50 protein-coding genes, 1 tRNA gene and 1 riboswitch (2 of these 52 only partly in view) are annotated in these 57,671 nt (G+C 72.7%); of the genes, 33 read left to right on the top strand and 18 right to left on the bottom strand.

The features are described 5' to 3' along the window. A protein-coding gene (locus tag AC0B9F_RS19990; RefSeq protein ID WP_472004368.1) for an ABC transporter permease crosses the window boundary here: on the top strand, positions 1-634 show its final stretch. It extends 1,946 nt beyond the left edge of the window; the window shows 634 of its 2,580 coding nt (coding positions 1,947-2,580); its start codon lies beyond the left edge, outside the window; its stop codon occupies positions 632-634. 245 nt (positions 635-879) lie between these two features. Continuing rightward, positions 880-4,449: a transcription-repair coupling factor gene (gene mfd / locus AC0B9F_RS19995; RefSeq protein WP_472004370.1), complete on the top strand. Its 3,570-nt coding sequence runs from the start codon at positions 880-882 to the stop codon at positions 4,447-4,449. Between the two features lie 108 nt (positions 4,450-4,557). Here the strand turns inward: mfd and AC0B9F_RS20000 are convergent, their stop codons facing one another. Further along, positions 4,558-4,743 (bottom strand): antitoxin, encoded by a 186-nt coding sequence (locus AC0B9F_RS20000; protein WP_472004372.1) that lies wholly within the window; start codon positions 4,741-4,743, stop codon positions 4,558-4,560. Between the two features lie 222 nt (positions 4,744-4,965). Here AC0B9F_RS20000 and AC0B9F_RS20005 point away from each other — a divergent pair, with 222 nt between their 5' ends. Further along, entirely contained in the window at positions 4,966-5,667 is a 702-nt protein-coding gene (locus tag AC0B9F_RS20005; RefSeq protein WP_472004584.1) for an HNH endonuclease family protein, read from the top strand. A gap of 79 nt (positions 5,668-5,746) precedes the next feature. Here the strand turns inward: AC0B9F_RS20005 and AC0B9F_RS20010 are convergent, their stop codons facing one another. Both AC0B9F_RS20010 and AC0B9F_RS20015 read right to left on the bottom strand, forming a co-directional pair. Then, on the bottom strand, positions 5,747-6,478 hold the full coding sequence (locus AC0B9F_RS20010; protein WP_472004373.1) for a hypothetical protein: 732 nt from the start codon (positions 6,476-6,478) through the stop codon (positions 5,747-5,749). A gap of 152 nt (positions 6,479-6,630) precedes the next feature. Further along, positions 6,631-7,347: a hypothetical protein gene (locus AC0B9F_RS20015; RefSeq protein ID WP_472004375.1), complete on the bottom strand. Its 717-nt coding sequence runs from the start codon at positions 7,345-7,347 to the stop codon at positions 6,631-6,633. A 332-nt stretch (positions 7,348-7,679) separates the two neighbouring features. Here AC0B9F_RS20015 and AC0B9F_RS20020 point away from each other — a divergent pair, with 332 nt between their 5' ends. The 17 genes from AC0B9F_RS20020 to AC0B9F_RS20100 all read left to right on the top strand — a co-directional run bounded on the left by AC0B9F_RS20020 (position 7,680) and on the right by AC0B9F_RS20100 (position 27,296). Further along, positions 7,680-9,695: an N-6 DNA methylase gene (locus AC0B9F_RS20020; RefSeq protein WP_472004585.1), complete on the top strand. Its 2,016-nt coding sequence runs from the start codon at positions 7,680-7,682 to the stop codon at positions 9,693-9,695. Positions 9,696-9,801: 106 nt separating this feature from the next. After that, complete coding sequence (locus AC0B9F_RS20025; RefSeq protein WP_472004376.1) at positions 9,802-10,398, top strand: hypothetical protein; 597 nt, start codon at positions 9,802-9,804, stop codon at positions 10,396-10,398. A 17-nt stretch (positions 10,399-10,415) separates the two neighbouring features. Then, entirely contained in the window at positions 10,416-11,927 is a 1,512-nt protein-coding gene (locus tag AC0B9F_RS20030; protein ID WP_472004587.1) for a protein kinase domain-containing protein, read from the top strand. Between the two features lie 80 nt (positions 11,928-12,007). After that, positions 12,008-12,838, top strand: coding sequence for a glycoside hydrolase domain-containing protein (locus AC0B9F_RS20035; RefSeq protein WP_472004378.1), 831 nt, complete (start codon positions 12,008-12,010; stop codon positions 12,836-12,838). A gap of 146 nt (positions 12,839-12,984) precedes the next feature. Continuing rightward, on the top strand, positions 12,985-13,629 hold the full coding sequence (locus AC0B9F_RS20040; RefSeq protein ID WP_472004380.1) for a SurA N-terminal domain-containing protein: 645 nt from the start codon (positions 12,985-12,987) through the stop codon (positions 13,627-13,629). A gap of 100 nt (positions 13,630-13,729) precedes the next feature. Continuing rightward, on the top strand, positions 13,730-14,785 hold the full coding sequence (locus tag AC0B9F_RS20045) for a nucleoside triphosphate pyrophosphohydrolase (protein WP_472004382.1): 1,056 nt from the start codon (positions 13,730-13,732) through the stop codon (positions 14,783-14,785). Further along, positions 14,782-16,080, top strand: coding sequence for a cytochrome P450 family protein (locus tag AC0B9F_RS20050; RefSeq protein WP_472004384.1), 1,299 nt, complete (start codon positions 14,782-14,784; stop codon positions 16,078-16,080). Before AC0B9F_RS20045 ends, AC0B9F_RS20050 begins: the two co-directional genes overlap by 4 nt. A gap of 127 nt (positions 16,081-16,207) precedes the next feature. Beyond that, entirely contained in the window at positions 16,208-17,299 is a 1,092-nt protein-coding gene (locus AC0B9F_RS20055) for a transglycosylase family protein (protein WP_472004386.1), read from the top strand. 182 nt (positions 17,300-17,481) lie between these two features. Further along, a riboswitch (cyclic di-AMP (ydaO/yuaA leader) is annotated at positions 17,482-17,650 on the top strand. Positions 17,651-17,653: 3 nt separating this feature from the next. After that, a complete protein-coding gene (locus AC0B9F_RS20060) occupies positions 17,654-18,385 on the top strand; it encodes a transglycosylase family protein (protein ID WP_472004387.1) in 732 nt (243 codons plus the stop codon). Positions 18,386-18,664: 279 nt separating this feature from the next. Next, a complete protein-coding gene (gene eno, locus AC0B9F_RS20065) occupies positions 18,665-19,960 on the top strand; it encodes a phosphopyruvate hydratase (RefSeq protein ID WP_472004389.1) in 1,296 nt (431 codons plus the stop codon). 126 nt (positions 19,961-20,086) lie between these two features. Next, entirely contained in the window at positions 20,087-20,563 is a 477-nt protein-coding gene (locus AC0B9F_RS20070) for an FtsB family cell division protein (RefSeq protein ID WP_472004391.1), read from the top strand. A 22-nt stretch (positions 20,564-20,585) separates the two neighbouring features. After that, entirely contained in the window at positions 20,586-21,140 is a 555-nt protein-coding gene (locus tag AC0B9F_RS20075; protein WP_472004393.1) for a DUF501 domain-containing protein, read from the top strand. Then, the gene (locus AC0B9F_RS20080; protein ID WP_472004395.1) at positions 21,137-22,102 is read left to right on the top strand and encodes a Ppx/GppA phosphatase family protein; all 966 of its coding nucleotides are present in this window, start codon (positions 21,137-21,139) and stop codon (positions 22,100-22,102) included. The genes AC0B9F_RS20075 and AC0B9F_RS20080 overlap by 4 nt, the downstream gene beginning before the upstream one ends. A gap of 132 nt (positions 22,103-22,234) precedes the next feature. Continuing rightward, positions 22,235-23,167, top strand: a complete 933-nt coding sequence (locus tag AC0B9F_RS20085; RefSeq protein ID WP_472004397.1) for a DUF2382 domain-containing protein — start codon at positions 22,235-22,237, stop codon at positions 23,165-23,167. Positions 23,168-23,690: 523 nt separating this feature from the next. Beyond that, positions 23,691-25,079 (top strand): NAD(P)/FAD-dependent oxidoreductase, encoded by a 1,389-nt coding sequence (locus AC0B9F_RS20090; protein ID WP_472004399.1) that lies wholly within the window; start codon positions 23,691-23,693, stop codon positions 25,077-25,079. 173 nt (positions 25,080-25,252) lie between these two features. Continuing rightward, positions 25,253-25,882, top strand: a complete 630-nt coding sequence (locus tag AC0B9F_RS20095; RefSeq protein ID WP_472004401.1) for a Uma2 family endonuclease — start codon at positions 25,253-25,255, stop codon at positions 25,880-25,882. Between the two features lie 121 nt (positions 25,883-26,003). Then, positions 26,004-27,296 (top strand): class I SAM-dependent methyltransferase, encoded by a 1,293-nt coding sequence (locus tag AC0B9F_RS20100; RefSeq protein ID WP_472004403.1) that lies wholly within the window; start codon positions 26,004-26,006, stop codon positions 27,294-27,296. Between the two features lie 73 nt (positions 27,297-27,369). Here the strand turns inward: AC0B9F_RS20100 and AC0B9F_RS20105 are convergent, their stop codons facing one another. Beyond that, positions 27,370-29,901 (bottom strand): ABC transporter permease, encoded by a 2,532-nt coding sequence (locus AC0B9F_RS20105; protein ID WP_472004405.1) that lies wholly within the window; start codon positions 29,899-29,901, stop codon positions 27,370-27,372. Continuing rightward, the gene (locus AC0B9F_RS20110; protein ID WP_472004407.1) at positions 29,901-30,704 is read right to left on the bottom strand and encodes an ABC transporter ATP-binding protein; all 804 of its coding nucleotides are present in this window, start codon (positions 30,702-30,704) and stop codon (positions 29,901-29,903) included. Before AC0B9F_RS20110 ends, AC0B9F_RS20105 begins: the two co-directional genes overlap by 1 nt. 417 nt (positions 30,705-31,121) lie before the next feature. Here AC0B9F_RS20110 and AC0B9F_RS20115 point away from each other — a divergent pair. The 3 genes from AC0B9F_RS20115 (at position 31,122) to AC0B9F_RS20125 (ending at position 33,679) form a co-directional block, all read left to right on the top strand. Beyond that, a tRNA-Leu gene (locus AC0B9F_RS20115) sits at positions 31,122-31,205 on the top strand. A gap of 160 nt (positions 31,206-31,365) precedes the next feature. Next, a complete protein-coding gene (locus tag AC0B9F_RS20120) occupies positions 31,366-32,541 on the top strand; it encodes a 4-hydroxybenzoate 3-monooxygenase (RefSeq protein WP_472004409.1) in 1,176 nt (391 codons plus the stop codon). 241 nt (positions 32,542-32,782) lie between these two features. Then, positions 32,783-33,679 carry a Bax inhibitor-1/YccA family protein gene (locus AC0B9F_RS20125; RefSeq protein WP_472004411.1) on the top strand — a complete coding sequence of 299 codons (897 nt, stop codon included), beginning with the start codon at positions 32,783-32,785 and terminating at the stop codon, positions 33,677-33,679. A gap of 128 nt (positions 33,680-33,807) precedes the next feature. On the opposite strand, the gene AC0B9F_RS20130 is transcribed toward AC0B9F_RS20125, so the two are convergent. Next, positions 33,808-34,035, bottom strand: coding sequence for a DUF4287 domain-containing protein (locus AC0B9F_RS20130; protein ID WP_472004413.1), 228 nt, complete (start codon positions 34,033-34,035; stop codon positions 33,808-33,810). A 102-nt stretch (positions 34,036-34,137) separates the two neighbouring features. Here AC0B9F_RS20130 and AC0B9F_RS20135 point away from each other — a divergent pair, with 102 nt between their 5' ends. Further along, on the top strand, positions 34,138-34,449 hold the full coding sequence (locus AC0B9F_RS20135; protein ID WP_472004415.1) for a hypothetical protein: 312 nt from the start codon (positions 34,138-34,140) through the stop codon (positions 34,447-34,449). A gap of 108 nt (positions 34,450-34,557) precedes the next feature. Here AC0B9F_RS20135 and AC0B9F_RS20140 read toward each other — a convergent pair whose 3' ends face one another. The 3 genes from AC0B9F_RS20140 to AC0B9F_RS20150 all read right to left on the bottom strand — a co-directional run bounded on the left by AC0B9F_RS20140 (position 34,558) and on the right by AC0B9F_RS20150 (position 38,125). Then, the gene (locus AC0B9F_RS20140) at positions 34,558-35,337 is read right to left on the bottom strand and encodes a hypothetical protein (RefSeq protein ID WP_472004417.1); all 780 of its coding nucleotides are present in this window, start codon (positions 35,335-35,337) and stop codon (positions 34,558-34,560) included. 271 nt (positions 35,338-35,608) lie between these two features. After that, a complete protein-coding gene (locus AC0B9F_RS20145; RefSeq protein WP_472004419.1) occupies positions 35,609-36,829 on the bottom strand; it encodes an acetyl-CoA C-acetyltransferase in 1,221 nt (406 codons plus the stop codon). Positions 36,830-37,117: 288 nt separating this feature from the next. Further along, positions 37,118-38,125, bottom strand: coding sequence for an SGNH/GDSL hydrolase family protein (locus AC0B9F_RS20150; protein ID WP_472004421.1), 1,008 nt, complete (start codon positions 38,123-38,125; stop codon positions 37,118-37,120). Between the two features lie 157 nt (positions 38,126-38,282). Here AC0B9F_RS20150 and AC0B9F_RS20155 point away from each other — a divergent pair, with 157 nt between their 5' ends. Both AC0B9F_RS20155 and AC0B9F_RS20160 read left to right on the top strand, forming a co-directional pair. Continuing rightward, entirely contained in the window at positions 38,283-39,665 is a 1,383-nt protein-coding gene (locus tag AC0B9F_RS20155) for a cystathionine beta-synthase (RefSeq protein ID WP_472004423.1), read from the top strand. A gap of 544 nt (positions 39,666-40,209) precedes the next feature. Then, complete coding sequence (locus AC0B9F_RS20160; protein WP_472004425.1) at positions 40,210-40,623, top strand: DUF6924 domain-containing protein; 414 nt, start codon at positions 40,210-40,212, stop codon at positions 40,621-40,623. On the opposite strand, the gene AC0B9F_RS20165 is transcribed toward AC0B9F_RS20160, so the two are convergent. Beyond that, the gene (locus AC0B9F_RS20165; protein ID WP_472004427.1) at positions 40,591-41,454 is read right to left on the bottom strand and encodes a helix-turn-helix transcriptional regulator; all 864 of its coding nucleotides are present in this window, start codon (positions 41,452-41,454) and stop codon (positions 40,591-40,593) included. The genes AC0B9F_RS20160 and AC0B9F_RS20165 overlap by 33 nt on opposite strands. A 148-nt stretch (positions 41,455-41,602) precedes the next feature. Between AC0B9F_RS20165 and AC0B9F_RS20170 the strand changes: the two genes are divergently transcribed. Then, on the top strand, positions 41,603-42,364 hold the full coding sequence (locus tag AC0B9F_RS20170) for an SDR family oxidoreductase (protein ID WP_472004429.1): 762 nt from the start codon (positions 41,603-41,605) through the stop codon (positions 42,362-42,364). A gap of 127 nt (positions 42,365-42,491) precedes the next feature. On the opposite strand, the gene AC0B9F_RS20175 is transcribed toward AC0B9F_RS20170, so the two are convergent. Both AC0B9F_RS20175 and AC0B9F_RS20180 read right to left on the bottom strand, forming a co-directional pair. Next, entirely contained in the window at positions 42,492-42,914 is a 423-nt protein-coding gene (locus AC0B9F_RS20175) for a hypothetical protein (RefSeq protein ID WP_472004431.1), read from the bottom strand. A 34-nt stretch (positions 42,915-42,948) separates the two neighbouring features. Then, entirely contained in the window at positions 42,949-44,355 is a 1,407-nt protein-coding gene (locus AC0B9F_RS20180) for a purine-cytosine permease family protein (protein ID WP_472004433.1), read from the bottom strand. A 121-nt stretch (positions 44,356-44,476) separates the two neighbouring features. Here AC0B9F_RS20180 and AC0B9F_RS20185 point away from each other — a divergent pair, with 121 nt between their 5' ends. Together AC0B9F_RS20185 and AC0B9F_RS20190 are read left to right on the top strand one after the other, a co-directional pair. Then, positions 44,477-45,319 (top strand): MurR/RpiR family transcriptional regulator, encoded by an 843-nt coding sequence (locus tag AC0B9F_RS20185; protein WP_472004435.1) that lies wholly within the window; start codon positions 44,477-44,479, stop codon positions 45,317-45,319. 95 nt (positions 45,320-45,414) lie between these two features. After that, positions 45,415-45,999, top strand: a complete 585-nt coding sequence (locus AC0B9F_RS20190) for a hypothetical protein (RefSeq protein WP_472004437.1) — start codon at positions 45,415-45,417, stop codon at positions 45,997-45,999. 8 nt (positions 46,000-46,007) lie between these two features. On the opposite strand, the gene AC0B9F_RS20195 is transcribed toward AC0B9F_RS20190, so the two are convergent. The 5 genes from AC0B9F_RS20195 to AC0B9F_RS20215 form a co-directional block, all read right to left on the bottom strand. Next, the gene (locus AC0B9F_RS20195; RefSeq protein WP_472004438.1) at positions 46,008-46,382 is read right to left on the bottom strand and encodes a roadblock/LC7 domain-containing protein; all 375 of its coding nucleotides are present in this window, start codon (positions 46,380-46,382) and stop codon (positions 46,008-46,010) included. Positions 46,383-46,397: 15 nt separating this feature from the next. Then, positions 46,398-46,868, bottom strand: coding sequence for a roadblock/LC7 domain-containing protein (locus AC0B9F_RS20200; protein WP_472004440.1), 471 nt, complete (start codon positions 46,866-46,868; stop codon positions 46,398-46,400). A gap of 61 nt (positions 46,869-46,929) precedes the next feature. Continuing rightward, positions 46,930-48,972: a hypothetical protein gene (locus AC0B9F_RS20205; protein WP_472004441.1), complete on the bottom strand. Its 2,043-nt coding sequence runs from the start codon at positions 48,970-48,972 to the stop codon at positions 46,930-46,932. Then, complete coding sequence (locus tag AC0B9F_RS20210; protein WP_391684202.1) at positions 48,969-49,373, bottom strand: hypothetical protein; 405 nt, start codon at positions 49,371-49,373, stop codon at positions 48,969-48,971. Before AC0B9F_RS20210 ends, AC0B9F_RS20205 begins: the two co-directional genes overlap by 4 nt. Positions 49,374-49,549: 176 nt before the next feature. Beyond that, the gene (locus AC0B9F_RS20215) at positions 49,550-50,923 is read right to left on the bottom strand and encodes a type III PLP-dependent enzyme domain-containing protein (RefSeq protein WP_472004443.1); all 1,374 of its coding nucleotides are present in this window, start codon (positions 50,921-50,923) and stop codon (positions 49,550-49,552) included. A gap of 217 nt (positions 50,924-51,140) precedes the next feature. On the opposite strand from AC0B9F_RS20215, the gene hutU reads away from it, so the two are divergent. Genes hutU through hutI form a run of 4 tightly spaced genes read left to right on the top strand, consistent with a single transcriptional unit; the run spans position 51,141 to position 56,561 of the window. Beyond that, positions 51,141-52,805 carry a urocanate hydratase gene (hutU, locus tag AC0B9F_RS20220; RefSeq protein ID WP_472004445.1) on the top strand — a complete coding sequence of 555 codons (1,665 nt, stop codon included), beginning with the start codon at positions 51,141-51,143 and terminating at the stop codon, positions 52,803-52,805. After that, complete coding sequence (locus AC0B9F_RS20225) at positions 52,802-54,019, top strand: allantoate amidohydrolase (RefSeq protein ID WP_472004447.1); 1,218 nt, start codon at positions 52,802-52,804, stop codon at positions 54,017-54,019. The genes hutU and AC0B9F_RS20225 overlap by 4 nt, the downstream gene beginning before the upstream one ends. Further along, entirely contained in the window at positions 54,016-55,353 is a 1,338-nt protein-coding gene (locus AC0B9F_RS20230; protein WP_472004449.1) for a formimidoylglutamate deiminase, read from the top strand. Before AC0B9F_RS20225 ends, AC0B9F_RS20230 begins: the two co-directional genes overlap by 4 nt. A gap of 38 nt (positions 55,354-55,391) precedes the next feature. After that, complete coding sequence (hutI, locus tag AC0B9F_RS20235) at positions 55,392-56,561, top strand: imidazolonepropionase (protein WP_472004453.1); 1,170 nt, start codon at positions 55,392-55,394, stop codon at positions 56,559-56,561. A 31-nt stretch (positions 56,562-56,592) separates the two neighbouring features. Here the strand turns inward: hutI and AC0B9F_RS20240 are convergent, their stop codons facing one another. Next, on the bottom strand, positions 56,593-57,671 hold the 3' portion of the coding sequence (locus tag AC0B9F_RS20240; protein ID WP_472004456.1) for a ricin-type beta-trefoil lectin domain protein. 451 nt of this gene lie beyond the right edge of the window; only the last 1,079 of its 1,530 coding nucleotides appear in the window; the start codon falls outside the window, past its right edge; it ends in the stop codon at positions 56,593-56,595.

Raw genomic sequence — 57,671 nt, forward strand, 5'->3', positions numbered from 1 at the left:
GATCACCAGCGACGACGTGGTGATCGACAAGGGCGCGATGTACGCGTCGATCGCGACGGTGGCCCGGTACGTGCCGGCCGAGAAGATGCCGCTGGACATGCTGCTCTTCGCCAGTGCCAGGGACGGGCAGCAGGACGCCGCCTACGCGTCCCTGAAGTCGGCGCTGCACGACTATCCGCAGTACAAGGTGCGTGACCAGACCGACTACAAGCAGGCGATGAAGGACCAGATCGGGCAGTTGCTGAACATGATCTACGGCCTGCTGGCCCTGGCGATCGTGGTCGCGGTCCTGGGTGTCGTGAACACCCTGGCCCTGTCGGTGGTCGAGCGGACCCGGGAGATCGGCCTGATGCGGGCCATCGGCCTCTCGCGCCGGCAGCTGCGGCGGATGATCCGCCTGGAGTCGGTGGTGATCGCCCTCTTCGGCGCGCTGCTCGGCCTGGGGCTGGGCATGGGCTGGGGCGCCACGGCCCAGAAGCTGCTCGCCCTGGAGGGGCTGAAGGTTCTGGAGATTCCCTGGCCGACGATCACCGGTGTCTTCGTCGGCTCGGCCTTCGTGGGCCTGTTCGCCGCCCTGATCCCGGCCTTCAGGGCGGGCCGCATGAACGTCCTGAACGCCATCGCGACGGACTAGCAGCCGCGGGCGGGACGGACAGCCGCCGTGGACGGGGGTCACGGGGGCGACATCGGCGCCGGGAAGCCTTGGGGGGCTTCCCGGCGCCGGTGTGCGTCACGGGTGCCGCCTCAACGGCACCCGGCGTTGTCCACAGCCCCCGGCGTTCGATGCGGCCAGGTCGTACGCTGGACACCCCCGGCTGCATCTCGCGTCGGGCCTTTCGCGTTGTCCACCCTCGTCACCACCGGACGGAAAAGCCCTCCATGAGCCTGCACGGTCTGCTCGACGCCGTCGTCAAGGATCCCGCCCTCGCGGAAGCGATCGCGGCGGCCGCCGACGGCAACCGCATGCACGTCGACCTGGTCGGCCCCCCGGCGGCCCGCCCCTTCACGATCGCCGCGCTCGCCCGCGAGTCCGCCCGCCCGGTCCTCGCGGTGACCGCGACCGGCCGTGAGGCCGAGGACCTGGCGGCCGCGCTGCGCTCGCTGCTGCCGTCCGAGGGCGTCGTGGAGTACCCCTCCTGGGAGACCCTCCCGCACGAGCGGCTGAGCCCCCGCAGCGACACCGTCGGCCGCCGTCTCGCCGTCCTGCGCCGCCTCGCCCATCCCCGCCCCGACGACCCCGAGACGGGCCCGGTCTCCGTCGTCGTCGCCCCCGTGCGCTCCGTGCTGCAACCGCAGGTCAAGGGCCTCGGCGACCTGGAGCCGGTGGCGCTGCGCACCGGCTCCAGCGCCGATCTGAACGAGGTCGTGGCGGCCCTCGCGGCAGCGGCGTACGCGCGCGTGGAGCTGGTGGAGAAGCGCGGCGAGTTCGCCGTGCGCGGCGGCATCCTGGACGTCTTCCCGCCCACCGAGGAACACCCCCTGCGCGTCGAGTTCTGGGGCGACGACGTCGAGGAGATCCGCTACTTCAAGGTCGCCGACCAGCGCTCCCTGGAGGTCGCCGCACACGGCCTGTGGGCGCCGCCCTGCCGCGAGCTGCTGCTCACCGACGACGTCCGCGCACGCGCGCGTGCCCTCGCCGAACGCCACCCGGAGCTGGGCGAACTCCTGAACAAGATCGCCGAGGGGATCGCGGTCGAGGGCATGGAATCCCTCGCTCCGGTCCTCGTCGACGACATGGAGCTGCTGATCGACGTGCTGCCCAAGGGCTCCATGGCCGTCGTCTGCGACCCCGAGCGGGTCCGTACCCGCGCCGCCGACCTGGTCGCCACCAGCCAGGAGTTCCTCCAGGCGTCCTGGGCCGCCACCGCCGGCGGCGGCGAGGCGCCCATCGACGTCGGCGCGGCCTCCCTGTGGTCCATCGCCGACGTCCGCGACCGGGCCCGCGAGCTGGAGATGATGTGGTGGTCGGTGTCGCCGTTCGCCGCCGACGACGAGCTGACGGATTCCTTTGCCGCTGACGCGGCGGGCGACACCCTCAAGCTCGGCATGCACGCCCCCGAGGCCTACCGCGGCGACACCGCGCGGGCGCTCGCCGACACCAAGGGCTGGCTCGCCGACGGCTGGCGCACGGTGTACGTCACCGAGGGCCACGGCCCGGCCGCCCGCACGGTCGAGGTGCTCGGCGGGGAGGGCATCGCCGCCCGCCTGGACACCGACCTCGGTGAGCTGTCCCCGTCGCTCGTGCACGTGGCGTGCGGCTCCGTCGACAACGGCTTCGTCGACCCGGGTCTGAAGCTGGCCGTGCTCACCGAGACCGACCTGACCGGGCAGAAGGCGGCCGGCAAGGACGGCGCCCGCATGCCCGCGCGGCGCCGCAAGACCATCGACCCGCTCACCCTGGAGGCGGGCGACTACATCGTCCACGAGCAGCACGGCGTCGGCCGCTACATCGAGATGGTGCAGCGCACGGTGCAGGGCGCCACGCGCGAGTACCTCGTCGTGGAGTACGCGCCCGCCAAGCGCGGCCAGCCCGGCGACCGGCTGTACATCCCCACCGACCAGCTGGAGCAGATCACCAAGTACGTCGGCGGCGAGGCGCCCACGCTGCACCGCCTGGGCGGCGCCGACTGGACGAAGACCAAGGCGCGCGCGAAGAAGGCCGTCAAGGAGATCGCCGCCGACCTGATCAAGCTGTACAGCGCCCGCATGGCCGCGCCCGGCCACGCCTTCGGCTCCGACACGCCCTGGCAGCGCGAGCTGGAGGACGCCTTCCCCTACGCGGAGACCCCGGACCAGCTCACCACGATCGCCGAGGTCAAGGAGGACATGGAGAAGACGGTCCCGATGGACCGCCTGATCTGCGGCGACGTCGGCTACGGCAAGACCGAGATCGCGGTGCGGGCCGCGTTCAAGGCGGTGCAGGACGGCAAGCAGGCCGCCGTCCTCGTACCGACGACGCTGCTGGTGCAGCAGCACTTCGGGACGTTCTCCGAGCGGTACGCGCAGTTCCCGGTGAACGTGCGGGCGCTGTCCCGCTTCCAGACCGACACCGAGGCGAAGGCGACCCTGGAGGGCCTGAAGGACGGCTCGGTCGACATCGTCATCGGCACGCACCGGCTGTTCTCCTCCGAGACCAAGTTCAAGGACCTCGGACTGGTCATCGTCGACGAGGAGCAGCGCTTCGGCGTCGAGCACAAGGAGCAGCTGAAGAAGCTGCGCGCCAACGTCGACGTGCTGACGATGTCCGCGACCCCGATCCCGCGCACCCTGGAGATGGCGGTCACCGGCATCCGCGAGATGTCGACGATCACCACCCCGCCGGAGGAGCGGCACCCGGTGCTCACCTTCGTCGGGCCCTACGAGGAGAAGCAGATCGGCGCGGCGATCCGGCGTGAGCTGCTGCGCGAGGGCCAGGTCTTCTACATCCACAACCGGGTGGAGTCCATCGACCGGGCCGCAGCTCGGCTGCGCGAGATCGTGCCCGAGGCGCGGATCGCCACCGCGCACGGGCAGATGTCGGAGGCGGCGCTGGAGCAGGTCGTCGTCGACTTCTGGGAGAAGAAGTTCGACGTCCTGGTCTCCACCACGATCGTCGAGTCCGGCATCGACATCGCCAACGCCAACACCCTGATCGTGGAGCGCGGCGACACCTTCGGCCTGTCCCAGCTGCATCAGCTGCGCGGCCGCGTCGGGCGTGGCCGCGAGCGCGGGTACGCGTACTTCCTGTACCCGCCGGAGAAGCCGCTGACCGAGACCGCGCACGAGCGGCTCGCGACCATCGCGCAGCACACCGAGATGGGCGCGGGCATGTACGTGGCGATGAAGGACCTGGAGATCCGCGGCGCCGGCAACCTGCTCGGCGGCGAGCAGTCGGGCCACATCGCGGGCGTCGGCTTCGACCTGTACGTGCGCATGGTCGGCGAGGCGGTCGCGGACTACCGCAGGCAGCTGGAGACGGGGGAGCCCTCGGCGGGAGGGCCGGAAGAGGCGCCGCTGGAGGTCAAGATCGAGCTGCCGGTCGACGCGCACGTCCCGCACGACTACGCGCCCGGCGAGCGGCTGCGCCTCCAGGCCTACCGGGCCATCGCCTCCGCCAACAGCGAGGAGGACGTCAGACACGTTCGCGAGGAACTCACCGACCGCTACGGCAAGCTGCCCGAGCCGGTGGAGAACCTGCTGCTGGTGGCCGGCCTGCGGATGCTCGCGCGGGCGTGCGGGGTCGGGGAGGTCGTGCTCCAGGGCACGAACATCCGCTTCGCGCCGGTGGAGTTGCGCGAGTCGCAGGAACTGCGCCTGAAGCGGCTGTACCCGGGCAGCGTCATCAAGCCGGCCACCCATCAGGTGCTCGTCCCGCGCCCGAAGACGGCCAAGGTCGGCGGCAAGCCGCTGGTCGGCCGCGAACTGCTGGCGTGGGTGGGCGAGTTCCTGACGTCGGTGCTGGACTCGTAGGAGGCGGTTCACCCGCGGCGGGCCGTTGCCGCTGGGCCGCCGCGGGAACGGGCGAAGCCGCCCGCTGGACTCCAGGGTCCGTGGGCGGCTTCGGCCTCGGTCGGGGGCCTACTGCTGGTCGGGGTGGTCGCGGTCCATGCCGAGGCGCTGCTCGGCCTGGCGCTGCGCCGTGTCGACCTGGTCCTCGTACTTCCCGCCAGTCTTGTCGTTGACCATTTTCTCGCCGGCGTCGGACATCTGCTTGGCCTTGTCCGTTGCCTGCTTGTTCTGGCGGAACCTGTCCAAGAGGCCCATGCGGAAGCTCCTTCCGGTGCGAACTCCCTTCCGACAATACGCCCGGGATGCCCGGGATGCCCAAAGAAGGGCGCGTATGGTCTGAACCTCTGTGCGGTTACGGTGTGTACACAGTGCCTGTGCGGGAAGACTCGCCCGTGCGGGGCGGAACCGGTCGAGCAAGGGGAGGGACGCACCGTGAGGTGTGCGAGGGGCGGGGTCACGGTTGCTGCCGTGCTGGCGCTGGGCGTCACCGGCTGCACACAGCAGACGCCGGGATCGTCGGGGCCGCAGCGGTCCACCGGCGACGGTCACGCGGTCAGTCCGCTGGACAATCCCGACGGGACCAAACCCGGGCTGGCGCCCGTCACCGACGCGGCCGACCGCGCCGCGGCCCGCGCGCTCGTCCAGAAGGTGGCGACCAAGGGGCGCGGCCCGAAGACCGGGTATGAGCGCGCCAAGTTCGGCTACGCCTGGATGGACTCGGTCCCCGGCGACGTGCCCTACGCCCACAACGGGTGCGACACCCGCAACGACCTGCTCAAGCGCGACGGCCAGGACGTCACCTTCCGCAAGGGCTCCAACTGCGTCGTCGTCTCCATGACGCTGCACGACCCCTACACCGGCAAGACCATCGCGTGGACCAAGTCCCGTGCCACGACGGTGCAGATCGACCACGTCATGCCGCTGTCGTACGACTGGCAGATGGGTGCCTCGCGCTGGGCCAAGGACAAGCGGGAGGCCATCGCCAACGACCCGCTCAATCTGGTTCCGGTGGACGGGCCCGCCAACGGCGCCAAGAGCGACTCCGGCCCGGCGACCTGGCTGCCGCCGGACAAGCAGATCCGGTGCGCCTACGTGGTGCGCTTCGCGCAGGTGTCGCTCAAGTACGCCCTGCCCGTCACCGCCGCCGACAAGCAGATGATGCTGCGTCAGTGCGACTGAGGGGCGCAGGTCGGAACCTGCGCCCCTTGCCCCTGTGCCCCGTCGCTCCCTCGCCCCCTCGCCCCCCTCGGGCCGTCGGTCAGGAGGTCCGCGCCGCCTTCCGCAGCGACTCCACCAGGTGCGTCGTGAGCTTCTTCGCCGAGGCCCCGCCGTTCCCGGAGCCGGCGGTGGACATCACGGTGATGACCGACTTCCCGACCCGGGTGGCGATCAGCGTGGTGCCGCTCTCCCAGTGGGCGCTGGTGAGCGTGAGCGTGTAGGCCTCGTCGCCGAGCCCGTGCGTGGACGTGGCCTTGACCCGCACCTTGACGTGCTCGGCGGTGTCCGTGAACGTCGCGCACTCGGCCGCCACGCTGCGGACCTGCTGCATCACCGCCTGCGCGGTCGTGCCCTGGAAGGCGTCGATCTCCTGCGTCATCTCCTCGGTCCGGTCCTGGTTGGCGCGGTCGTCCTGCGCGAACGACACGCCGCCCTTGTAGCCGGTGACGTCGAGCCAGGCCGTGTTCTCCAGCTTGCTGCAGTCCGCCTTGGCGGCGCTGCGGCTGCTGGGCGCGAGGAACTGCTTGCCGCTGTCCGCCGCGCCGTCGGCGACCGGGGTCAGCCCGGCCGGGAAGGCCGACGCCGGGGCCAGTGCCTGCTTGAGCTGCGCGCCCGTGAGCAGACCGGCGTTGGGATCCTGAGCCTTCGCCTGCGCGGCGGAGGCGGCGGGCTTGCCGTCGGCCTGGTCCGTGCCGGACTGGCAGCCCGTCAGGGCCGCGGCGGTCGCGGTGACCAGGCAGAGGGTGGTGGCGGCGAGAGCGGTGCGACGCATGGGCGTTCCTTGGTGGAGAGGGGGTGAGTGCGGGCGGGGCCCGCGGGTGCGGGTGGGGCCCGCGGGTGCGGGTGGGCCCGGGTGGGGGTTCGGCCAGGGGGGCCGGGACTGCGGCCGAGGAGGCTCCGCCGGATCAGGCTCCGGCGGGGTGATCAGCCGGCCTTCTTCCAGTCCTCGCAGCCGGTGGTCTTGAAGTAGCCGTCCGAGGCGCTGATGGTCACCACGGCCGAGCCGCTCACGTTGTTGTTGGCGATGATCGACTCGATGGAGTGGCCGGCGTCCTTGGTGCGCTCCCAGTAGCAGGAGCCGTCGGTGTTGCCGGGGGACCGGTAGGTGCCGGGAGCGATGTCGGCGCCGACCTTGAACATGCCGCCGTCGCCCTTCATCGCGGTGGCGGGCGCGCCCTGGGCCGGGGCGCCGACGGCCTCCCAGTCGTGGCAGCCGGTGGACTTGAACAGCTGGTCGCCGGGCTTCACCGTCACGTAGCTGGTGCCGGTGACGTTGTCGTTGGCCAGGATCGCGTCCATCTCGCCGGAGGCGTCCTTGGCCCGCTCCCAGTAACACGTGCCGTCGTCGTTGCCGGTGGTGCGGTAGGTGCCGGGCTTGATGTCCGAGCCGACCTGGAATTCGCCGTCCCCGTCGAACGCGGCCTTCTTCGCCTCCGCGGCCCCGGCGCCCGGCTTCTGACCCGCGGAGGCCGACGAAGCCGACGAAGCCGAAGCCGACGAGGCCGGTGAGGCCGGCGAGCCCCCCTTGGCCTTGCTGCCGGAGTCGCCGTGGCCGCCGTCGCTGCCGGCGTTCGCCGACACGGCTGCGATGACGACGATCCCCACGACGGCGCCCAGCGTGACCTTGGCCTTCATGCCCATGGCTGTGTCCCCCCTCGGACGGTGTGAACCACCCCTGTCGGGGCGGTCCTTCGTTCGCTGGGTCAATAACAGCATGGGCTGTGAACCGAGTCAACACGGTTCACAGGGGGAGTGGGATACACGGCTGTTAAGTCTCGGATCTTGCATCCGTCGGTATCCTCGGCGTCACAGGTGCGGCCGTACGGGGCGGTCGCACGGCGCGGACGAGGGGAGCGCGGCCCGTGCAGGACAAAGCGGCAGACCAGGCGGCGACGAGCAGGGCGGCCACACGCACGACGAGGAAACCCGGCGCCGGCGCGGGAAGCCCCCCCGGCGCCGACCACGCCACCGAGGTGACCGCCGCCGGTATCGCGCGCCTCGCCGGCGTCGGCCGCGCCGCCGTCAGCAACTGGCGCCGCCGCCACGCCGACTTCCCCAAGCCCGTCGGCGGCACCGAGACCAGCCCGTCCTTCGCGCTCGCCGAGATCGAGGACTGGCTGCGCCGTCAGGGCAAGCTCGCCGAGGTCCCGCTGCGCGAACGCGTCTGGCAGCAGCTCGCCGGCCACCCCGAGGGCCCCGTCACCGCCCTGATCCACGCCGGCTGCGCCCTGCTGCTCCTCCATGACCGGCCCACCGTCTGGCTGGACATCGCCGCCGGCTCCGACGAGCGCCTGGCCGCGATGCTGCCGTCCGCCCTGGAGCAGGTCCTCACCCCGCGCTTCACCGGCCCGTCCGCCCCCGCGCCCCCCGTGCGCACCCCCACCGGTCCCCAACTGCTGCCCTCCGCACCCCTGTTGCGCGGCACCGCCGAACTCTCCGCCGAGCTCGGCGCACGGCAGACCTTCGAGTTCCTGCTCGGCCGGCACCTGGACGCCAACCCGCGCCAGTACACGCTCACCCCCGCCGAACTGGCCTCCCTCATGGCCGACCTGGCCGGCGACGCCCGCACGGTCCTCGACCCGGCCTGCGGCACCGGCGCCCTGCTGCGCGCCGTCGCCCCGCGCCCCGGCCAGGAGCTGTACGCCCAGGACAGCGCGCCCGACCTGGCCGCGCTCACCGCGCTCCGGCTCGCCCTGCACTCCCCGGCCGCCGTGCACGCCGCCGCCGGCGACACCCTGCGCGCCGACGCCCACCCGGCGGTGCGCGCCGACGCGGTGCTGTGCCACCCGCCGTTCAACGAGCGCAACTGGGGCCACGACGAACTCGCCTACGACCCGCGCTGGGAGTACGGCTTCCCGGCCCGCGCCGAGTCCGAACTGGCCTGGGTGCAGCATGCGCTGGCCCGCCTGCGCGACGGCGGCACCGCGGTGCTGCTGATGCCGCCCGCCGCCGCCTCCCGCCGCTCCGGCCGCCGTATCCGCGCCGACCTGCTGCGGCGCGGCGCGCTGCGGGCCGTGATCGCCCTGCCGGTGGGCGCGGCGCCGCCGTACAACATCCCGCTGCACCTGTGGCTGCTGCGCCGCCCGGCCGGCGTGGCCGCGCAGCCCGAGGTGCTGCTCGCCGACGCCGGGCAGTTCGCGGGGGAGGGGCGCGGCGGGCCCGACTGGCAGGCCGTGCGCGAGGCGGTGCTCGAGGCCTGGACCGGCTTCGACCGCGCGGGCGGCTTCGAGGAACGGCCGGGCCTGGCCCGTGCCCTGCCCGTCATCGACCTCCTCGACGACGACGTCGACCTGGCGCCCGCCCGCCATCTGCCGCCCGCGGCGCCCACCGACGGCGCGGGGGCGCTCACGGCGGTGCGCGAACGCCTCGGTGAGACCCTGCGCCTGACGGGGGAGCTCACGCCCGCGCCCGTGGACGCGCCCCGGCGTGCGCGCTGGCCGCTCACCACCGTCGGGGAACTCGCCCGCGGCGGCGCCCTGGAGATGCGCACCGGCGGCAGCGGCGGCCCCACGCGCGTGCGGGTCCTCACCGACCACGACGTGCTCGCCGGGGCGGCCCCCTCGGGCTCCCTGCCGGAGAGCGACGAGGAGGCGGTGCTGACCCAGCCGGGCGACGTGGTGGTGCCGGTGCTCGGCGGCGGCGCGGTGACCCGCGTCATCGACGAGGCGACCGAGGGCGCCGCCCTGGGCCGCAACCTCGTGCTGCTGCGGCCCGACCGGCAGGCGCTCGACCCGTGGTTCCTCGCCGGGTTCCTGCGCGGCACCGCCAACAACCGCCAGGCCAGCAGCTACGCCTCCACCGCCACCCGGCTCGACGTGCGCCGCCTGCAACTGCCCCGGCTGCCGCTGGAGGAACAGCGGCGCTACGGCGAGCGGTTCCGCGCCCTCGACGAGTTCGAGCGGGCCCTGCGGCACGCGAGCCGGCTCGGCGAACAGCTCGTGCGCGGGATGTACGACGGCCTGACGGACGGCACGGTCGCTCCGGAGTGATCAGTGTGACAACGGTTCGGTACAACCCGTGACGTGTCGTCCGTGTCGGCCTATACGCTCGGACGCGCCATCAGTGTTCGTCCCCGGCAGGTCTTCAGGAGCAGTTATGCAGGGCCACGGCTATGCGCCGCCTCCACCCCGTCGGCCCTCGACCGGGGTGCTGATCCTGCTGCGCGTGATCTTCGTGGCGGTGGCCGTCCTCAGCATCGGCTTCCTGGCCTGGGTGGCGCCGCTGCGCGCGGCGATCGTGACCCGCAAGCGGGGCGACTGGTGGTTCTTCGCGGGCACGGTGGCCGTTCTGGTCCTCAGCTTCAGCCTGCTCGCCACCGACGACACCGATGACTTCAGCACGGCCAAGGGCAACGCCGGCATGGTCATCCTGCTGCTCAACATGGTGGGCTGCGTCGGCTACTACCTATACGCGGACATACGTCACCATCGGCCCGGCCCCGCCGCCTACCCGACGCCCCCGGCGCCGGCCGCGCACTACGGCTACCCGCAGCCCCCGTCGCCGTACGCCGCCACGCTCCCGCAGACGCCGGCGGTGCCCGTGGTCGCCCCCGCGCCCAGCACCCCCACCCCGCCGCCCCCGCACCGTCCCGCGCCCGCGCGGATCGACCAGGTGCGGGCCGAGCTCGACGAGCTCAGCGACTACCTGCGCCGCGGTGACGGCCACGAGGGCCACGGTGAGGGCGGACGGTGACCGTCACGACGGGGCGGATGATCGCCGGCCGTTACGAACTGGCCACCCTCCTCGGCCAGGGCGGCATGGGCCAGGTGTGGACGGCCTACGACCGCAGGCTCGACCGGCGGGTGGCGGTGAAACTGCTGCGCCCCGACAAGGTGGCCGGCCAGGAGGCGGACGAGCTGCGCCGCCGGTTCCTGCGCGAGTGCCGGGTGACCGCGCAGGTCGACCACCCGGGCCTGGTCACCGTGCACGACGCGGGCAGCGAGGGCGAGGAGCTGTTCCTCGTCATGCAGTACGTCGACGGCGCCGACCTCTCCGACCACCTCGCCGAGCACGACCCGTACCCGTGGCCGTGGGCGGTCGCCGTGGCCGCGCAGCTGTGCGCGGTGCTGAGCGCCGTGCACGCGGTGCCGATCGTCCACCGCGACCTCAAGCCGCGCAACGTGATGGTCAAGCAGGACGGCACGGTCACCGTGCTCGACCTGGGCGTGGCCTCCGTGATGGACACCGACACCACGCGCCTGACCCACACCGGCTCCCCCATCGGCTCGCCCGCCTACATGGCCCCCGAGCAGGCGATGGGCGGCGCGGTCGGCCCGTACACCGACCTGTACGCGCTCGGTGTGCTGCTGCACGAACTGCTCAGCGGCAACGTCCCGTTCGCCGGTTCCACCGCGCTCGGCGTGCTGCACCGGCATCTGTACGAGCCGCCGGTGCCGGTGCGCCGTTTCCGCCCCGAGGTCCCCCAGGCGCTGGAGACCCTGGTGCTGCGCCTGCTCGCCAAGGACCCGCTGCACCGGCCCGCCTCGGCGCAGGAGGTGTACGAGGAGCTGGTGCCGCTGCTGCCCGGGCGCGGCACGCCGACCGGAGCGCCGCTGGACCCCACCCGTCCCTTCCTGCGCCCGCACGCGCCCTGGCCGGACCGGGCGCGCACCCCCGCGCCCCAGCCCGCCTCCGCCGCCGCTCCGCCCGCCGCCGGGAAACCGGATGTCGCCGCCGCCGTCGACGAGGTCAAGCATCTGCTCGGACAGGGCCGCATCACGCAGGCCGTCGACATCCTCGGCGCGATCCTGCCCGTCGCCGCCGGCCGGCACGGCGAGCATTCCGCGGTCGTGCGGACCCTGCGCAAGCAGTACGCCGCCACCCTCATGGACGACGGCCAGTACCGGCGCGCGCTGCCCGAGCTGCGCCGCCTGGCCGACGAACGCGCCGCCGAGGCCGGGGCGTCCGACCCGCAGTCCCTGCGCTTCCGCTACGACGCCGCCCAGTGCCTGGAGCAGCTCGGCGAGCCGGGGGCCGCGCTCGCCGAGTACCGCGCGCTGCTGCCGTACTACGAGAACCAGTACGTCTCCGGTGATCCCGCGCTCGCCCACGAACTGCGCCGCCGCATCGGTCATCTGCTGCTCGCCCTCGGCGACCGGCCCGCCGCGCACGACACGCTGCTGCGTCTGCTGCACGACGTGGAGCGGCTGCACGGCCCCGGCCATCCGCTGGCCGCCGACGTGCGCCGCACCCTGCAATGGCTGGGGCAGGTGCGGGGCTAGATCCGGAACGGGCTAACGTACGAGCCGCTCGTGGTGTCGCGTACCCCGGGCGTCCACGTACTCGAAGGGGTGGGTCAGCCGTGTCCAGCCATCGTCAGTCCAAGAAGCGCAGATACGTCACCTGGGCGGTGGCGGGCGCCGCCGTCGTCGCCGGGGGCGGGATAGCCGCACAGCAGTCCATGGCGGCCACCGCCTGGCCCGCGCAGAAGACGTACACCGGCCGGGCCTTCGACGCCTGCGCCGCGCCCTCGCTCAGCGCGATGAAGGCCTGGCGCGCCGACGGCTACTACGGCGGCGCCGCCGTCTACATCGGCGGCAAGAACCGCGGCTGCGGCCAGCCCAACCTCACCGCGTCCTGGGTGAAGTCGGTGAACTCCCAGGGCTGGAAGCTCATCCCGCTCTACGTCGGCGCCCAGCCGCCCTGTCAGACCAGCCGCAACCCCGAGAAGCTGACCGCCGCCACGGCCGCCTCCCTCGGCGCGAGCGACGCGAGCGACGCCACCGCCAAGGCGGCCGCGCTCGGCATGAAGGCCGGCAGCGCGATCTACCTCGACATGGAGCCGTACGACACCACGAACAAGTCGTGCAACGACGCCGTGCTGACGTACGTGCGCGCGTTCACGAAGGGGCTGCGGGCCAAGACATACCGGGCCGGCTTCTACGGCTTCACCAGCTCCAGCGCCAAGGCGATCGCCACGGCCGCCAACAAGACGGACCTGCCGGGCAACCTCTGGTACGCGCTGTGGGACAAGAAGGAGACCACCACCGCGGACTGGCCGTGGGGCGCGTCGCAGTTCACCAACCACAGCCGCGGCCACCAGTACCTGGTGAACAGCAAGGAGACCCGGCGCGGCTACACGATCACCGTGGACCGCGACGCGTGGGACGCGCCGGTGGCCATCGTCGGCTGACGTTCTTCACCGCGGAGCGCGCGCGGCGGTGCCGGAAGCGGCGGTGAATCGTTGGTCGAATGGGTTGGCCTCAGCCTGCCCACTGCCTACCATCGATCACCGCAAGACCTTGTGCACCGTCGCACAAACTCCTCGGGAGGTTCCCCTTGCACCGCCGCCGTCGCACCGCGCTCCTGCTGTCCGCCGCGATCGCCGCGGCACCCCTGCTCACCGCCTGCGGAAGCGACTCGCATCCGGGCGCGGCGGCCGTCGTCGGCGGCCAGAAGATCACGGTCTCGCAGCTTCAGGACCGGGTGAACGAGGTCCGCGCGGCCCAGCGCGCGGCGGCGGGCGGCGAGGCGAACTACGCGCGCGTGGTGTCCGGCTCCGGAAACCTCACCCGGCAGACGCTGCACAGCATGGTCCTGGACCAGGTGCTGCACCGCGCCGCGCGGGACGCGGGCGTCGCCGTCACCCCCCGCGACGTGCAGCAGCTGCGCGCGGGGGTGGAGCAGCAGCTCGGCGGGGCCCAGGCCCTGGAGACGACCTGGCTGCGCGAGTACGGCATCCCGCCGCAGCGCGTCGACGACAATCTGCGCCTGCAGGTCGAGGCGCAGAAGCTCGCCGCGAAGCTGGGCACCGACACCAATCAGCCGGCGTTCTGGAAGGCCCTGTCCACGGCGTCGCGGGAACTGGGCGTCGACCTCAACCCGCGCTACGGCACCTGGGACGCCCAGAAGGTCGGCCGCGTCGACGCGAAGACCCCGTGGGTCAAGGACGTGACGACGGCGGCGTCACAGCAGCCGGCGTAGCCGCCCTTTTCACGACCCTCTCCGGGCAGATCATCACACCGCGACCCCGCCCTGTGGACAACGGGCGGAGCCATCTCCCGCCGCGCGGTACGTTCGAAGCGTGAACGCATCGCGCCCCGAAGACTCCGCCGCCCCCGGCCGCATCGTCCTGCTCACCACCAGCCACCGCGTGGCGCCCGGCCTGCTGTCCTGGCCCGCCTGGCAGGCGGTGCGGGAAGCCGACCGGGTGCTGTGCGCGGAGGGCTCCCACCCCCAGCTGCCGTACTTGCGCGAGGCGGGCGTCGTCGTGGAGGAGGCCGCCGCGAGCGCCGACGAACTGCTGGACGCCTGCGCCGGTGGCCGCACGGTCGTGGTCGTGGCCGGCGGCGAGGGCGAGCCGGCGCTGACCGACGGCCTGGCCCGGCTGGCCGGCTCCGGCCGCGTCGCCATGCCGGAGCTGGAGCTGCTGCCCGCCTCCTACGACCTGCCCGGCGCCCGCCTCCTCGACCTCGTGCAGGTCATGGACCGCATCCGCGTCGCCTGCCCGTGGTCGTCACGGCAGACCCACGAGGGCCTGGCGAAGTACGCCATGGAGGAGGCGTACGAGCTGGTCGAGGCCATCGAGGACGGCGACCGCGACGAACTGCGCGAGGAGCTGGGCGACGTGCTCCTCCAGGTGGTCTTCCACGCGCGCATCGCCGAGGAGGACCCGGAGGCCCCCTTCTCCGTCGACGACGTGGCCGGCGCCATCGTCGCCAAGCTCATCCACCGCCACCCGCACGTCTTCGGTGACGCCACCGCCACCACCCCCGAGGAGGTCAAGGCGCACTGGCGGCGCACGAAGGCGCAGGAGAAGCGGCGCGCCTCCGTCACCGAGGGCGTCCCGGTGCACCAGCCCGCCCTGGCCCTCGCCGCCAAGCTCGCCGCCCGCACCCGCACGGCCGGCCTGGACGTCGAGCTGCCGCAGGGCGAGGGCATCGGCTACCAGCTGCTGGCGCTCGCCGCGCGCGCCGAGGCGGACGGCGTCGACCCGGAGACGTCGCTGCGCGCGGCGGCCCGCGCCTACCGGGACGCGATCCGCGAGGCGGAGGGCGTCGGCGGCGACGCGGCGTCCGCGGCGTCCGGCGCCCACCGCGACGCGGAGGCCCACCCGGATCCGGATACGGTCGGGCAGTGACCGAGCAGCTCCGCCCCGACGACGCCCCCGAACTCTTCACCTGGGAGTTCGCCGCCGACCCCTACCCCGCCTACGCGTGGCTGCGCGAGCACGCGCCCGTGCACCGCACCCGGCTGCCCAGCGGGGTGGAGGCCTGGCTGGTCACCCGGTACGCCGACGCCCGGCAGGCCCTCGCCGACCAGCGGCTGAGCAAGAACCCGGCGCACCACGACGAGCCGGCGCACGCCAAGGGCAAGACCGGCATCCCCGGGGAGCGCTCGGCGGAGCTGATGACGCACCTGCTGAACATCGACCCGCCGGACCACACCCGGCTGCGGCGCCTGGTCAGCAAGGCGTTCACGCCCCGCCGGGTCGCCGAGTTCGCGCCGCGCGTTCAGGAGCTGACCGACCACCTCATCGACGGGTTCGCGCAGCGGGGCTCGGCCGACCTCATCCACGAGTTCGCCTTCCCGCTGCCCATCTACGCCATCTGCGACCTGCTCGGCGTTCCCCGCGAGGACCAGGACGACTTCCGGGACTGGGCCGGGATGATGATCCGGCACGGCGGCGGGCCCAGGGGCGGGGTCGCCCGGTCGGTGAAGAAGATGCGCGGCTATCTCGCCGAGCTGATCCACCGCAAGCGGCAGGCGCTGCCCGCCGAACCCGCCCCCGGCGAGGACCTCATCTCCGCCCTGATCCGCGCCTCCGACCACGGCGAGCACCTCACCGAGAACGAGGCCGCGGCGATGGCGTTCATCCTGCTGTTCGCCGGGTTCGAGACGACCGTCAACCTCATCGGCAACGGCACCTACGCCCTGCTCACGCACCCGGAGCAGTGGCACCGGCTGCAGGACTCCCTCGCCCGGGGCGAGCGCGAGCTGCTGGAGAGCGGGGTGGAGGAACTGCTGCGCTACGACGGGCCGGTGGAGCTGGCGACCTGGCGGTTCGCCACCGAGCCGCTGACCGTCGGCGGGCAGGACATCGCCCCCGGCGATCCCGTCCTCGTCGTCCTGGCCGCCGCCGACCGCGACCCGGAGCGCTTCCCCGGGCCCGACGTGCTGGACCTCGCCCGCCGTGACAACCAGCACCTCGGCTACGGCCACGGCATCCACTACTGCCTGGGCGCCCCGCTGGCCCGTCTGGAGGGCCAGAGCGCCCTCGCCACCCTGCTCACCCGGCTGCCCGACCTCCGACTGGACGCCGAACCGGCCGACTTGCGCTGGCGCGGGGGCCTCATCATGCGGGGTCTGCGGCAGTTGCCCGTGACGTTCACGCCCGCACCCGCACAGAAAACTGACACCTCTTCAACTATGTGATCTTCACGTGATCTGCGCGGCATGAACTTGTGACTGGCGATCGTCTGCCGATACGTTCACTCGTCAGCGCGACGCCGGTGCCTCCAGGCGCCGCGCCGGTCACTGCTGTCTCGCGAAAGGTCACCGCATGCTCCCCGGGAACGGCCGACACCGTCGCCCCCGTCAGGCTCCGGCTCTCCTCGTCGCGGCCGGAGTGACCGGCTCCGCCATCGCCATCCCGCTGCTCGGCGCGGCGAGCGCCCACGCGGCCGACGGTACGACGTGGGACAAGGTGGCCGAGTGCGAGAGCCAGGGCCGCTGGAGCGACAACCCCGGGATCGGGCTGTACGGCGGCCTGCATCTGTCGCAGGAGGACTGGGAGGGACACGGCGGCCTGGAGTACGCGGCCCGGCCCGATCTCGCCAGCCGTTCGCAGCAGATAGCCGTCGCCGAGAAGGTCCTCGCCGACCAGGGCGTCGGCCACTGGACGCTGTGCGGGCTGACCGCGGGCCTGTCCGCCGACACCTCCGCACCCGACGTCGACACGGGCGTCGCGGGCGACACGGCGGGCGGCGGCTCGGTGTCCGCCGGCTCCACCGCCGGCTCGGGCTCCTCCGCCCCGGCTTCCCCCGGTCCGACCGGCTCCTCCGGTTCAGTCGGTACGTCCGGATCCACCGGTACCGCCGAATCATCCGGAACCTCCGGTTCGGTGGACTCGCCCGGCTTGCCCGACTCCTCCGGGACGCCCTCCGGCACGGCGAGCGGGACGCCCTCCACGGGTGTCTCCGCGCAGCCCTCTGACGGTGCGTCGTCCGCCGCCCCGTCCACGGGCGCCGCGACCGAGCCCGGCGCGTCCGGGAGTTCCGGAACCGGCACGTCACAGCCGTCCGACAGTCCCTCCGCGGCTGCCGCAAAGGACGACGATCCGGACACCCTGCGTCAAATCGTCGGCTCCTCGGGGCTCGTCGACACCGGCGCCCTCGACGGCGGCGGACGCCACCGGGGCGCCGGCGCCACGGAGGACACGGTCCAAGCGGGCGCGACGCCCGCCTCGGGCCGGCACGCCTCGCGCTACGCCGTCCGCGACGGGGACAGCCTCACGTCCATCGCCGACTCCCTTGGCGTCGAGGGCGGGTGGCGCGCGCTGTACGCGGAGAACCGGGACGCGATCGGCGCCGACCCGGGCCACATCGTGCCCGGTCAGACACTGCTTGTCGGTGGCGAAACGGGCCGAAAGTAGCGGGAGTTGACGCCCTGTTTCGAGACTAATGTCCGCTTTGGTGAAAGTGTGGGATGAGTCTCAGAAGCCGTGATCGTCTTTGAAATTCGGCCGATCGCCTGTCTACGGTCATGACCGCTCGCCACCGCGAGCTCCGGCGGCCGCAACGCCGAATCCTGCCAGCGGCCGCACGGGAACAGTCGTCGCATAACGCGCCGCAGGCAGGAGCGGGGGACCCAAGGTAAGCGCCGTGCCCGGCAGTTGAGCCGGAGCGGCTAGGGGTGAAGCCACACCTCCCACGGGAGGGGTGGCCGGGCAACTCAACCGGCCCGAACCCGACAGCTCACCTCGCAGGCGTCGGTGAGGGGATCCACCATGCTGTTTTCCGGCAAGGGCAAGCACCGTCGTCCCTCCAAGGCCACCCGCGCCATCGCGCTCGCCGGCGTGACCGGCGCCGCCGTCGCCGCCCCGCTGATGGCGGCCGGCAACGCCTCCGCCGCCACCACCTCCGAGTGGGACGCGGTCGCGCAGTGCGAGTCCGGTGGCAACTGGTCCATCAACACTGGCAACGGTTACTACGGCGGTCTGCAGTTCTCCGCCTCCACCTGGGCCGCGTACGGCGGCACCGCCTACGCCCCGCAGGCCAACCAGGCCAGCAAGGCGCAGCAGATCCAGGTCGCCGAGAAGGTCCTCGCCTCCCAGGGCAAGGGCGCCTGGCCGGTCTGCGGCACGGGCCTGTCGAACACCCCGAACAACGGCGGCGGCTCCTCGAGCTCCTCCAGCTCTTCCAGCTCTTCCCAGGGCAGCGGCTCGTCCTCCCAGGGCGCCACCACGACCCGCTCCACGGAGCAGCAGAGCGCCTCCCGCTCCAGCGAGCGCCCGGCGCAGACGCCGAAGAAGCAGAGCACCAAGACCGTCACCACCCCGACCGGCAAGAAGGTCAAGAAGGGCGACGGCGAGTACAAGGTCGTCAAGGGCGACACCCTCAGCTCCATCGCCGAGAAGCACAAGGTCGCTGGCGGCTGGAAGAAGCTGTTCGACCTGAACAAGGACATCGTCGAGGACGCCAACCTGATCTTCCCGGGCCAGCAGCTGCACCTGAAGTAAGCGGCAGCCGGCCGGCCGAGGGCCGCTCCCCGTCCCCACGGGCTCCCCGCCCCGGTGCGTCTTCCCCCGTACGCACCGGGGCGGGGCTTTGTCTTCCGGTGTTTCCCGGCCGTTCAGCCGGAACGGCACCCCCCTTTGTTCCGTGGATGAACAATGGGTACGGTCTGTCTGTCCACGGGCCGGTCGGTCGGCTGGCCGATGGCCCCGGGGCGGTTAGGCTCTAGTCGCAAGGCTCACCAGCCCCGCACTTCCAGCGTCACATCCACGAAGGAGATGCTCGTGCCGTCCATCGACGTCGTCGTAGCCCGGGAAATCCTGGACTCCCGAGGCAACCCCACGGTCGAGGTCGAGGTCGGCCTCGACGACGGCAGCACCGGTCGTGCCGCCGTTCCGTCCGGCGCCTCGACGGGCGCCTTCGAGGCCATCGAGCTCCGTGACGGCGATGCCAGCCGCTACCAGGGCAAGGGTGTCGAGAAGGCCGTCCTGGCCGTCATCGAGCAGATCGGCCCGGAGCTGGTCGGCTACGACGCCACCGAGCAGCGCCTGATCGACCAGGCCATGTTCGACCTGGACGCCACCGACAACAAGGGCTCCCTCGGCGCCAACGCCATCCTCGGCGTCTCCCTCGCCGTCGCCCACGCCGCCTCCGAGGCCAGCGACCTGCCGCTGTTCCGCTACCTGGGCGGCCCGAACGCGCACCTGCTGCCGGTGCCGATGATGAACATCCTGAACGGCGGCTCGCACGCCGACTCCAACGTGGACATCCAGGAGTTCATGATCGCCCCGATCGGCGCGGAGTCCTTCTCCGAGGCGCTGCGCTGGGGCGCGGAGGTCTACCACACCCTGAAGAAGGTCCTGAAGTCCAAGGGCCTGGCCACCGGCCTCGGCGACGAGGGCGGCTTCGCCCCGAACCTCGGCTCCAACCGCGAGGCCCTCGACCTGATCCTCGAGGCGATCCAGGAGGCCGGCTACACCCCCGGCGAGCAGATCGCCCTCGCCCTCGACGTCGCCGCGTCCGAGTTCTACAAGGACGGCTCCTACGTCTTCGAGGGCAAGACCCGCTCGGCCGCCGAGATGACCGAGTACTACGCCGAGCTGGTCGACGCCTACCCGCTGGTGTCCATCGAGGACCCGCTGTTCGAGGACGACTGGGCCGGCTGGAAGACCATCACCGACAAGCTCGGCGACAAGGTCCAGCTCGTCGGTGACGACCTGTTCGTCACCAACCCCGAGCGCCTGGCCCGCGGTATCGAGGAGGGCGCCGCCAACGCCCTGCTGGTGAAGGTCAACCAGATCGGCTCGCTCACCGAGACCCTGGACGCCGTCGAGCTCGCCCAGCGCAACGGCTTCAAGTGCATGATGTCCCACCGCTCCGGCGAGACCGAGGACGTCACCATCGCCGACCTGGCCGTCGCCACCAACTGCGGCCAGATCAAGACCGGTGCCCCGGCCCGCTCCGAGCGCGTCGCCAAGTACAACCAGCTGCTGCGCATCGAGGAGATCCTCGACGACGCCGCGGTGTACGCCGGCCGCAGCGCCTTCCCCCGCTTCCGCGGCGCGGTCTCCAAGGGCTGACCCATCCTGACGTAAGGCTCAGGCCCTGTCGTACGTACGTCCCCGTACTCGGTCCCGTACCGTGTCCGGGGACGTACGCACGTGTGCCGCACGCGAGGCAAGAGGCAAGGGGAGGCGGTAAGCCAGATGGCCGTGAAGGACCGGGACCGTTTCTCCACAGCGACCAGGATCCGGCTGCTCGGCGAGCAGACCGCGGCCCGCGTCTACCGCTCCCAGACCAAACGGCAGGCCCGCCGCTCCCGGCTCACCGGCCGCGCGGCGCTGCTCGCGCTGGTGGTGTGCACGCTGATCGTGGCGCTCGCCTACCCCATGCGCCAGTACGTCTCGCAGCGCGCCGAGATCGCCGACGTCCAGCGGCAGAAGCAGCAGGCCCGGCAGCGCGTGGAGCAGCTGCGCGACCTCAAGGCGCGCTGGCAGGACGACTCCTTCGCCGAGCAGCAGATCCGCAAACGGCTGCACTATGTACTGCCGGGGGAGACCGGGTACGTCGTGGTCGACCCGGACGCCGCGAAGCAGGCCCGCACCGACGCCGGCTCGGCGGACCGCCCCTGGTACTCCAACGTCTGGGACGGGGTCGACAAGGCCGACGCCTTTGACCAGTAATTCGACAAGAGAGAACTCCGTAGTGGAAACGCCCCCGCCGTCCACCCCGCGCACCGAACCCACCGACGCGGACGTGGCGGCCTTCCAGCAGCAGTTGGGCCGGCCGCCGCGCGGGCTGCGCGCGATCGCCCACCGGTGCCCCTGCGGGCAGCCCGACGTCGTGGAGACCGCCCCGCGCCTGCCGGACGGCACCCCCTTCCCGACGCTGTACTACCTCACCTGCCCCCGGGCCTCCTCCGCGATCGGCACCCTGGAGGCCGAGGGCGTGATGAAGGAGATGACCGAGCGGCTGCAGAGCGACCCGGAGCTGGCCGCCGCCTACCGCGCCGCGCACGAGGACTACATCCGGCGCCGCGACGAGATCGAGGAGCTGACCGGCTTCCCGAGCGCCGGCGGCATGCCGGACCGGGTGAAGTGCCTGCACGTGCTGGTCGCCCACTCGCTGGCCGCCGGACCGGGCGTCAACCCGCTCGGCGACGAGGCGATCGCGCTGCTGCCCGAGTGGTGGCGCAAGGGCCCCTGCGTCACCCCGGCCGGCGACGGCGCGGACGCCGGAACCGAGGAGGACGCCCAGTGACCCGGGTCGCCGCCATCGACTGCGGTACGAACTCCATCCGGCTGCTGGTCGCCGACGCGACCGTGCCCGACGGCGCCGCCGGCGCGGGGGCCACGGGCGAACTCGTCGAGCTGGACCGCCGTATGACGATCGTGCGGCTCGGGCAGGGCGTCGACCGCACCGGCCGGCTCGCCCCCGAGGCGCTGGAGCGCACCTTCGCCGCCTGCCGGGAGTACGCGCAGATCATCAAGGAGCACGGCGCCGAGCGGCTGCGGTTCGTCGCCACGTCCGCCTCCCGCGACGCGGAGAACCGCGACGATTTCGTACGCGGTGTGCTGGACATCCTCGGTGTGGAGCCGGAGGTCATCACCGGTGACCAGGAGGCGGAGTTCTCCTTCACCGGCGCGACCAGGGAGCTGGCCGGGCACGAGCACCTTCAGCGGCCGTTCCTGGTGGTGGACATCGGCGGCGGCTCCACGGAGTTCGTCGTCGGCGAGGAACACGTGCGCGCGGCCCGCTCGGTGGACGTCGGCTGCGTACGGATGACGGAGCGCCACCTGGTGGCCGGCGGGTCGGTCACGGATCCGCCCACCGAGGAGCAGATCGCGGCGATGCGGGCCGACATCGAGGCCGCGCTCGACCTCGCCGAGAGCAGCGTGCCGCTGCGTGAGGCGCGCACGCTGGTCGGGCTCGCCGGGTCGGTGACGACCGTGTCGGCGATCGCCCAGGAGCTGCCCGAGTACGACTCGGCGCGCATCCACCACTCCCGCGTCTCGCGGGACAAGGTCCGCGAGATCACCGAGTGGCTGCTGCACTCCACGCACGCCGAGCGCGCGGCCGTGCCGTCCATGCACCCCGGGCGGGTCGACGTGATCGCGGCGGGCTCCCTGGTGCTGCTGTCGATCATGGAAAGGACCGGCGCGGAGGAGGTCGTGGTGAGCGAGCACGACATCCTGGACGGCATCGCCTGGTCGGTGGCGTGACGTCTGCGCACTGATGTGCAGGGAGAGCACTTACGAAAAGTATGTGCCTTTTGTTGCCAATGGTTTGTTTCGCCCTTTTTGTGATGGTGAACCCGCCAAGGGAATCGCTCCGCGAGAAGGGTGAGACGAACCATGATCACCAGAGAGCAGATCCCGGCAGTCCTGGACCACCCGGTCCTCGGCGAGGACGGGAAGAAGATCGGCGAAGCCAAGCACGTCTTCCTGGACGACACGACGGGCGCGCCGGAATGGGTCTCGGTGAAGACCGGCCTGTTCGGCAGCAGCGAGTCCTTCGTGCCCATCCGTGACGCCGCGTTGGTGGACGGGCACACGGAGGTCCCGTACTCCAAGAGCAAGGTCAAGGACGCCCCGCACGTCGACGTCGACGGCGGCGGCCATCTCTCGCAGGACGAGGAGCACCGGCTCTACGACTACTACGGCCTCGACTGGGACGAGTCCTGGTCCCGCGCCAACCAGCCCGGCGAAGGCGGCTGGGCCCACCAGGCGGGCACGGCAGGCGAGGCCGGTACGGCTGGCGCGGCGGGCGCCGCGGGGACGGCCGGCACCGCGGGTGCGGCGGGTGCGGCGGGCACGGCGGGTGCCGCCGGTGCGGCCGCCGGTGCGCGCACCGGCCCGGACGACGACGCGATGACGCGCTCCGAGGAGCACATGCACGTGGGCGTCGAGCGCCGTGAGGCGGGCCGCGCCCGGCTGCGCAAGTACGTCGTCACCGAGCAGGAGGAGCGCGTCGTACCGCTGCGCCACGAGGAGGTGCGCGTCGAACGGGAGCCGATCACCGAGTCGAACCGCGACGCAGCGCTGTCCGGGCAGGAGATCGGCGAGGCCGAGCACGAGGTGGTGCTGCACGAGGAGCGCCCGGTCGTGGAGACCGAGGCCGTGCCGGTGGAGCGGGTGCGCCTGACCACCGAGGAGCGCACCGAGCAGGAGACCGTGCGCGGCCAGGTGCGCAAGGAGCGCATCGAGGCCAGTGCCGAGGACGCCGAAGAGGACCGTGACCGCACGGGGTACGACGACCGCGGCGGCATGGGCCAGGGGCTCCGGTAGGGACCCGGTGGCGAGGGGGCCGCACGGGGGTGCCGGCGACGAACGGTCGCCGGCACCCGCACGGAAGGGCGCCTTCCAACCCGCCCCGCGGGGCCGATCCGTCCTGGTCAGCGCCCTCCGCTGAGCACCCGCGGCCACGCCTGAGCGGGCCTGACGGACGGTCCGATGACGCCACGTCGGGAAAGTTCGTGAAGTTCTTCACAAGGAATTCCGTCCCGCAGGCCCCCCGAACACCTTCGGATGCCCCCTTCAGGGGCCGAACTTGCCTTTGAACATGTTCAGAAGGGGTGGGCAGCGCACCTTCGGATCACGCGTTCCGCCGGGCCTTTGGACCCGCTCACGGTGCCCTCGGTTGCCCAGAGAGGCAGCTCACGCGGCATTGACAACGGGCCGTACCGGACAACGGTTCCCGTCGCCCGTCATGATCTGCGTCACGCGGGCCGCGGAGTGTAGCACAGGCACCGTCGGACCTTGTGAAGGGGCGCACGAGCCACCCCCTCCAACCGGGTGGATACTCGATGCCATGAGCACCACGGAGCGTCCCAGGATCCTCGTAGTAGGCGGTGGGTACGTAGGCCTGTACGCAGCTCGACGCATTCTGAAGAAGATGCGTTACGGAGAGGCGACCGTCACGGTCGTCGACCCCCGGTCGTACATGACCTACCAGCCCTTCCTCCCCGAAACCGCCGCCGGCAGCATCTCCCCGCGCCACGTCGTCGTCCCGCTGCGACGTGTGCTTCCCAAGGCGGAGGTCCTCACCGGCCGGGTCACCACCATCGACCAGGACCGCAAGGTCGCCACGATCGCCCCGCTGGTCGGCGAGGCGTACGAGCTGCCCTTCGACTACCTGGTGATCGCGCTCGGCGCGGTCTCCCGCACCTTCCCGATCCCCGGCCTCGCCGAGCAGGGCATCGGCATGAAGGGCATCGAGGAGGCCATCGGCCTGCGCAACCACGTGCTGGAGCAGCTCGACAAGGCCGACTCGACGACCGACGAGGAGATCCGCCGCAAGGCGCTCACCTTCGTCTTCGTCGGTGGTGGCTTCGCCGGCGCCGAGACCATCGGCGAGGTCGAGGACATGGCCCGGGACGCGGCCAAGTACTACACCAACGTGTCCCGCGAGGACATGCGGTTCATCCTCGTCGACGCCGCCGACAAGATCCTTCCCGAGGTCGGCCCGAAGCTCGGCCAGTACGGCAAGGAGCACCTCGAGGCCCGCGGTGTCGAGGTCTACCTGTCCACCTCCATGGACTCCTGCGTCGACGGCCACGTGGTGCTGAAGAACGGCCTCGAGGTCGACTCCAACACCATCGTGTGGACCGCCGGCGTCAAGCCCAACCCGGTCCTGGCCCGCTACGGCCTGCCGCTGGGCCCGCGCGGACACGTCGACTGCGCGCCCACGCTCCAGGTGCAGGGCACCGACTACATCTGGGCCGCCGGCGACAACGCCCAGGTCCCGGACCTGGTCGGCCGCAAGGCCGGCAACGAGAACGCCTGGTGCCCGCCGAACGCCCAGCACGCGCTGCGCCAGGCCCGGGTGCTCGGCGACAACGTCCTCTCCGGCCTGCGGGGCTTCCCGCAGAAGGAGTACAGCCACGCCAACAAGGGCGCGGTGGCGGGTCTCGGCCTGCACAAGGGCGTCGCGATGATCGTCATGGGCAAGATGAAGATCAAGCTCAAGGGCCGTCTCGCCTGGTACATGCACCGCGGCTACCACGGTCTGGCGATGCCGACCTGGAACCGCAAGATCCGGGTCTTCGCCGACTGGACGCTCGGCATGTTCCTCAAGCGCGAGGTCGTCTCCCTCGGCGCGCTGGAGTCCCCGCGTGAGGAGTTCTACGAGGCCGCCAAGCCGGCCCCGGCTCCCGCCCCGGCCGCCGTGAAGACCGAGGAGAAGGCCAAGGCCTCCTGACCCTCGCGGTCAAGCCGCCTGACCCTCGGGTCAGCAGCTGAACAGCCCGAAGGGGCCGCCCGCCATCCGTGGTGCGGGCGGCCCCTTCGGCGTTCCGGGACACGATCACTCGTGGTGATGACGTCGGCCGATCTCCACGGCTACCGTGGACGGGCAGGCCGAGAATCCCGCCCATGGGAGGAATCATGACCGCCGAGCCCGTTGCCGAGCCGACCTCCGCGCCCGGCCGCCGCTGGCCGGTGCCGCCCCGGGACGGATACACCGTGGACGACCTGTTCACGTTGCCCGACCTCCCGCCGCACACCGAGCTGATCGACGGGAGCCTGGTCTTCGGGAGTCCGCAGCGGCGTTTCCACGCCAAGATGATCGAACTGCTGCTGAACGGCCTGCGCCACACGGTCCCGGACGACCTGAAGGTCGAGCGGGAAATGACCGTAGTCCTGGACCGCCGCAACGGCCCCGAGCCCGACCTCTGTGTCGTGCGCGCGCAGGCCGTCGTCGACGACCTGGACCAGACCCGCTTCGACGCCGCCGACGTCGTACTCGCCGTCGAGGTGGTCTCCCCGGACTCCGAGGCGCGCGACCGCGACACCAAGCCCCGCAAGTACGCCGCCGCGGGCATCCCGCACTTCTGGCTGGTCGAGGCCGACGGGTCGCCCAAGCGTCCCGTGGTCCGCAGCTACGAGCTCGACCCGGTGTCCAGGACGTACGCCCTGACCGGCACTCACCGCGACCAGCTCAAGTTCGCCGTGCCGTACGACATCGGGATCGACATCGGCCTCGAAACGCTGAGGGACCTCTGAACCGACCCCTCCGCCCGAGGGTTTACCCAGCCGTGACGCGTGTGGGGGACTGCGGCGCCGCCCCGTAGGTGTTTACGTGGTGCACGACATTCCGGGATCGCTTGTCACGGAGGTGTTGCACATGGCCGACGCCGCGCTGCGGCTCACGCGCCTGCTCGAGCAGTTGCTGGGAGTCCCGCTCCCGGTCCGTATCCGCGCCTGGGACGGCTCACAGGCCGGTCCCCCCGGCGCCCCGACGCTGGTCGTGCGCAACCGTCGCGCGCTGCGCCGGCTGCTGTTCAAACCGGGCGAACTGGGCCTGGCCCGCGCCTGGGTGGCCGGTGACCTGGAGATCGAGGGCGACCTGTACGCCGCGCTCGACCTGCTCGCCGGCCTGATCTGGGAGCGCGACGAGGACGCGAGAACCCTCGGCGAGGCCCTGCGCGACCCGACCGTACGCCAGGCCGTGCGCGGTCTGGTGAAGCTCGCGGGGCCGCCGCTGCCGCCCGCCCCGCCCGTCGAGGAGGTCCGCCGGCGCCGCGGCCATCTGCACACCCGCCGCACGGACAAGAAGGCCATCAGCCACCACTACGACGTCGGCAACGACTTCTACGAGCTGGTCCTCGGCCCGTCCATGGTGTACTCCTGCGCCTACTGGCCCGCCGCGGACGCGACCCTGGAGACCGCCCAGCGCGACAAGCTCGAACTGGTCAGCCGCAAGCTGGACCTGAGACCGGGTCAGCGGCTGCTCGACGTCGGCTGCGGCTGGGGCTCCATGGCGATCCACGCCGCCCGCGAGCACGGGGTGAGCGTCGTCGGCATCACGCTCTCCCAGGAACAGGCCGCCTACGCCCGCAAGCGGGCCGCCGAAGAGGGTCTGACCGACAAGGTCGAGATCCGGGTGCAGGACTACCGGGACGTGCAGGACGGGCCCTTCGACGCGATCTCCTCCATCGGCATGGCCGAACACGTCGGAGCGGACCGCTATCTGGAGTACGCCCGCAACCTGCACGCCCTGCTCAAGCCCGGCGGCCGGCTGCTCAACCACCAGATCGGCCGCCGCCCGCAGCGCGACGAGGGGGCGTACGACGTCGACGCGTTCATCGACGCCTACGTCTTCCCCGACGGCGAGCTGCAGCCCATCGGCACCACGGTCACCCAGCTGGAGCGGGCCGGCTTCGAGGTGCGCGACGTGGAGTCGATCCGTGAGCACTACGCCCTCACCCTGCGCGGCTGGGTCGCCAACCTGGAGGCCCAGTGGGACCGCGCGGTCCGGCTGACCAGCCCGGGCCGGGCCCGTGTGTGGCGGCTGTACATGGCCGCCTCGGCACTGGCCTTCGAACACAACCGCATCGGCGTCAACCAGGTCCTCGCGGTGAGGACCCCCGACTCCGGGATCTCCGGGATGCCCCTGCGCGCCCGTACCTGGAACTGACCCCTGCCCCGACCTGACACGGCGCCAGGGCCCCGCTCCCGGAAGGAAGCGGGGCCCGTCGCCGCCGTACCCGCTACTCCGCCTTGATGGCCTGCAGCATGTTCAGGCGGGCCGCGCGACGGGCCGGCCACAGGGCCGCCAGGACGCCCACCAGGGCGGCTCCCGCCAGGAACAGCGCGATCCGGCCCCACGGCAGGACCAGCTCGTACGTCGGCATCTTCGTGCCGAGCAGCTCACCGGCGGCCCAGCCGAAGAACACGCCGAGACCGATGCCGAGCACACCGCCGAACAGGGAGATCACCAGCGACTCCAGCCGGACCATCCGCTTGATGCCCGAGCGGTCCAGCCCGATCGCCCGGAGCATGCCGATCTCCTGCGAACGCTCGAACACGCTCATCGCCAGGGTGTTGACGACCCCGAGCACGGCGACGATCACCGCCATCATGAGCAGGCCCGTGAGCATGTTCAGCATCAGCGTGAAGACCTGTGCGATCTCGTCGGAGACGTCCTGCTTGTCCTGGATCTTGATCGCCGGGTTGTCGCCCAGCGCCTTCACCAGACGGTCCTTGGTCTTCCCCGAGGCGCCGCCGGCGGTCTTCACCATGACCTGCATGTCACCGGCGCCGGCCGGCTGGTGCGGGGTGAGGGCGGCGGTGTCCAGCATGATCCCGCGCATCATCTCGTTGCCCGCGTACACCCCGGCGACCGCCAGCCGCTGCGCCGTGCCGTCCTCGAAGTGCACGGTGAAGCCGGAACCGGCGTGCCAGCCGTGCGAGGCCGCGGTGTCCCGGTCGACGACCACCTTGCCGTGGCCGACCGTGAAGGAGCCGTCGTCGGTCTTCAGGTCGGTGAGCCTGCCGATCGCGGCGCCGTTGACGCCGGTCAGGTACTCGGTCTGCCCGTCGATGCGGGAGGGCGCGTTGCGCAGCGGGCTGACGTCGGTGACGCCCTCGGTGGTGCGCAGCGTCTTCTCGACGCCCGGGGACAGCTCGTTGCCGTTGGCCATGGAGACGACGTAGTCGGCGCGGATCGACGCCGAGGCCATCTTGTCGATGGACGTCTGCAGGCTGCCCGCCATCACCGTCATCCCGGTGATCAGGGTGAGCCCGATCATCAGCGCGGAGGCGGTCGCGGCGGTACGGCGCGGGTTGCGTACCGAGTTCTGCCGCGCGAGCCGGCCCGACACCCCGAACGCGCGCAGCAACGGCGCGGCGGCCGCGATCAGCGGGCGGGACAGCAGCGGGGTGAGCACGAACACGCCGATGATCAGCAGCACCGCACCGAGCCCCATGGGCGCCTGGGCGGCGTCGGCGTCCATCGACGTGGCGGCGAGCACCACCGCGACGCCGGCCGCGGCGAACAGCGCGCCGATGGTGTTGCGCAGCACCAGCGACCTGGTGGTCGCCTTGGCGTGCACGCTGCTCATGGCCGCGACCGGCGGGATCTTCGCGGCGCGCCGGGCGGGCAGCCAGGCCGCCAGCACCGTCACCACGACGCCGACGACGAGCGCGGCGGCGACGGTGCCGGGGGTGATCACCAGCGGGCCGTCCGGGACGGTCGCGCCGAAGGCGCCCATCAGGGACCGCAGGGCGGCGCCGATGCCGATGCCCGCGACCAGGCCGGCCACGCCGGCCACCGCGCCGACTACCAGCGCCTCGATCAGCACCGAGCGCGTGACCTGCCGGCGGGAGGCGCCGACGGCGCGCAGCAGCGCGAGTTCCTTGGTGCGCTGGGCGACCAGCATGGTGAAGGTGTTGGCGATGATGAAGGTGCCGACGAACAGGGCGATGCCGGCGAAGACCAGCAGCGCCTGCTGCATCCCGCTCATCTGCGAGGAGATCGTCCGTGCCTGGTCGTCGGCGAGCTGCCGGCCGGTGGTGGTCTCCACGGCGTCCTTCGGCAGCGCCTTGTCCAGTGCGGCCCGGAGCGCGGTCTGGGAGGTGCCGGGGGCGGCTTTGACGTCGATCTCGTCGTAGGTGCCCGGCTTGCCGAACAGCCGCTGCGCGGTCGCCGTGTCGAACAGGGCGAGGCTGCCGCCGGCGGCGACGTTGCCGTCGTCGGTGGTGAAGACGCCGGTGATCGTGGGGGTCAGCACGGGGCCGTCGACCGAGATGCGCACGGTGTCGCCGACCTGGTAGCCGGCCCGCTCGGCGGTCCTGGCGTCGATGAGGACCTGGTCCTTGCCGGTGGGCGCGCGGCCCTCGACGAGCGGGTAGCGCGGGTCCTTGGCGCCCCAGTAGTTGCCGCCCTCGGAGCGGAAGCCGCCGCCGATGAGCTTGCCGTCCTGGTCGGCGATGGCGGTGAAGCCCTGGACGACGCCGATCGCGGATGCCGCGCCGGGCACCTTGGCGCTGGTGTCGAGCTGCGCCTGGGTCAGCTCGGGCCGCTTGCTGACGGTGTTTCCGGTGTCGGGCCGGGAGCGGGGCTGGACGGCGACGTCGACGTGGTCGAAGCCCTTGGCGGAGCTCTTCTCGTAGGCGCCGGAGATGGTGTCGGTGAAGACGAGGGTGCCCGAGACGAACGCGACGCCGAGCATCACGGCGAGGACGGTCATCAGCAGGCGGGCCTTGTGCGCGAGGACGTTGCGCAGCGCGGTGCGGAACATCAGCTGGTGCGGCCCTTCGCGTCGAACTCGGGGGTCTGGGGGTTGCCCCCAGGAAGGACACGCATGAAGTCCAGCACCGCGTCGGCCGTCGGGCGGATCATCTCGTCGACGATGCGGCCGTCGGCGAGGAAGACCACGCGGTCCGCGTAGGCGGCGGCGACCGGGTCGTGCGTGACCATCACGACGGTCTGGCCCAGCTCCCGCACGGAGTTGCGCAGGAAGCCGAGCACCTCGGCGCCGGAGCGGGAGTCGAGGTTGCCGGTCGGCTCGTCGCCGAAGATGATGTCCGGCTGGGAGGCGAGCGCGCGGGCGACGGCGACGCGCTGCTGCTGGCCGCCGGAGAGCTGCGAGGGGCGGTGGCCGAGCCGGTCCGACAGGCCGACCATCCGGATCACCGAGTCCAGCCACTGCCGGTCGGGTTTGCGGCCCGCGATGTCCATGGGCAGGGTGATGTTCTCCAGCGCGGTCAGCGTCGGCAGCAGGTTGAACGCCTGGAAGATGAAGCCGATCTTGTCGCGGCGCAGCTTGGTCAGCTGCTTGTCCTTCAGCGAGCCCAGCTCGGTGTCGCCGATGCGCACGGAGCCGGAGGAGAAGGTGTCCAGGCCCGCGACGCAGTGCATCAGGGTGGATTTGCCGGAACCCGACGGGCCCATGATCGCGGTGAACTGGGCCTGGTGGAAGTCGACCGAGACCCGGTCGAGGGCGACCACCTGGGTCTCGCCCTGGCCGTAGATCTTCGACAGGTCCGTGGCGCGTGCGGCCACGGCGGCACTGGTCCGGCCGGCGACGGATGTGGTGGTCACGGGAATGCTCTCCTCACGGAAACGACGGTGCGCGACACGACGGTGTCGGGGGACGTGTTCCATCGTTCCGCCGGCTCGATGCCCTGTAGTCACCCGCTGTTCCGGTTCCCGGGGCCGACTGCGGGCGGACCCGGGGCGGTCGTCTCATACCTGGGGATGACGGCCGTCCCTGAGAAGGGCGGGCCTGAGCGTGGTGCGGAGAACCGGTGGCGCACCCTTGTTCGGACGGTGAAATCCCGTCATTCCGCGTACGCGACGGAGGGCCGCGCGCGAGGCTGCTGGCAAGTGCGGACGGCGCGTACCGGTGGCTGATGCTCCCTCAGACCTCAATAAAATAAGACAACATCGGGTCACCCGCCCGCTGTTCGGGGGACGTCTCCCGATAGGGTCGGAGTCTCGATGCGGAGCCCATGGCCTGCCCGGATGGTGGAATGCAGACACGGCGAGCTTAAACCTCGCTGCCCCTTCGCGGGCGTGCCGGTTCAAGTCCGGCTCCGGGCACCTCCGACCCTCGGCCGTACCCCTCCCGATACACCGCCGCGTACCCGTTGACAGCGGGTGACGGCGGGCGCAGACTCGCGTCCGAAGTCAGTGAAGGAAAGTTCACCAGGCGAACGCGCTGCATGAGGGGCCGTGCTCGCCCACGCGAAGGGAACGCCCGATGCGCACCACCGTCGGCATCATCGGCGCCGGACCGGCCGGCCTCGTCCTGGCCCGGCTGCTCCACACCGCGGGCATCGACTCGGTCGTGCTGGAGAGCCGCGACCGCGCCTACGTCGAACAGCGTCAGCGCGCCGGGATCCTGGAGCAGGGCACCGTGGACGTCCTGCGCGCCGCCCGCGCCGCCGAGCGCATGGACCGCGAGGGACTGCGCCACGACGGCATCGAGCTGCGCTTCGGCAAGCAGCGCCACCGCGTCGACTTCCCGGCCCTGACCGGCGGCAGATCGGTGATGGTCTACGCCCAGACCGAGGTCTGCAAGGACCTCATCGCGCTCCAGCTGAAAGAGGGCGGACCGCTGCTGTTCGAGGCCGAGGCCCTCGCCGTCGAGGGCGCCGACAGCGGCCACCCGCGCGTGCGGTTCCGTCACGAGGGACGCGAGGACGTCCTTCAGTGCGACTACGTCGTCGGCTGCGACGGCTTCTGGGGTGTGGCGCGCCGGGCGGTCCCCGCCGCGCTGTCCCGCGTCTTCGAGCGGACGTACCCCTTCGGCTGGCTCGGCATCCTGGCCGACGTGGCCCCCTCGCACGACGAGCTGGTCTACGCCCGCCACGACCAAGGCTTCGCCCTGCTCTCCATGCGCTCCCCGTCCGTCTCCCGCCTCTACCTCCAGGTCCCCGTGGGCACCGACGCCGAGTCCTGGAGCGACACGGAGATCTGGGACGAGCTGGAGCGCCGCTTCGAGACCGCCGACGACTGGCGCCTTGAGCGCGGCCCGATCACCCAGAAGTCCGTCACGCCGATGCGCTCCTTCGTCCACGAGCCCATGCGGTACGGCCGCCTCTTCCTCGCCGGGGACGCCGCGCACATCGTGCCGCCCACCGGCGCCAAGGGCCTCAACCTCGCCGTCGGAGACGTCGTCACCTTCGCCCGCGCCCTGGTCCACGAGCGCGAGACCGGCTCGCCGGAACTGCTCGACGCCTACGCGCCGGCGTGCCTGCGCCGCGTGTGGCAGGCCGAGCGCTTCTCCTACGACCTGACGATGCTGCTGCACCGGGCCCCCGACGCCACGCCCTTCGACGACCGCCTCCAGCTCGCCCGCCTGGAGCGCATCACCGGCAACCGCGCCGCCGAGACCGACCTCGCCGAGGCGTACACCGGCTTCCCGCTCGGCTGAGCCGCCGGCCCGACCGACCCCACGGCTCGACCGGCCCCGCGGCCGGAATTGATCTCCGGCCGATTCCGGGCGTGTACCGGCTTGGTCATGAACCGGGTCCGGCGGTGGCGGGAATCACCGCTGCGCGTAGCGTGTTGCGGAGCACAGGGCGGGAAAGATCCTTCCCAGGTATTAGGGTCGATCCTTTGCCTTTCCATTACTCTTGAGCCAAGGCCACGCTCGGTGGCCATGGAGGAGTGAGATGAGGAGCAGTAACCCGGTCTTCTCGCGACGGGGGTTCAGCCGCGACAACGGCTACGCGGGCTTCAACACCGCACCGCAGGCCGGGTACGCCCAGGGCAACCCCTACGCCCAGGGCGATCCGTACGCCCAGGGCGGCAACCCCTACGCGCAGAACCCGTACGCGACCAGCCCGTACGCCCAGCAGGACACGCAGTACGGCGCCCCGCAGGCCCCGGCCACCACCGGCCGGATGAGGATGGACGACGTCGTCATGCGCTCGGCCACCACGCTCGGCGTGGTCGTCCTCGGCGCGATCCTCGCCTGGGCCGTCCTGCCGGTCTCCCCCGGTTCCTACGGTCTCGCCATCGGCTCGGCGCTGGTCGCCTTCGTCCTGGCGATGGTGCAGAGCTTCAAGCGCACCCCGTCGCCCGCGCTGATCCTGGGCTACGCCGCGTTCGAGGGCGTCTTCCTCGGCGTGATCAGCGAGATGTACAACAGCGCGTGGAGCGGCGCCCCGTTCCAGGCGGTGCTCGGCACCATGGCGGTCTCCGGCGCCACCCTGCTGGTCTACAAGGCCGGCTGGATCCGCGTCACGGCCCGCTACGCCCGCATCGGCATGGCCATCGCCATCGCGTTCGTGGTGGTCATGGCGGTCAACCTGCTGCTGGTGGCGTTCGGCGTCGCCGGGGACGGCGGTCTGCGCAGCATGGGCCCGCTGGGCGCGGTCGTGGGCATCATCGCGATCCTGATCGGCGCGTTCTTCCTCACCCTCGACTTCAAGCAGATCGAGGACGGCATCGCCTACGGCGCCCCGCGCAACGAGGCGTGGCTGGCCGCGTTCGGTCTCACCATGACCCTGGTGTGGATCTACCTGGAGATGCTGCGCCTGGTGGCGATCTTCAGCAGCAACGACTGACGCCGGCCGGCGGCTGCCGGCCAACGTGTCACGAAGGGCCCCGGGACCAGCGTCCCGGGGCCCTTCGGCGTATGACGGCGGGTGCGCGCGGCGCTCGCTCGCGGCGCTCGCTCGCGGGGGCGGAGCGGTCAGCGCAGCTTCCGCGCGGCCCTCCTCAGTTCGTACTCATGGATGATCGCCTTGGCGTGGCCGTACGCGAGATTGTGTTCGTGGCGCAGCCAGCTGACCTTCTCCTCGAAGCGCAGGGCGGGGCCTTCGTCGACGGTGCGCAGCCAGTCGGCGATGTCGCGACCGGTGCAGTGGGGGATGCGGGCGAGAATGTTGCGGTGGGTCTCCTCGGAGAGGACATGGGACATCGGCGCCTCCGGACGTATGGGATGTAAGCCGGTCCTTCAGGTCACCGTGCCTGAGTGTTCGCTTGTTGGCAACAGTCCCGAACGGGCGCGTAGGCTCACGGCGTGGTGGATACGACGTCCCTGACCCGAGCTGTTGATCACTTCGCCGATCGGTTGCGGGCGGCACCGCAGTCCCGTTTGCAACGGGGGGCGGCCGCGGAGGCGCTGGAGCTGGCCCGGGCGCTGGCCCGGTGGGCGCAGACGGTCGAGTCGCCGGGGGAGGAGCCCCGGGAGATGCCGGACGCGGGGATGTTCGCGGCGGCCGACCAGGTCACCGTCGCCGTCCGCGATCTGGCGCTGGTGCTCACCTCACAGGCCGACGTCGAGGAGGCCGTGCGGTGGGTCGAGGAGGCGCAGAAGCGGGCGGGGGTCTGAGGTCGCGGACGAGGGCGGGGGTCTGAGGCCTCGTCGGCTGGCCCAGGCTGTCTGCGGCGGGTCGCGCAGTACCTTGCGCCCCTTACGGGGCGCCCCCGTACCCCCTCGTCACAGGCTCGCTATGACCCGGTCCGCCAGGATGTAGACGTTGTCCTCGCCGCAGGCGAAGGTCAGGGTGTACGCGCCCGAGATGCCGGAGCCGCCGAGCAGGTACGGGGCGTCGCCGGCGCTCAGGGCGGCCGCCAGGCGGTCCGCGGTGTCGCGGTGGCCCGGGGTCATGCACAGCGTGGTGCCGTCCGCGAAGACATAGACGTCGAGGGTGCCGAGCGGGCCGGGGCGGACGTCGGTCAGTTCGACGCGCTCAGCGGCCAGTTCCTCCAGAATGGCCACGGTGCGCTCGTGGTCGTTCACCACCGGTGACTGCACCGGCACGAAGTCCGGGTGCGAGGGGTGACGGCGGCGGGCCGCGGCCAGCTCGGGGGACTCGCCCGCGAACTCGTCGGCCTCCGCGCCGTACTCGGTCACCGGCTCCAGGCCCACGAAGTCGGCCTGGCGGGGCAGGAACAGCTCGCTGTCGGCCAGACCCAGCAGGGAGGGCGTGTCGGAGACGTCACGGGCCTCCTGCGCCGCCCAGAACGCCCGCGCCTCGGCGAGTTCGCGCTCCCGCTCCTCGGCGAGGGCGTCGGCCACGGCGGCGCGTATCTCGTCCGCGTCGGCCGCGGCGCGCGCTGCGGGCAGCAGCCCGTGGGCCGCGGAGTGGCCTGCGGTCAGCTGAGTGTGCAGGGCCGCCACCTGCCTGCGCAGCAGGACGAGGGTGCGCAGGACGGCGACGCCCACGGCGCCCGTGGCGGCCGTGGTGACCAGCAACGCGATCGGCATGGCGCTCACTGACGTACTCCCAGGTTCAAAGTCGACCCCCGACTTCCTACATCAGCTTGAAGGGTGGACCGTCCAGTTGTCAGTGCGTAACGTCACGAAACGGACAGGGTGTTGTGCCGGTGGTGGCTGGCGTGACGCCGATGACCTGCGGATTTCCCGGGGGAGAGGGATATAGGTCACATCATGGCGGAGATTGGATCACAAAACGGCCCGGAGCCGCGTGAGTTCGCGGACTCCGGGCCAGGGGCTCACGGAAGGTGCCCCGTCGGTCACACAGGGGTCAGCTGAGGCGCTCGATGACCATCGCCATGCCCTGCCCGCCGCCGACGCACATCGTCTCCAGGCCGAACTGCTTGTCGTGGAACTGGAGGGAGTTGATGAGCGTGCCGGTGATGCGGGCGCCGGTCATGCCGAAGGGGTGGCCGACGGCGATGGCGCCGCCGTTGACGTTCAGCTTGTCGAGGTCGATGCCGAGGTCCTGGTAGGACGGGATCACCTGGGCGGCGAACGCCTCGTTGATCTCGACCAGGTCGATGTCGCCGACGGAGAGACCGGCGCGCTTGAGGGCCTGCTTGCTCGCCTCGACCGGGCCGAGACCCATGATCTCCGGGGACAGGCCGGAGACGCCGGTGGAGACGATGCGGGCGAGCGGGGTCAGGCCCAGCTCGCGGGCCTTGGTGTCCGACATGATGACGAGCGCGGCGGCGCCGTCGTTCAGCGGGCAGCAGTTGGCGGCGGTGACGAGGCCGTCGGGGCGGAAGACCGGCTTCAGGCCCTGGACGCCCTCCAGGGTGACGCCGGCGCGCGGGCCGTCGTCCTTGGAGACGACCGTGCCGTCCGGGAGGGTGACCGGGGTGATCTCGCGCTCCCAGAAGCCGTTCTTGATGGCTTCCTCGGCGAGGTTCTGCGAGCGGACGCCGAACTCGTCCATCTCCTGGCGGCTGATGCCCTTCATGCGGGCGAGGTTCTCGGCGGTCTGGCCCATCGCGATGTACGCGTCGGGCAGCAGGCCGTCCTCGCGCGGGTCGTGCCAGGTCGTGCCCTCCTGCTGCGCGACCTCGGCGGTGCGGGCCTCGGCCTCGGCGAACAGGGGGTTGTGCGTGTCCGGGAGGCTGTCGGAGTTGCCCTTGGTGAACCGCGAGACCATCTCGACGCCGGCCGAGATGAAGACGTCGCCCTCGCCGGCCTTGATGGCGTGCAGCGCCATGCGGGAGGTCTGCAGGGAGGAGGAGCAGTAGCGGGTGATCGTGCAGCCGGGCAGGTGGTCCATGCCCATCTGTACGGCGACGATCCGGCCGAGGTTGTTGCCCTGCTCGCCGCCGGGGAGGCCGCAGCCGAGCATGAGGTCGTCGATGTCCTCGGGGTCCAGCTCGGGGACCTTGGCGAGGGCCGCCTGGATGATCGTGGCGGTCAGGTCGTCCGGGCGCAGGTCCTTCAGAGAGCCCTTGAAGGCGCGGCCGATGGGGGAGCGGGCGGTCGAGACGATGACGGCTTCGGGCATCACGGCTCCATGGGCTTGCGGGGATCGGGCGGACTTCCTGGGAAGTTACCCCTCCGTATGGTTCAGGTCACGGGCGGCGAAGTGTGACCTTGACCGCAACTTTCTAAGCGCTTGCTTTTGTCTGGCCGACGGCTGGGCCAGGGGGGTGCGTGGGGTGCCGGTCTCGTTTGTCGTCTGGGGTGAGTGGTGGGCTGGTCGCGCAGTTCCCCGCGCCCCTGGGGGGGTGCAGCGCCGTCGATCACGAAAACCCCGCCGGCGCCGGGGCGCCCACCCGTCCCCGGGTACCCCTCAAGGTGACGGTGCTGCAGCCGGCTCCGTTTCCGGGACCCGCCGCCGGCGCCGGCGTTTGAGCAGGGCCCAGGGGCCTCGTGCCCCGGCGACCTCGGTACCGGCCTCCGACGCCGCTTCCGCAGCCGCCTTCGCGACCGGCAGGAAGCCCTCGCGGCGGCTGACGTCCGGCCGCTCCTCGTCCGCCGGCCACAGCCCCAGCGTCGCGCAGACGGTCGGCAGCACCGCCATCGCGGCGGTGGCGTACCCCTCGGCGGACGGGTGGTAGCTGTCGGGGCCGAACAGCTCGCGCGGGTTCGCGGCGAACTCCGGGCCCAGCAGGTCGCCCAGCGACACGGTCCGGCCGCCCTGCTCCACCACCCCGATCGTCTGCGCCGCCGCCAGCTGGCGCGAGGCACGCCGGGCCAGCCAGCGCAGGGGCTGCTGCACCGGCTCGATGGTGCCCAGATCCGGGCACGTGCCGACCACCACCTCCGCGCCGGCCGTGCGCAGCCGCCGTACCGCCGTCGACAGGTGACGCACCGAGCGGGTCGGGGGCATCCGGTGGGTGACGTCGTTCGCGCCGACCATGATCACGCAGATGTCGGGCAGCAGGCCGGGGTCGGCCAGGGCGACGCTCACCTGGCGTTCCAGGTCGTCGGAGCGGGCGCCGGGCAGGGCGACGTTGCGCAGCTGCACCGGACGTTCGGCGACCGCGGCGAGCCCGGACGCCAGCAGCGCCCCCGGCGTCTGCCCGGCCCGGTGGACGCCCTGGCCCGCGGCCGTGGAGTCGCCCAGCATCAGCAGCCGCAGCGGGGGCTCACCCGGAGTGTCGTAGGACAGGCCGTACAGGCCCTCGGCGTTCGGCACATGGTGGGTGGTGCCGTTGCTCACGTGGCGCCGGGCCATCTGCGCCTCGGCCACCAGCAGACCGACCAGTGCCGCGCCCGCCAGCCCGATCCCGCCACCGCCGTAGGCGGCGCCCGCCGCGATGCGACGGGCCACCCGCGCCCTCGACATGCTCGTCATGCGTCGCCGCCACCTCCTCGATCCGCCCTCACCCACTCCTTGCCCCGTACGGACCGTTGCCCAATCTCCACCAGGAGTGAACGCCCGTCATGGACGCCGTACAAGCCATAGGCTGGCGGAACCACGACCACATCTTTTGCAGCATCCGGAGACAACGGTGCAATTCCACGACTCGATGATCAGCCTCGTCGGCAACACCCCGCTGGTGCGGCTCAACAGCGTGACCAAGGGCATCAGGGCGACCGTCCTGGCCAAGGTGGAGTACTTCAACCCGGGCGGGTCGGTGAAGGACCGCATCGCCCTGCGCATGATCGAGGCGGCCGAGCAGAGCGGCGAGCTCAAGCCGGGCGGCACGATCGTCGAGCCGACCAGCGGCAACACGGGCGTCGGGCTCGCCATCGTGGCCCAGCAGAAGGGCTACAAGTGCATCTTCGTGTGCCCCGACAAGGTGAGCACCGACAAGATCAATGTGCTGCGGGCCTACGGCGCGGAGGTCGTGGTGTGTCCGACCGCCGTGGCGCCGGAGCACCCCGACTCCTACTACAACGTCTCCGACCGCCTCGTGCGCGAGACGCCGGGAGCCTGGAAGCCCGACCAGTACTCCAACCCCCACAACCCGCTCTCCCACTACCACTCCACCGGCCCCGAGCTGTGGGAGCAGACCGAGGGGAAGATCACCCACTTCGTGGCGGGCGTCGGCACCGGCGGCACCATCTCCGGCACCGGGCGCTACCTGAAGGAGGCCAGCGACGGCCGGGTGAAGGTCGTCGGCGCCGACCCCGAGGGGTCCGTCTACTCCGGCGGCTCCGGCCGGCCGTATCTCGTCGAGGGCGTCGGTGAGGACTTCTGGCCGACCGCCTACGACCGTGACGTCGCCGACGAGATCGTCGCCGTGTCCGACAAGGACTCCTTCCAGATGACCCGCCGCCTCGCCAAGGAGGAGGGGCTCCTCGTCGGCGGTTCCTGCGGCATGGCGGTCGTCGCCGCGCTGGAGGTGGCCCAGCGGCTCACCGAGGACGACGTCGTGGTCGTCCTGCTGCCGGACAGCGGCCGCGGCTACCTCAGCAAGATCTTCAACGACGAGTGGATGGCCGACTACGGCTTCCTGGAGGACGAGGGGCCGAGCGCCCGCGTCGCCGACGTGCTCAACGACAAGGAGCACGGCGCCATCCCGTCGCTGGTGCACATGCACCCCGAGGAGACCGTCGGTCAGGCCATCGAGGTGCTGCGCGAGTACGGCGTGTCGCAGATGCCGGTGGTCAAGCCGGGCGCCGGCCACCCGGACGTGATGGCCGCCGAGGTCGTCGGCTCCGTCGTCGAACGGGAGCTGCTGGACGCCCTGTTCAGCAAGCGGGCCTCGCTGGAGGACCCGCTGGAGAAGCACATGTCGGCGCCGCTGCCGCAGGTCGGCTCCGGTGAGCCCGTCGCGGACCTGATGGCCGTGCTCGGCAAGGCCGACGCGGCGATCGTCCTGGTCGAGGGCAAGCCGACCGGCGTCGTCTCCCGGCAGGACCTGCTGGCCTTCCTCGCCAAGGGCTGAACGGGACGGTGAACCCCGGGTGAACCGCCGCTTGCGGCGGCGAACTCGCGGTGACCTGGGCCGATCGGGCGGACGCGGAAGTGGTACGAGGGTGTCACGTCCGCGCAGCACCGGCTTAACACGCGTCCGGCACAGTGGTGGATGTCGGCAGGGGGTGGTGGGGTACCTCCCAGGCGTTGAGCCCTGGAGGAGGCTCCCCGTCCCTCGCCGGCGGCGTAACGGCGTCACGGACCTCCGGAGCGGCTCCCGGACCTCCACGGACGCCACGGACGCAGGAGCCCGGTCCTGACCCGGCCCGCGTCCCTCGCGGGGACCGCCGTCGTCCCGCCCCCCGGCAACGGGGGTGCGGCGGTCCCCGCGCCCAACTTCCCCCGGCGCGCCCCGCACAACTTCCCCCGGCGCGTCCCCCTTTCGCCGGGTACGGCGTTTCCGTCCCGCGCAGGATGTTTCCGTCCCGCGGATGACGTTTTCGGAACGGATCCGCGACGCTTCCGTGCCCTTTCCCGGGCCGTCGCTGTCGGTGCCGGGTGAGAGGATCACCGGCATGGCCCTTCCCCAGCCCGACGACCTCGCCACGCTCGTCCTGCGCACCGACTTCACCGACGACACCGCCTGGGACGCCCTGTGCGCGGCGCTCGACTCCGCCGACGGCGCGAGCCGCGTCAGTGACCCCAGGTTCGCCGGGGCGAGCGTGCAGGCGCTGCTCGACGAGGAACTGGCCGCCGACGAGGACGAGCGGATCTGTGAGGTGTTCCTCGCCGACGCCACCACCCTCACCGACCCCGAATGGCCGCTGCTCGCCGTCGACCTCTACGACGAGCCGGGCCGCACCTTCCGGGTCCCGGTGCGCTGGTACCCGGAGCTCGCCGCCGATCTCTCGATCGCCAACTTCGACTTCGCCGACTTCGCCGACGCGGCCGACCCCTCAGGCACGTTCCGCGGCTTCGGGGACCGCTGACGCCCAACTGCCCAGCAGCGCCAGGCGTTCGGCCGTCTGCGAGCCCGGCTCGGGCGTGTAGACGACGACCGTCAGGTCCGGCTCCCCGGGCAGGGTCAGGGTCTCGTACGGCAGGGTGAGCAGGCCCGTCACCGGGTGGTGGACCTTCTTCACGCCCCACGCGCACTCGGCGACCTCGTGGTCGGCCCACAGCCGGCGGAAGTCCTCGCTCCTGAGGGAGAGTTCGCCGACCAGCGCGCACAGCTCGGGATCGTCCGCGTGCAGACCGGCGCTCAGCCGCAGATGCGCCACGGTCTGCGCGGCGACCGCGTGCCACTCCGGGAACAGCTCCCGGCCGGCCGGGTCGAGGAACACCTGGCGCGGGATGCAGCGCTCCTCGGGCGCCATGCGGCTGAAGCCGTTCAGGGCGTCACCCAGGGCGTTCCAGGCCAGGACCTCCATCCGCGGGTTCAGGATGAAGGCGGGGCTGCGTTCCATGGCGTCCAGCACCAGTTGCACGCCGCGGCGCACGCGGGGCGCGGCCGGGCGGGCGGTGGCGCGCCGGGTGCGCGGGCGGGCCACGGTGCGCAGGTAGGCGTGCTCGGTCTCGTCCAGGCGCAGCACGCGTGCGACGGCGTCCAGCACGGCGTCCGACACGCTCGTGCCGCGGCCCTGTTCGAGCCGGATGTAGTAGTCGACGCTCACCCCGGCGAGCTGCGCCACCTCCTCGCGGCGCAGCCCGGGCACGCGACGGCGGCCGTGCGCGGGCAGCCCCACCTCGTCCGGCTGGATGCGCGCGCGGCGTGAGCGCAGGAAGTCGCCGATGTCAGCAGTGGTCCAGTCCCCGTCCATGGGGCCGATCCTAGGCGCCGGGCCGGACCGCAGCCTGGTACTGGCAGACCCAGGAAAAGCGCAGCCCTGGGTGGGACGGGCGCGGGACACCACAGTGATCACGTGCCGCCGGGGAGACACCCCGGCCACGGACCACGAGGAGCACCGCATGTCGTACGAGAGCCTTTCCGGCCGTACCGCCGTCGTCACCGGGGCCGCCAGCGGGATCGGGCGGGCCGTCGCCGCGCTGCTGGCCGGTCAGGGGGCGCGCGTCGCGCTGCTGGCCCGGCGCGGGGACCGGCTGGAGACGGTCGTGGAGAAGATCCGCGCCGACGGGGGCGAGGCCCTCGCCGTCGTCGCCGACGTCACCGACGAGGAGTCCGTGGCGCGCGCCGCCGACGCCGTGCGCGCCGCCTACGGCCGGGTGGACCTGGTGGTGAACAACGCCGGCGTCATGCTGCCCGGGCCCGTCGAGGAGGGCCGGATCGACGAGTGGCAGCGCATGCTCGACACCAACGTCACCGGCGTGCTGCGGGTGATCCGCGCCTTCACCGGCGACCTGGTCGCCGCGGCCGGCGAAGGCCGCAGCGCGGACCTGGTGAACATCTCCTCCATCGGCGCGCACGTCCCCTACCCGAGCTACGCCGTCTACGGCGCCACCAAGGCCGCGGTCACCTATCTCTCGCAGTCCCTGCGCACCGAACTCGGGCCGCGCGACGTGCGGGTGACCAACATCGAGCCGGGGCTGACGGAGACCGAGCTGAAGACGCACGTGAGCCACGAGGAGCTGGCCACACAGCTGGACGGCATGTTCGAGGCGCTCGGCGGCCTGGCCGCCGAGGAGGTCGCGGACGTCGTCGCCTACGTCACCAGCCGGGCACGGCACATCAACCTGCGCCAGATCATGGTGCTGCCGACCCGGCAGGCGTGAGCCGGGAGCGGGCTGACGCCGTCCGGCCGGCGCGGACTCACTCCTGCCGTCGTAGGCTCACTCCTCCCCGCCGCAGTCTCAGCCCTGCCCGTCGCAGTCTCAGTCCTGTCCGTCGCCGCCGGCCGGCTCAGTCCTCCCAGTCGGAGTCCCGGCCGGCCGGGCGGCGGCCGAACAGGGGCGCGCCGCAGCGGGCTGCCTGGACCATGTTGACGCCGACGATGCCCGCCCAGGCGACGATCAGGCCGGGCAGCTGCGCCTGGACGACCGCGATCGCGGACAGCGGGACGGCGAGCACCAGGGAGACGATCCCGAAGCCGAACCGCTCCCCCCAGGAGTCCGACGGCCGCCCGGACCGCGCGCCGCGCGCCTGCGCCGTCCGCTGCTCGGCGAGCTGCCGGCGCACCCGGCGGTCGACGGCCGCGTCGAGGCGCTGGTCGACCTTCTCCAGGAAGGATTCGACCAGCGCCGGCTCGTACTCCTCGCCCAGCTCCCTGCGGGCGTGCAGGGTGGCGTCGAGTTCCTTCTTCAGCTCTGTGTCGTGCGTGTCCATCACCGGTCTCCCGTCCCGTGGCCCGGGTTCCACGCTAGGGAGTGCCGGCGCCCGCCGCACTGGGGACAACCCCCGTCTTGGCGGTCGGGTCCGCCGGGCGCCGGGAGATCAGCAGGAAGAGCACGGCCGGCACGACCAGGCCGACGATCCAGGAGACGTCGGCGCCGCCGAGCGGCTCGACCAGCGGGCCGGTGTAGAAGCCGGTGGCCAGGAACGGCAGCTGGGCCAGCAGTCCCACGCCGTAGACCGCGAGGGTGCCCCAGCGCCAGGCGCCGTAGCGGCCCCGCGCGTCGAACAGGGCGGGGATGTCGTAGCGCTCGCGGGAGACCAGGTAGTAGTCGGCGAGGTTGATCGCCGACCACGGGGTGAAGAAGGTCAGCAGGAACAGCAGGAAGTCCTTGAAGGAGGACAGGAAGCTGTCCTTGCCGGCGAGTGCCACCGCGGTGCCCGCCACCATGATCAGCGCGATGTAGGCGGCCCGGCCGCGCCGCGACAGCACTGCCTTGCCGCTGAAGCCGCTGACGCTGGTCACCATCGACATGAAGCCGCCGTAGGTGTTGAGCACGTTGATGGTGAGCTTGCCGAGCGCGATGACGAAGTAGAAGAAGGAGGCCACGAGACCGGTGCCGCCGAGCGCGACGACGTAGCCGACCTGGCTGTCCAGGAACTTCCCGCCCGCCGTCGCCGCGACCAGCACCCCGAACGTCATCGACCACTGGCTGCCCAGCGCCGAGCCGGACAGCGTCCACCAGAAGGTGGCCTTCGTGGAGGTGGCGCGCGGCAGATAGCGGGAGTAGTCCGCCACGTACGGGCCGAACGCCAGCTGCCAGGACGCCGACAGGGACATCGCCAGCAGGAACATCGGCAGCGAGAAGTGCGCGTCGTGCAGCAGGACCGACACGTCGGCGCGGTCCAGCAGCCGGATGCCGAGGTAGACGAAGGCGAGCGCGCAGATCGTGCTCGCGACGCGGCCGAGGGTGTGGATGACGCGGTAGCCGACGGTCGCCGTGACCGCGGTGACCAGGGCGAACACGATGATGCCGGTGGTGTCGTCGGTGTGCGTCAGCTCGCCCACCGCCTGCCCGGCGAGCACGCTGCCGGAGGCGAAGAAGCCGATGTACATCACGATCACCAGCAGCAGCGGGACCACCGCGCCGCGCACCCCGAACTGGGCGCGGGACTGGATCATCTGCGGCAGGCCCAGCTTGGGTCCCTGCGCGGAGTGCAGCGCCATGACCGCGCCGCCGAGCAGGTTGCCGAGCACCAGGCCCAGCAGTGAGAAGACGACGTCACCGCCGAAGACGACCGCGAGGGCGCCGGTGACGACGGCGGTGATCTGCAGATTGGCGCCGAGCCAGAGCGTGAACTGGCTGAAGGCCGTGCCGTGCCGCTCCTCGTCCGGTACGACGTCGATGGAGCGCAGTTCCACGAGTTGAGCCATGCGTACTCCCCGGTCGGGCTGTATAACCGTATGCAGGGTTCACGTAGACTGAATAAATTGTCAATGCCTCGGCGCTGTACTCTCCCGGGGCGGCGAGGACCATCTGGAGGGGGAGTACGTCATGAGCGCGACCGACAGCCCGGCGAGCCGGTTGCAGGCCCTCTTCGAAGGGCACCGGCTCACGCCGACCCAGCGGCGCATCGCGCACAGCATGGTCCGCCGCGCCGCCGACGTGCCCTTCCTGTCCAGCGTGGAGCTGGCCGAGCTGGCCGGGGTCAGCCAGCCGTCGGTCACCCGCTTCGCCGTCGCCCTCGGCTTCGACGGCTACCCGGCGCTGCGCCGGCACCTGCGCGAGGTCGTCCCCGCCGAACCGGCCGCGGACTCCTCGTCGTACAACGAGTACCAGCAGGCCGTCGAGGCCGAGATCGAGAACCTGCGGCACCTCGCCGACCTGCTCGCCGACCCGCGCCCGGTGCACAAGGCCGGCCGCCTCCTCGCCGCGTCCCGGCCGCTGCCCGTGCTGGGCCTGCGCGCGGCCGCCTCCCAGGCGTACGGCTTCGCCTACTTCGCCGCCAAGGTCCACCCGGACGTCCGGCTGCTCAACGAGGGCGGCACGATGATCCACGACCGGGTGGACGCCGCCGTGCGCGCCGGGGCCACGGCCCTGCTGTGCTTCGCGCTGCCCCGCCACCCGCGCGAGGTGATCGAGTCCCTGGAGTACGCCAGGCAGTCCGGGCTGACCGTGGTCACGGTCGCCGACTCCGCGTTCGCGCCGGTCGCCAAGGTCTCCGACCTGCTGCTGCCCGCCGCCGTCGGCACCGGGCTCGCCTTCGACACCGCCTGCGCGCCGATGCTGCTCGGGCGGGTGCTGCTGGAGGCGATGGCCGACGAACTGCCCGACGCGCAGGCCCGCCTGGAGGACTTCGACACGAAAGCGGCGGCGCGCGGACTGTTCGTCGAGTGACGGCCGGGTGGGACGCACCGCGTTCTCAGACTCGTCTCACGTTCTGCCGCTATCTTTCCCGACGGCTTGATGGACACGTGACACGGGAGGCTGACGTGGCGCGCGGAGGACAGGGGCTGGCCCGGGTGGCCGTCGTCGTACGGGCGGGGGCGGCACCACTGGCGTGGCTCGGACTGATCGCGGCCGGAATCGGTGCGGTGCCTCAGGGACTGACCGGGCGCCGGATCGGCGTGTTCGCGGGGGCGGCGCTGTATCTGCTCGCCGCCGCCGCGGTGGCACTCGCCCGCCGTGGGCGCTACGCCGCCCTCGCCCGCGGGGCTGCCCGCGCGGGCAGGTACGACATCCTCCAGGACCGCGCGGTGACCGTGCGCGCCTGGCGCCGGGGTCACCGCTGGTGGCTGCTGCTCACCTTCGCCGCCGCGCTCGGCTCCGCGTTCGCCGTGCCGGTGGCCGGCGGACTGCTGCTCGCCGGGTGCGGCACCGGGCTGTGGTGGAAGGCCGCGTGGCTCGGGCGGCGCGAGCGGGCCGGGGACGCGCTGCTGTGGGTGCGCGTCGACTGGCTCGACCGGCGCGGCGGGCGGCCCGCCGGCACGGCGGTGCGGGCCTGGCGCGGAACGGGCATCGCGGCGGGCGACGCGGCCCCGGGCGGGGCCCGCCGCCGCTCCGCGGCGCTGGTCTGAGCCGTGTCTCAGACCTCGAGCTCCTGCTCGATCCTCTTCAGCTGATGGCGGGCCATCGCCAGGTTGGCCCGCTTGGCGTCCAGCACCAGGTAGAGGAAGAGCCCGTTGCCGCTGCGGCCGCTCAGCAGGCGGATCAGGTGGTACTGGTCGGTGAGCGTGATCAGGATGTCCTCGATCTCGGTCTTGAGCCCGAGCATCTCCATGGTGCGCATCTTGGCGCGGATCACGTCGGTGTTGCCGGCGGCGGCGACGTTGAGGTCGAACGTCTTGCTGCCGCCCATCGTGCCCAGTGCCATGCCGCTGGTGTAGTCGACCAGGGCGACGCCGGTCGCGCCTTCGATCGAGGCGAGGGCTTCCTTCAGCGCGGTCTCAGTGGTGGCCATGACGGTGATTGCCTTTCAGCTGTCGGTGGTGCGCGCCCCCACTGCCCTGACGGGCAGCGGACGCGCGGTTTCCCGGGGTGGGATCGAGGGACGGGCGGGCGCCTGTGCCAGCGCCTCGTGGGCGTCGACCAGTTCGCCGACGCGGGCGCCGGCGCGGCGGCCCTCCAGATGGAGCCGGCCGACGTTGACGCGGTCCTCGGTGAGCAGGGTCAGCACGGCGGTGCGGCCCGCGGCGTAGGTCGCGACATACCCTTGCGCGCCGCGGATCAGCAGTTCGCGGAACTCGCCCCGGCCGGTCGCGTCGGTCATGCGGATCGCGACCGCGAGCGTGGTGGCGGTGAGCGCGGCCAGGCCGTCGGGTTCGACGCCGGGGGCGTCGTGGGCGAGCACCAGGCCGTCGCGCCCGGCGGCGATCGCGCCGGTGAGCTGGGGGAGGCGGGCGCGCAGCCGGTGGAGTTCGGCGAGTATCTCTGGCTCGGCCGCCATCAGGTGTCTCCTCTCGGTCGGTGAGTCGGTGGGGGGCTCTCCACCACGGGGGCGTGGCCGGTCAAAGGGCCTCCAGCGCATCCCTGACCCTCTTCAGCAAGGCGATGTGCGGATCGAACTCCTCGGGCACGGCCTGCGGCTGCGCGTATGCGGGCGGGGGCGCGGGCGGGGCCGGGGGTACGGGCAGGGCCGGGGGTGGCGTGGCGAGCAGGCCCGCAGCGGCCAGCCGCCGCACCTCCACCAGCGTGGGGAACGCCCGCCGGCCCTGCGCCAGCGCTATGTCCGGCGCCGTGCGCACCCCGTCGACCAGGGCCAGTACGGCCGCCTGACGGGCGGTCACCGCGGGCGCCGCGACCGGGTGGGTGCGCATGAGCGGCGCGCTGTCGGTGAGCGGATCGGGCCACAGCCGGTGCAGCAGCGCCCGCCGACGCAGCACCTCCCGCTCCACGACGGCGACGGGCACCGCGGGCAGCGCACGGCCGAGCCGTGCGGCACCGGGCCGCGCGGCGCTGGGCCGTGGGGCACCGGCCGTGGTGCCACCGGGCGTGGTGCCACCGGGCGTGGCGCCGTTGGGGCGTGCGTCGCTGCGGAGCGCGGCACCGGGTTGTGCGGCGTCGGGTCGCGCGCCACCGGGCAGTGCCTCGGCGGGCAGCGCGCTGTTGGGCTGTGCGTCGCCGGGTTGTGCGGCGTCGGGTTGTGCGGCACCGGGTTGTGCGGCGTCGGGTCGCGTGCCGCCAAGCAGTGCCTCGTCGGGCAGCGCGCCGCGGGGCTGTGCGTCGCCGGGCCGGGCGGCACCGTGCTCTGCGTCGTCGGGTCGCGTGCCGCCAAGCAGTGCCTCGGCGGGCAGCGCGCCGCGGGGCTGTGCGTCGCCGGGCCGGGCGGCACCGTGCTCTGCGTCGTCGCGTCGCGCGCCGCCACGCCGCGCACCACCGGGCCGTGCGTCGCCGGGCCGCGCGGGACCGGGCTGTGCGTCGCCGGGCTGTGCGTCGCCGGGCTGTACGTCGTTGAGCCGAGCGCCGCCGAGCAGCGCCTCCCCGTGCAGCGCGCCGCCAAGCCGCGCACCACCGGGTCGTGCGTCGCCGGGCCGTGCGGGACCGGGCTGTGCGGCACCGGGCTGTACGTCGTCGAGCCGCGCGCCGCCGAGCAGCGCCTCGTCGGGCAGCGCGCCGCCAACCCGTGCGCCGCCGGGCGGGGCGGCACCGGGCTGTACGTCGTCGAGCCGAGCGTCGCCAAGTCGCGCACCACCGGGCCGTGCGCCGCCGGGCAACACGCCACTGGGTCGCGCGTCACCGGGCTGTGCGCCGTCGGGCCGTGCGCCGCCGAACAGCGCCTCGCCGGGCAACTCGCCGCCAAGCCGCGCGCCGCCGGGCAGCGCGCCGCCGGGCAGCGCGCCACCGGGCAGCGCGCCACCGGGCAGCGCGCCACCGGGCCGCGCGGCGTGGGGCTGTGCGGCACCGGGTTGTGCGGCACCGGTCTGTACGTCGTCGAGCCGGGCGTCCCCGGGCTGTGCGCCGTCGGGTCGCGCGCCTTCGAGCCGCGCGCCACCGGGTGGCGTGTCGCCGGGACGCGCGCCGCCCAGCAGAGCCTCGCCGGGACGCGCGCCGCCCGGCAGCGCCTCGCCGGGACGCGCGCCGCCCAGCAGAGCCTCGCCGGGACGCGCGCCGCCGGGTCGCGCGCTGCCAGGCCGTGCGTCGGTCCCGTAGTGGAACCGGCCTGGGCTGCTGCTCGGTGCGAGGGCGAAGTAGGCGGCGTCGTACAGGGCCTGCAGATGGCAGATCTCCATCCCGGCCCAGGACAGGTGCCCGGCGTCCACGAGGAGACGCGCGGTGCCCTCCGGGTCGCCCGCCGCGCCGACCGCCGCCCACCACTGCTCGGCGCTGAGCGCGCCCTGCGCGGTGAGCAGCGCGCCCGGGCCCGGCGCGTACGGGCTCTCGGCGTGCACCACCAGACCGCCGGACAGGTGCAGGGTGCCGCCCTCGCGGACCAGGACGCCGGTGGCGCGCTCGGCGGCGAGCCGGGTCAGCATCGGGGACACCCCGCCCGCCGGCTCGTGCAGCGCCTTGTCCCGCACCGGCAGCGGGGGAGGGGCCTCGACCACGGTCACCCCAGCACCAGCCGCCCGGCCATCTCGCCCAGCCGGATGCGGGCCAGGGCGAGATTGCCGTCGGCGCGGCCCAGCCACAGGTGCAGCACCGCGCCGCTGTCGAACGGCGCCGGGACGAACCGCAGCAGGTGGTAGCCGTCCCGGTTGCTGACGATCACGTCCTCCACCGGCGGGTCGGCGTCGTCCGGCCCGCCGCCGGAGGTGTCCTCGGCGGCGAACGCCGGCTGTTCGGCCGCGAGCCGGGCCAGTTCCGCCACCTCCGCGGCGGCGGCCTCGGGATCGCCGCCGGGGAACTCCCCGACGACGCCCAGCGCCAGTCCGCTGGTCCAGTCGACCAGGGCCGCACCGCGCGCGCCGGGCAGCCGCATGGCCTCCAGCAAGCACTCGTCGATTCCGGGCACGTCGCTCCCCTCCGCCTGGCATCCGGGCGAGTGACGACGACACTACGCACCGTACGGAGGGCCGGTGAGCGTTCTGGCATTTTCCAGCGGAACATGCGGAGTGCGGACTAGTGTGGGCCGACTGAGCGCATGTTCGGGTCCGACGACCCGTTCGGGGGAGGGGCGTCCGCTCGCGTTCACCCGCGCCCGGAGGCCCGCAGGGCGGTGAGCGCGTCGGCGTGCGCCCCGCCGGACTCGGCGACGATCTCGGCGCTCGTCTGCGGCTCCCGCACGACCGCGAAGGCCACACCCCCGGCCCCGCCCGGTGCGAAGCCGTAGATGCCGGGCCGGGCCAGGGAGTTGTAGGCGTAGTGGTGCGCGAAGTAGTACGCGCCCGTGTCCAGCGCCGCCGCGTGATCCCCCTGCTGAAGCAGCGGCAGCGCCTGCCCGCGGGCCAGCAGGTCCCCCGCGAAGCACGCCGGCCCCGCCACGTCCTGCACGACGGCCGGACCCTCCTTGGGCCGCCCCTTCGCGTCGTACGCGGCGATCCTGAGCGGCCAGGCGCCGGGCGCGTACACCGTCCGCGTGGCCACCTGCACGCCCGCGTGCGTCACCGCCACCGGCCGCCCCCCGGCGCTCTTGGCGTACTCCACCCGCGCCACCACCGTGCCGTGCTTGGCCAGCAGCGACCGGCCGAACTCGGTGACCAGCCCGTACCGCCCGTCGAACAGCCCCGGCACGGTCTCCCGCAGCAACCGCGCGTACTCCGCGTACGTCGGCGTCGCCGCGTCGGAGGCGAAGTTCACCGGCAGCCCGCCGCCGATGTCGAGGGTGTCGACCTGGCGCCGTCCGGCCCGCGCGTTGATCTCCTCCGCGAGCGCGTACGTCTGCGCCACCCCCTGCGCCATCAGGGTCAGCGGAATGCCCTGCGACCCGGTGTGCGCGTGCAGCCGGGTCAGCCACGGCCGCGCCAGATACGCCCGCACCACCCACTCCCGGGCGCCCTCGTCGCGCAGCGCGACACCGAACTTCGAGGTGGCCGTCGCGGTCGACAGCGCCTCGATGGAACCGCCGCCCACCTGCGGATTGACCCGGATACCGAGCGGTGAGCCGCTGGAGGCGGTCCGCATCAGGGCGTCCAGGCGGTCCAGCTCCTGCGGATTGTCGGCGTTGACGGCGACGCCCAGCGCCAGCGCCTCGCGCAGCTCGGCCGGCGTCTTGGCCGGCGAGTCCAGCACCGTCGCCGCGGCCGGCACCCCGGCCGCCCGCGCCAGCGCCAGCTCACCCGGGCTCGCCACTTCGGCGCCGATGCCCTCCTCCCACAGCAGCCGCACCACCGGCACCAGCGGGGTCGCCTTCACCGCGAAGGCGTGCAGCACCGGCGTGCCCGGCGCGGCCACTGCCTCGAACGCCGCCCGCAGCGCGGCCGCCGACTCCCGGATGCCGGTGACGTCGAGCAGCCCGACCAGGGGCGCGTCGGGACCCAGCAGCCCCTGCTCCACCGCGGCCCGCACCGCCTCGTCCCGCCGCGCCGCGCGCTCCCGCGCCCCGCTGTCCGTCTCGTGCTCCACGGATCGCCCCTCCTGTCGCCCCGGGTGTCCCTGCTCGCCGTGCCCGCATTGCCTGCGTGCCCGCGTTGCCTGCCGTGCCCGCCTGGTCTGCCGTGCCCGCGTTGCCTGCTTCCAGCCAAACATCCGCGGCGCGCGGACGCGGCGGCTCCACGGTGTTGACTAGTTCTATTCAGGAAGCGAGGATGTGAATAGTCGTAGTACCAGCAGGAGGCAGACGATGTCGGGACCCCGCCCCGTACGAGCACCGCGCGGCACCGAGCTGAGCGCGCAGGGCTGGCAGCAGGAAGCCGCCCTGCGGATGCTGCAGAACAACCTCGACCCCGAGGTCGCCGAGCACCCCGACAAGCTCGTGGTCTACGGCGGCACCGGCAAGGCCGCCCGTGACTGGCGCTCCTTCGACGCGATGGTCCGCACCCTGCAGGGCCTCAAGGCCGACGAGACCATGCTGGTCCAGTCCGGCCGCCCGGTCGGCGTCATGCAGACCCACGAGTGGGCGCCGCGCGTCCTCATCGCCAACTCCAACCTGGTCGGCGACTGGGCCAACTGGGAGGAGTTCCGCCGCCTGGAGGCCCTCGGCCTGACCATGTACGGCCAGATGACCGCGGGCTCCTGGATCTACATCGGCACCCAGGGCATCCTCCAGGGCACCTACGAGACCTTCGCCGCCGTCGCCGCGAAGAAGTTCGACGGCACCCTCGCCGGGACCATCACCCTCACCGCCGGCCTCGGCGGCATGGGCGGCGCCCAGCCCCTCGCCGTCACCATGAACGACGGCGTCGCGATCTGCATCGACTGCGACCCGCGCGCCATCGACCGCCGCATCGAGCACCGCTACCTCGACGTGAGGGCCGACTCCCTCGACCACGCCCTCCACCTCGCCACCGAGGCCCGCGACCAGCGCAAGCCGCTGTCCATCGGCGTCCTCGGCAACGCCGCCGAGCTGGTCCCGCAGCTGCTCGCGATGGGCGCCCCCATCGACATCGTCACCGACCAGACCTCCGCCCACGACCCGCTGGCCTACCTGCCCGTCGGCATCGCCTTCGAGGACATGGCCGACGCCGCCGCCAAGGACCCGGCCGGATTCACCACCCGCGCCCGCGAGTCCATGGCCCGGCACGTCGAGGCCATGGTCGGATTCCAGGACGCCGGCGCCGAGGTCTTCGACTACGGCAACTCCATCCGCGGCGAGGCCCGGCTCGCCGGCTACGACCGCGCCTTCGCCTTCCCCGGCTTCGTCCCCGCCTACATCCGCCCCCTGTTCTGCGAGGGCAAGGGCCCCTTCCGCTGGGCCGCCCTGTCCGGCGACCCGGCCGACATCGCCAAGACGGACAAGGCGATCCTCGACCTGTTCCCCGAGAACGAGTCCCTGGCCCGCTGGATCAAGATGGCCGGCGAGCGGGTCCACTTCCAGGGCCTGCCCGCCCGCATCTGCTGGCTCGGCTACGGCGAGCGCGACAAGGCCGGCGAGCGCTTCAACGACATGGTCGCCTCCGGGGAGCTGTCCGCGCCGATCGTCATCGGCCGCGACCACCTCGACTGCGGCTCCGTCGCCTCCCCCTACCGCGAGACCGAGGCCATGCTCGACGGCTCCGACGCCATCGCCGACTGGCCGCTACTCAACGCCATGGTCAACGTGGCCTCCGGCGCCTCCTGGGTGTCCCTGCACCACGGCGGCGGCGTCGGCATGGGCCGCTCGATCCACGCCGGCCAGGTCACCGTCGCCGACGGCACCCCGCTCGCCGGCGAGAAGATCCGCCGCGTCCTGACCAACGACCCCGGCATGGGCGTCATCCGGCACGTCGACGCCGGCTACGACATCGCCGAGTCCGTCGCCACCGAGCGCGGGGTGCGGGTGCCGATGCGTGAGGGTGACGGGGCGTGAGCTTCCACAGCATGTGGGCGGAGCTGCTGCCGATCGGCCGCGACTCCGCCTCCGGCGGCTACCGGCGCTACGCCTGGACCGGCGCCGACGCCGACTGCCGGGCCTGGTTCCGGCAGCAGGCCGAGGACCGCGCTCTCACCTACGAGGTCGACCGCAACGGCAACCAGTGGGCCTGGCTCGGCGACCCGCACGCCGGGGACGCCGTCGTCACCGGATCCCACCTGGACTCCGTGCCCGACGGCGGCGCCTTCGACGGGCCCCTCGGGGTGGTGTCCTCCTTCGCCGCGCTGGACGAACTGCGCGAGCGCGGAGCGGCGTTCACCAAGCCCCTCGCCCTGGTCAACTTCGGCGACGAGGAGGGCGCCCGCTTCGGGCTCGCCTGCGTCGGCTCCCGGCTCACCGCCGGACAGCTCACCCGCGAGCAGGCCCACCGCCTCACCGACGGCGACGGCGTCACCCTGGCGAAGGCCATGGAGACCGCCGGCTACGATCCCGACGCCATCGGAGCGGACCCCGAGCGGCTCGCCCGCGTCGGCGCGTTCGTCGAACTGCACGTCGAACAGGGCCGCGCCCTCGACCTCACCGGGGACGCCGTCGGCGTGGCCGGCGCCATCTGGCCGCACGGCCGCTGGCGGTTCGACTTCCGCGGCGAGGCCAACCACGCCGGCACCACCCGGCTGGTGGACCGCCGCGACCCGATGCTGCCCTACGCCCAGACCGTCCTCGCCGCCCGCCGCGAGGCCGAACTCGCCGGCGCCGTGGCCACCTTCGGCAAGATCGCCGTCGAGCCGAACGGCGTCAACGCCATCCCCTCCCTGGTGCGCGGCTGGCTCGACTCCCGCGCCGACGGCCAGGACACCCTCGACACCGTCCTCGCCGGCATCGAGAAGGCGGCCCGGGAGTACGCCGACGCCCACGGCGTCGACCTCGACGTGGTCCGCGAGTCCTTCACCCCCGTCGTCGAGTTCGACCACGCCCTGCGCGACGAACTCGCCCGCATCCTCGGGTCGGCGAGCGAGCTGACCGTGCCCGTCCTCGGCACGGGCGCGGGACACGACGCCGGCATCCTGTCCGGGAGCATCCCGACCGCCATGCTGTTCGTACGCAACCCCACGGGCGTCTCGCACTCCCCGGCCGAGTCCGCCGCCGAGGACGACTGCGTGGCCGGAGTGCACGCCCTCGCCGACGTACTGGAAGGACTGGCCTGCCGGTGACCCACGGGACGTACTGGCTGGAACACGCCTGGCTCGGCACGAACGTCGAGCCGGGCGTCGCCCTCGACATCGCGGGCGGCCGCATCACCGCCGTCCGCACCGGCGTCGCCGCCCCGCCGCCCGGCGCCGAGGTGCTGCGCGGACTGACCCTGCCCGGGCTGGCCAACGCGCACAGCCACGCCTTCCACCGGGCCCTGCGCGGCACCGTCCAGGTCGGCTCCGGCACCTTCTGGACCTGGCGCGAGGTGATGTACTCCGTCGCCGACCGCCTCACCCCCGACAGCTACCACGCCCTCGCCCGCGCGGTGTACGCCGAGATGGCGCTGGCCGGCATCACGTGCGTCGGCGAGTTCCACTACGTGCACCACGCCCCCGGCGGCACCCGCTACGCCGACCCCAACGCGATGGGCGAGGCGCTGATCGCGGCCGCCGCCGAGGCCGGCATCCGCATCACCCTCCTGGACACCTGCTACCTGTCCGCCGGCTTCGGCGCCGCGCCCGACGCCCACCAGCTGCGCTTCTCCGACGGCACCGCCGCCGCCTGGGGCGAACGCTCTTCACTTCTCAAGGAACGCGATCACGCACGGATCGGAGCGGCGATCCACTCGGTGCGGGCCGTGCCCGCCGAGCAACTGGCCACCGTCGCCGCCTGGGCCGGGGAGCGGCGGGCCCCGCTGCACGTGCACCTCTCGGAGCAGACCGCCGAGAACGACGCCTGCCGTCAGGCGCACGGCTGCACCCCCACCCGGCTCCTCGCCGACCACGGCGTGCTCGGCCCGCGCACCACCGGCGTGCACAACACCCACCTCACCGACGAGGACATCGCACTGCTCGGCGGCTCCTCCACCGGCACCTGCATGTGCCCCACCACCGAACGCGACCTGGCCGACGGCATCGGACCCGCCGTCGCCCTGCAGCGCGCCGGCTCCCCGCTGTCCCTCGGCTCCGACAGCCACGCCGTCGTCGACCTGCTCGAAGAGGCCCGCGCGATGGAGCTGAACGAGCGGCTGCGCAGCCGCACCCGCGGCCACTGGACGGCCGCCGCCCTGCTGCGCGCCGCCACCGCCGACGGCCACGCCGCCCTCGGCTGGAGCGACGCGGGCGCCCTCGCCCCCGGCGCCCTCGCCGACTTCACGACGATCGCGCTGGACTCGGTCAGGACAGCGGGGCCGCTGCCCCGGCTCGGCGCCGAGACGGCCGTATTCGCCGCGACGGCAGCGGACGTACGGCACACGGTCGTGGGCGGCCGGCACGTCGTGCGCGACGGTCACCACGCACTCGTACCGGACGTGCCCCAGGCACTCGCGAGCGCCGTCGACGCCCTGCGCGGCTGACCCGGCCGACCCCCATCCAGGCCCACCACGAGGACACCATGAGCACCGTCATCACCAACATCGCCGCGCTGGTCACCAACGACCCCTCCCTCGGTGACGGCTCCCCCCTCGGACTGATCCAGGACGCGGCCGTCGTCGTCGACGGCGACCGCGTCGCCTGGATCGGTACATCAAGCAAAGCACCCGCCACTGACAACCGGGTCGACGCCGGCGGCCGGGCGGTGATCCCGGGCTTCGTCGACTCCCACTCCCACCTGGTCTTCGCGGGCGACCGCACCCAGGAGTTCAACGCCCGTATGTCCGGCCGCTCCTACAGCGCCGGCGGCATCCGCACCACGGTCGCCGCCACCCGCGCCGCGAGCGACGCGGAACTCGAGGCCAACCTCACCCGTTACCTCGCCGAGGCCCTGCGCCAGGGCACCACGACCTTCGAGACCAAGTCCGGCTACGGCCTGACCGTCGAGGACGAGGCCCGCGCCCTGCGCATCGCCGCACGCCACACCGACGAGGTCACCTACCTCGGCGCGCACATCGTCTCCCCGGACTACGCCGACGACCCGGCCGCCTACGTCGACCTGGTCACCGGCGCGATGCTGGACGCCTGCGCGCCGCACGCCCGCTGGATCGACGTCTTCTGCGAGAAGGGCGCCTTCGACGGCGAGCAGGCCCGCGCGATCCTCACCGCCGGCAAGGCCAGGGGCCTGCTCCCGCGCATCCACGCCAACCAGCTCTCCCACGGCCCCGGCGTCCAGCTCGCCGTCGAACTCGACGCGGCCAGCGCCGACCACTGCACCCACCTCACCGACGCCGACGTCGACGCGCTCGCCAGCAGCTCCACCGTCGCCACCCTGCTGCCCGGCGCCGAGTTCTCCACCCGCGCCGAGTGGCCCGACGCCCGCCGCCTGCTCGACGCCGGCGCCACGGTCGCCCTGTCCACGGACTGCAACCCGGGCTCCTCCTTCACCTCCTCGGTGCCGTTCTGCGTCGCGCTCGCCGTCCGGGACATGGGCATGACCCCCGACGAGGCGGTCTGGTCGGCCACCGCGGGCGGCGCCGCCGCCCTGCGCCGCGACGACATCGGACGTCTCACCCCCGGCGCCTACGCCGACCTGGCCGTCCTCGACGCCCCCAGCCACGTCCACCTGGCCTACCGGCCGGGCGTCCCGCTGGTCACGGAGGTCTGGCGCCGCGGCACGCGCGTGGCCTGAGCGGGCCACCGCAGACACGGGCCGGGCGGCGTCAGCGCGCCCCGGCCCGCCACCGCTGCCCGGCGCCCCCGCCGAGCGGTTCGAGGGACAGCCCGTCGCCCCGGTCCGGGGTGAGCGCCCTGCCGAGGTCGATCACCGGGCGGATCGCGCCGTCGCCGTCCACCACGAACCGAAGGTTGTCCCCGTTGCGCCCGTACAGCGCATCGCACTCCCAGATCCCGGCCCCGCGGTCCACGTCCCCGCGGCTGTCCAGGCAGAAGCCGGGATCGGCGTACGACTGCAGCGCGCTGCGCTCGGCGTCGTAGCGCCAGCGCTGGGTGGGGGAGGAGCCGCACACCGCGGTGACGACGTCGTTGCCCTCCTCGAAGGCGCCGTCGCGCACGTCCAGGCACAGGCCCGTCGCCGCGTTCACCACCTGCGCGTAGGCGCCACCCGGCGGCCGTGGCGCGGGCGGCCGCGGCACGGGCTTCGGTGAGGCCGTGCGCGCATACGACGGCGAGGGCGACGGGGAAGAAGGCGACGGCGAGGCCGATGCCGACGCGCGGGACGGGGACGGCGACGGAGACGCCGAGACGGTCGCCGTGGCCGTCACCGTCACCGGCGGGACGACCGTCGGCGTGGTGACCGCGCTCGCCCGGTCCTGGGCGGGCTGCTCGGCGGGGGTCAGCAACAGCACCAGCAGCGGCACCAGGGCGACACCGAGCGCGGCCGAGGCGAGCGCGACCCGGCGGGCGGGCCGCCAGGCCGGCGTCTCGGGCAGGAGAAGCGGCTCGGAGCCGGCGGCCTCCTGCCGCACGTACGCCGTGCCGCTCCACGGCAGCAGTCCCTCGGCCAGCGCCGCACCGGGCGCCTCGCGCAGCGCGATCAGCTCCTCGCGGGCGGCCGTACAGGAGGCGCAGTACGCCATGTGGGCCCGCAGATCGGCGCTGCCGCGGGGGCCGTCGGGCCGTACGGACTCCTCGATCAGACGGCGGAAGTCACCGCAGTCCGGGTCGGGCGAGGCGGCCAGGCGCTGCCGCAGACAGGCCTGGGCCAGGTTCTTCAGCGCGGGGGCGGTGCCGTGGACGACGTCGGCGGGGCTGACGCCGACGAGCGCGGCGGTGCGCTCGG

It is taken from the genome of Streptomyces sp. NPDC097129, assembly GCF_055668065.1.

Coding starts and splice junctions, on each gene's coding strand:
- AC0B9F_RS20125 (WP_472004411.1), top strand. CDS start 32,783: ATGAGGAGCAGTAACCCGGTCTTCTCGCGACGGGGGTTCAGCCGCGAC.
- AC0B9F_RS20090 (WP_472004399.1), top strand. CDS start 23,691: ATGAGCACCACGGAGCGTCCCAGGATCCTCGTAGTAGGCGGTGGGTAC.
- AC0B9F_RS20025 (WP_472004376.1), top strand. CDS start 9,802: ATGCAGGGCCACGGCTATGCGCCGCCTCCACCCCGTCGGCCCTCGACC.
- AC0B9F_RS20100 (WP_472004403.1), top strand. CDS start 26,004: ATGGCCGACGCCGCGCTGCGGCTCACGCGCCTGCTCGAGCAGTTGCTG.
- AC0B9F_RS20070 (WP_472004391.1), top strand. CDS start 20,087: ATGGCCGTGAAGGACCGGGACCGTTTCTCCACAGCGACCAGGATCCGG.
- AC0B9F_RS20015 (WP_472004375.1), bottom strand. CDS start 7,347: ATGGGCATGAAGGCCAAGGTCACGCTGGGCGCCGTCGTGGGGATCGTC.
- AC0B9F_RS20055 (WP_472004386.1), top strand. CDS start 16,208: ATGCTCCCCGGGAACGGCCGACACCGTCGCCCCCGTCAGGCTCCGGCT.
- AC0B9F_RS20150 (WP_472004421.1), bottom strand. CDS start 38,125: ATGACGAGCATGTCGAGGGCGCGGGTGGCCCGTCGCATCGCGGCGGGC.
- AC0B9F_RS20165 (WP_472004427.1), bottom strand. CDS start 41,454: ATGGACGGGGACTGGACCACTGCTGACATCGGCGACTTCCTGCGCTCA.
- AC0B9F_RS20175 (WP_472004431.1), bottom strand. CDS start 42,914: ATGGACACGCACGACACAGAGCTGAAGAAGGAACTCGACGCCACCCTG.
- AC0B9F_RS20145 (WP_472004419.1), bottom strand. CDS start 36,829: ATGCCCGAAGCCGTCATCGTCTCGACCGCCCGCTCCCCCATCGGCCGC.
- AC0B9F_RS20195 (WP_472004438.1), bottom strand. CDS start 46,382: ATGGCCACCACTGAGACCGCGCTGAAGGAAGCCCTCGCCTCGATCGAA.
- AC0B9F_RS20185 (WP_472004435.1), top strand. CDS start 44,477: ATGAGCGCGACCGACAGCCCGGCGAGCCGGTTGCAGGCCCTCTTCGAA.
- AC0B9F_RS20060 (WP_472004387.1), top strand. CDS start 17,654: ATGCTGTTTTCCGGCAAGGGCAAGCACCGTCGTCCCTCCAAGGCCACC.
- hutI (WP_472004453.1), top strand. CDS start 55,392: ATGAGCACCGTCATCACCAACATCGCCGCGCTGGTCACCAACGACCCC.
- AC0B9F_RS20000 (WP_472004372.1), bottom strand. CDS start 4,743: ATGGGCCTCTTGGACAGGTTCCGCCAGAACAAGCAGGCAACGGACAAG.
- AC0B9F_RS20160 (WP_472004425.1), top strand. CDS start 40,210: ATGGCCCTTCCCCAGCCCGACGACCTCGCCACGCTCGTCCTGCGCACC.
- AC0B9F_RS20030 (WP_472004587.1), top strand. CDS start 10,416: ATGATCGCCGGCCGTTACGAACTGGCCACCCTCCTCGGCCAGGGCGGC.
- AC0B9F_RS20095 (WP_472004401.1), top strand. CDS start 25,253: ATGGGAGGAATCATGACCGCCGAGCCCGTTGCCGAGCCGACCTCCGCG.
- AC0B9F_RS20010 (WP_472004373.1), bottom strand. CDS start 6,478: ATGCGTCGCACCGCTCTCGCCGCCACCACCCTCTGCCTGGTCACCGCG.
- AC0B9F_RS20130 (WP_472004413.1), bottom strand. CDS start 34,035: ATGTCCCATGTCCTCTCCGAGGAGACCCACCGCAACATTCTCGCCCGC.
- AC0B9F_RS20105 (WP_472004405.1), bottom strand. CDS start 29,901: ATGTTCCGCACCGCGCTGCGCAACGTCCTCGCGCACAAGGCCCGCCTG.
- AC0B9F_RS20085 (WP_472004397.1), top strand. CDS start 22,235: ATGATCACCAGAGAGCAGATCCCGGCAGTCCTGGACCACCCGGTCCTC.
- AC0B9F_RS20120 (WP_472004409.1), top strand. CDS start 31,366: ATGCGCACCACCGTCGGCATCATCGGCGCCGGACCGGCCGGCCTCGTC.
- mfd (WP_472004370.1), top strand. CDS start 880: ATGAGCCTGCACGGTCTGCTCGACGCCGTCGTCAAGGATCCCGCCCTC.
- AC0B9F_RS20170 (WP_472004429.1), top strand. CDS start 41,603: ATGTCGTACGAGAGCCTTTCCGGCCGTACCGCCGTCGTCACCGGGGCC.
- AC0B9F_RS20180 (WP_472004433.1), bottom strand. CDS start 44,355: ATGGCTCAACTCGTGGAACTGCGCTCCATCGACGTCGTACCGGACGAG.
- hutU (WP_472004445.1), top strand. CDS start 51,141: ATGTCGGGACCCCGCCCCGTACGAGCACCGCGCGGCACCGAGCTGAGC.
- AC0B9F_RS20200 (WP_472004440.1), bottom strand. CDS start 46,868: ATGGCGGCCGAGCCAGAGATACTCGCCGAACTCCACCGGCTGCGCGCC.